We start from the raw sequence: 55,103 nt of genomic DNA on the forward strand, positions 1-55,103 counted from the left end.
TCGAGGGCCCGGCCCGCAAGGCGCTGCTGGACGCGTCGGACCAGGCCGGCCTGCTGGTGGTGGGCGCCCGGCGGCGGCAGGGTCACTTCGGGATGCAACTGGGCCTGGTCAACCACGCCGTGCTGCACCACGCGCGCTGCCCGGTGGCGGTGATCCCGCAGCCCTGACGGCTCCTCCGCCTCGATATCCTGTGTCCCGGGGCGGCGACGAGGGGGTTTCAGGTGTCTGGGGGTCAGGGGCGTCATCCTGCTCTGCCTCAACTCCGGCTGGATCAGCTTCTCGACGAGCTACAGGCGCGGCTGGATGCCGCCCGGTCCACGCAGGGGCGGATGCACAGCCTGCTGGAGGCGGTGCTGAGCGTGGGCCGCGAGCTGGATCTGGAGCAGGTGCTGCGGCGGATCGTGGAGTCGGCGGTGGTGCTGGCGGACGCGCAGTACGGGGCGCTGGGCGTGGTCGACAGCAACCGGCTGTCGCAGTTCCTGCCGGTGGGCATATCGGAGGATCTCGCGCGGCGGATCGGCCCGCTGCCGAGCGGCCACGGTCTGCTGGGCGAGCTGATCCGCCATCCGCAGCCGCTGCGGCTGACCGATCTGTCCGAGCATCCGGCGAGCCATGGCTTCCCGGAGGACCATCCGCCGATGCGCTCATTCCTGGGGGTGCCGATCCGGGTCCGGGATCAGGTGTTCGGCAATCTGTACCTCACGGAGAAGCGCGGTGGCGCCCAGTTCGACCCCGACGACGAGGCGGTGCTGACCACCCTGTCGGTCGCCGCCGGGGTGGCCATCGACAACGCCCGGCTGTACCACGAGAGCCGCCGTCGCGAGCAGTGGCTGGAGGCGCTGGGGGTGATCACCCGCACGCTGCTGGCGGGCACTCCGGCGGCCGAGGTGCTGAGCCTGATCGCCCGGCTGGCCCTCCAGGTCTCGCTGGCCGATTCCGCGGCCATCCTGCTGCCCGCCGCGGGCACGGACAGCCTGATGGTGGAGGTCGCGGAGGGCCACGACGCGGAGCGCATCAGCGGTCTGGTGGTGCCCTCCGACGGTTCGCTGGCCGGGCTCGCGGTGCGCACCGGACGGCCCGCGGTGGCGAGCGACGTACGGACCGACGCCCGGGCGCGGGCCTGGCCGCTGCCGGACCAGGAGAGCGAGTTCGGCCCGCTGGTGGCCGTACCGCTGGTCGCCCACGAGCGGTCCTCCGGGGCGCTGCGGCTGTGCCGGCTGGCGGGGCGGCCCGCGTTCGACGACCACGAGGTGGAGCTGCTGTCGGGCTTCGCCGCGCAGGCGGCGCTCGCGCTCGAACTGGCCCGGCACCGTGCCGAGTCCGAGCATCTGGCGCTGCTGCACGACCGCGACCGGATCGCCCGTGACCTGCACGATCTGGCGATTCAGCGGCTGTTCGCGACGGGGCTGACGCTCCAGAGCGCGAGCCGGCTGATCGACCATCCGGAGGCGGGTGAGCGGGTCGGCCGGGCGGTGGACGACCTGGACGAGACGATAAAGATCATCCGTTCGACGATCTTCGCGCTGCGGGCGGTCGGGGACGAGGACGGCGAACCGGCCACCTTGCGGAGGCGGCTGGTGAAGGCCGTACGGTCGGCATCGGACACCCTGGGCTTCACGCCGTCGCTGCTGATGGACGGACCGGTCGACACCGATGTGCCGGACGAGACCGGTGATCAGGCGCTTGCGGTGCTCGCCGAGGCGCTCAGCAACACCGTCCGGCACGCACAGGCCCAGCGGGTGGACGTGCGGTTCACGGTCGGCGCCGACGTCGTGCTCACGGTCACCGACAATGGGGTGGGCATCGGCGACGCGGCCCCCAGCGGCGGGCTGGTCAACATGCGGTCGCGGGCCGAGCTGCTCGGCGGCACGCTGACCATCGAAACCCCCGAGGCGGGCGGCACCCGGGTGGTGTGGCGCGTCCCACGAACCCCCGACGGCCCCGCGCGCGCGACCAAAGGGCTCAGCCCGTGATATGGCTCTCTCTTCTCCGAATTCGCGCATATCCGGCCTCCCATGCGGTATCCACGAACGGGGAAGGGGACTGTCGAAAGACGTGCGGATGATGCGAATGATCAAGGGCTTGTGGCGTTGGCGGCGGAACCCGCTGCGCCGTAAGACCGACCTGGCAGAGGCGTGGGCGGCACTGGTCGCCGCCGTACTGATCCTGCTCACGGCCCCGGCCACGGGCTGGGCAGCGGGTTCCCTGGCGCACGGTGCGCTGGCGAGAACCGCGCAGGAGCAGCGCGCCGAACGCCATCTGGTGGCAGCGACCGTGGTCAAGGTGCTGCCGCAGCCCCCCATAGACTCCGACCCCGAGACCGCCTCCGCGCGCGACGCCCAGCGCCGGGTGCTCGCCCAGTGGACGGGCCCGGACGGCAGCAGGCACGAGGGCACGCTCGGCGCCCGCCCGAGCGCCGACCCGGGCGAGACGTTCCGTATCTGGACGGACGACCAGGGCCGGCTGAGGCCCCGTCCGCTGGACTCGGCCACCGCGGCCACCCACGCCGCGCTGGCGGGGATCGGCGCGGGCGCGGCGACGGCGGGGCTGGTCGACGGCGCCCGGCGGCTGGTCGTATGGCGTCTCATGCGCCGTCGTTACGCCCAGTGGGACATCGCGTGGGAGCGGGCTCGCCAGGATTGGGGCCGGGCCGACGCGGACAGCTGACGCGGACAGTAACGTGGACCGGGTATTGCCCCGGTACGTTCCTTGTCACCAGGACACCTTGTGCACCGGGCTTCCGGGCAGGTCAACTCGGCGTGCCGCGCGCACGCTACGGTGGGGCCTTCACGTGAACAGCGGCACAGTCGCGCACATCCGGCATTCGCACGAGGTGGGGGCACAGCAGCACCATGGCACAGGGCTCGGTCGTCCAGGTGACGCACAGCGGAACGTCGCGGTGGCGGCGCCGCACCGGAGAGTACGCCTCCCTCGCCGCGGCCCTGGAGGCCGCCGGGGACGGCGATGTGCTCTCCATCTCGCCCGGCACCTACCGTGAGAATCTGGTGGTGGGACGGGCCGTCACCCTGCGCGGCCCCGAGGGCTCCTCGCGCGGCTCGGTGCGGATCGCGCCCGCCGACGGCGTCGCGCTGACGATACGCGCGTCGGCGGTGGTCCAGGACCTGCACGTGGAGGGCATGGACTCGGCGTCGCCCGCGCTGCTGGTCGAGGAGGGCACTCCGGAGCTGACGGATCTGCGGGTCGCGACGCGCTCCGCCGTCGGCATCGAGGTGCGCGGCGGCGCCCGGCCGACCGTGCGGCGCTGCACCGTGGACAACCCGGCGGGCGTGGGCTTGAGCGTGCTGGACGGCGCGGGCGGGGTGTACGAGGACTGCGAGGTGGTGGCCGCCGGGCAGTCCGGGGTCGCGGTGCGCGGCGGCGCCCGCCCGCGCCTGGAGCGCTGCCGCATCCACCACTCCTCGGGCTCCGGGGTCTCGCTGACCGGCGAGGGCAGCTCGCTGGAGGCCGTCGGCTGCGAGGTGTACGAGATCCGGGGCGCGGGGGTGACCGTCTCCTCGCGGGCGACCGGGCACCTGACCGACTGCCGGGTGCACCGCACGACGGGCGACGGCGTCAATCTGGACACCGACGCCGTGCTCACGCTCGCGGACTGCGAGATCCACGACGTCCCGGAGAACGCGGTCGACCTGCGGTCCCGTTCGGTCCTGACGCTGACCCGCTCGACGGTGCGCCGGTTCGGGCGCAACGGCCTGTCGGTGTGGGATCCGGGCACCCGGGTGGACGCCAACCAGTGCGAGCTGAACGAGAGCACGGGCGACTATCCGGCGGTGTGGGTGAGCGACGGCGCCACGGCCGTGCTCGACTCGTGCCGGGTGCGCGAGGTCCCGGACGCGCTGTTCGTCCTGGACCGCGGCTCGCGCGTGGACGTCGTCGACAGCGATCTGTCGCAGGTGCGCAACACGGCGGTGTCGGTGAGCGACGGGGCGACCGCGCAGCTGGACGACTGCCGCATCCGGGAGGCGGCCACCGGCGCCTGGTTCCGCGACCACGGCAGCGGCGGCACCCTCGCGAACTGCACCATCGACGGCGCCGCGACCGGAGTGATCGTCACCAAGGGCGCCGATCCGACGGTCGAGCGCACCACGGTCTCCTCGCCGACGGAGGCCGGGTTCTATGTGTCCGCCGAGGGCCGCGGCACGTTCACCGGCTGCCGGGTGACGGGCAGCAGCGGCTACGGCTTCCACATCATCGACGGCTGCCGCACCACCCTGACCCGGTGCCGCACCGAGCGGTGCGTGCGCGGCGGTTACGAGTTCTCCGAGGCGGGCCCGGCCGTCGAGGACTGCACCAGCGACGAGAGCGCCACCAGCGCCGTCACCACCCCGGCGACCGCCCCCGCCCTCCCGGCACCCGCCGTGGAGACCGCCGCCTCGACGGGCGGGCTGCTGGGCGGCATCCCGGCGCAGCGCGCCACCCAGCCCCCGGCCCTGGCGGCCGCACCCGGCACCCCGGCCGCCGAGCCGGTGTCCGTACGGCCCTCCACCACGGTGCTGGGCGAACTGGACGCGCTGGTCGGGCTGGAGAGCGTCAAGCGCGAGGTGCGCGCCCTCACCGACATGATCGAGGTCGGGCGGCGGCGTCAGGAGGCCGGGCTGAAGGCCGCCTCCGTCCGCCGCCACCTGGTCTTCACCGGCTCCCCCGGCACCGGCAAGACGACGGTCGCCCGGCTCTACGGCGAGATCCTGGCCTCCCTGGGGGTGCTGGAGCGCGGCCATCTGGTGGAGGTCTCCCGGGTGGACCTGGTCGGCGAGCACATCGGCTCGACGGCGATCCGCACCCAGGAGGCGTTCGACCGGGCGCGCGGCGGGGTGCTGTTCATCGACGAGGCGTACGCGCTGTCCCCCGAGGACTCCGGCCGGGACTTCGGGCGCGAGGCGATCGACACCCTGGTGAAGCTGATGGAGGACCACCGGGACTCGGTGGTGGTCATCGTCGCCGGGTACACCGCGGAGATGGAGCGCTTCCTGTCCGTCAACCCCGGGGTGGCGTCCCGCTTCTCACGCACCATCACCTTCGGCGACTACGCGCCCGAGGAGCTGCTGCGGATCGTCGAACAGCAGGCCGACGACCAGGAGTACCGGATCGGCGAGGGCGCGTCGGAGGCGCTGCTGAAGTACTTCACGGCGCTCCCGAAGGGCCCGGCGTTCGGCAACGGCCGCACCGCACGGCAGACCTTCGAGGCGATGGTGGAGCGGCACGCGGGCCGGGTCGCCCAGCTGAGCGACCCGACCACCGACGACCTCACCCTGCTCTACCCGGAGGACCTGCCCGAACTGCTCTGAGCCGGTTTCGGTACGGCCGCGCTGCCGGGCTTTCGCTCGGGGAGCCGGGCCAGCAGCGCGGCCCGCTCCCGGTCGAAGGCCGGGTCCGCCTGGTACTCGGAGTGCCCCAGGATCGGTGCGGGCAGCGGGTGTTCGGCGGTGCGACCGTACGCGAGCGGGTCCTTGAAGGCGTCGCAGTCCACCTCGGGCCCGGTGCCGTCGGACAGCCGGATCGGCCCGCCGATGGGGTCGGTGTAGCGCCACAGGTTGCGCCAGCACCGCACCTCGCCGTGGAGCGAGCGCAGTTGCGCGGGGCCGAAGTAGGCGGGGAACCAGCGCCCGTACAGCCGCTCCAGCGGGGAGCCGTAGGTGAGCAGCGCGACCTGGGCGCGGGTGCGCAGGTCGACCTGCCAGACCGCGGCGGCGGCCAGCACGCTGCCCTGGGAGTGCCCGGAGATGACCAGGCGGCCGCCGTAGGTGCGGGTCCAGGTCTCCATCCGCCACGTCAGGTCGGGGACGGCGCGCTCGGCGTAGCAGGGCGGGGCGAAGGGGTGCGCGGCGCGCGGCCAGAAGGTGCCGACGTCCCACAGGATGCCGATGGTGCGCCGGGCCGACGGGCTGCGGTAGGCGCGGCGGGCCCAGGTGACCAGCATGAGGACCGCGAACCCCATCATCCAGGAGCCGAGCGCCTGGGCCGTCTGCGTGGCCGCGTCCACGAATCCCGGGCTGTCGTCGGCGGCCCGCCCCGGCACCTCGTTGGTGACCCAGGTCCCGGCGACCGCGAGTCCCCCGAGCAGCAGGGTGAACAGGGCGACGGGGCCGACGAGCCAGGGGCTGGAGTCGGTGAGCCCGGCGCGGGCGATCGTGGTGGCGATCCGGCGGGTGCGCACCGCGTCGGCCGGCTCGCCCGGATAGCTGTCCAGGACGCCGGGGATGAGCCGTTCGCGGATCCGCCAGGCCCGCAGGGCGGTGATCACGGCCAGCAGCAGGATCATCAGCAGCAGGACCGGTATGGCCGTGGCCCACCAGGACAGCAGGACGGGGGGCGCGATCGTGCCGCCCTCGCCCGGGGTGGCGCCGCCGTCCAGCCAGTCGGCGATGCGCTGGGCGACGCCTCCGGCGAGCACCGAGCCGAGCCCGCAGGCGAGCATGGCGACGGCGGGGCCGGCCAGCCCGCGCAGCGGGGTGCGCGCGGTGGGCGCCTCCCGGTACAGGAGCAGGGCGCACACGGCGATGGCCACGATGAGCGCGCCCTGCACGACCGCGATCGTGACGAACGTCTGGTCGCCGGGCAGCTTCCCGTGGGAGACCCAGCCGGGGCGGGACCAGCCCGCGTACAGCATGGCGAGCGCGAGCACGCCGAGCGCGGCGCCGGGCAGCAAGGTGATGGTGAGGCGGTCCAGGTCGCTGTCGGCCCTGGTCTCGCTGCGTCCGCGGCGGCACACCACGAACACCACCGTGCACCCGCCGGTCACCACCAGGGTGAGCAGCGTCCAGCCCACGGCGTCCAGCAGGGCGCTGCCGCCCGCCGCGCGGTCGTACCGGGCGGTGGCCGCGGTGACGCCCGCGGCGATCGTCAGGAATCCGGCGGCGGTGTGGGCGGCGCGCAGCCGGGCGACGATCCGGCGGCCGTACCAGAAGCCCGGCAGGCACAGCGCGGGGCGGTTGCCCGACTCGGCGCAGGTCTCGTCCACCGGCAGCTCCAGCGGGGGCTGCGACTCGTACGCGCTCCAGGTGCGGTTGGACAGGTACCACAGGAGGCCGTTGAGGGCCGCCGGTACGACGGCGGTGAGCGCGAGCCGGCGGCCGGGCTGGCTCCACCAGCCGTCGTCCCCGGCGGACAAGAAGCCGAGCCAGGTGCCGTCGGCGCAGTCGGCCGAACCCGCGCACTGCCAGGCGACCAGGTCGAGGGCCACCTCGCAGGCCCCGGCGATGAGCAGCACGGTCAGGCTGAGCGCGACGACGCGCACCAGCAGCCCGTAGGTGCGCACGGTGCGCTCCCGCCGGTCGGCCGCGGGGCGCATCCAGTGGGCCAGGTTGACGACCATGAAGGGCAGCAGGAGCAGCCACAGGGCGCGGGCGCTGTTGCCGGAGGTGAGGTTGGACCAGACGTACGCCTCGCGGACCGGGCCGTCCCGGTAGTCCTCCGGGCGCGACTCGGCGTCGATGTCGTCGATGCGCCGGTAGACCGCCGCGGTCTCGTCGCCGGTGAGCGGGGTGGTGCGCGGATCGCACAGCATCTCCTGGGGCGTGGTGCCGCCGACGCCGTGGACCAGGAGCTCCAGGTCGGGAGGCGGCGGACCGTTCCGTGGCGGCGGTGACACCCCCAGCGCCCGGTCCGCCCCCGCTGCCGATGCGCCCATGCCCGTGGTCGATGCCACCGTGCCCCCCGATCCCGGTGTCGTGCGGCCGTTCCGCCCCGGTGTCCGCTCCAGGATTGTGCCCAGCGGGGTGGGGCACGGAGCATGACAGGCCGGGCGTGGCGAAATCGTAACCCCCCGGTGCTCCGGGGACCGGCTGTCCGCCCCACATGCGAAGATATCCGCGCGGGCGACGTGCGCCGACCGGAAGGGAACGGGCAGGGTGAGCGACAACCAGAATCTCCTCGCCGAGCAGCGGCGCGCCCTGATTCTCGACGAGGTCAGACGGCGCGGTGGGGTGCGGGTCAACGAGCTGACGCGCAAGCTCAATGTGTCCGACATGACGGTCCGTCGCGACCTGGACGCACTGGCCCGGATGGGCGTGGTGGAGAAGGTGCACGGCGGCGCGGTGCCGGTCGCCGAAGCGAGCACGTACGAGCCGGGGTTCGAGGCCAAGTCGGGCCTGGAGCTGACCGCGAAGGAGGACATCGCCAAGGCCGCCGCGGCGATGGTCACCCCGGGCACGGCGATCGGGCTCGCCGGGGGGACGACGGCGTTCGCGCTGGCCCAGCAGCTGCTGGAGGTGCCGGACCTGACCGTGGTGACCAACTCGGTCCGGGTGGCGGACGTGTTCTACAACGCGCAGCGGTCGGCGGCGGCGCTCGGCGGGGCTGCGCCGCGCCCCGGGGCGGCCACCGTGGTGCTCACCGGCGGGGTGCGCACCCCGTCGGACACGCTGGTGGGGCCGGTCGCGGACGCCGCGGTGCGCTCGCTCCACTTCGACGTGCTCTTCCTCGGGGTGCACGGCATATCGTTCGAGGCCGGGCTGTCCACGCCGAACCTGGCGGAGGCGGAGACCAATCGCCACTTCGTGCGGTCCGCGCGGCGGGTGGTGGTGGTCGCCGACCACACCAAGTGGGGCACGGTGGGCCTGAGTTCCTTCGCCTCGCTGGACCAGGTGGACGCGCTGGTGACGGACCCGGGGCTGCCGGCCGGGGCGCGTGCCGAGATCGCCGAGTATCTGCCGGAGCTGGTGGTGGCGGGCGAGCCGATCGAGGCCGCGTCGGACATCTGACGGAGCGACAGCCGTGCGGCTATCGTGGCCCCATGGCATACCAGTTGCGTTCCGTGGGGCTGGAGTACACCCGAACCGCCCCGGTCCAACTCGCCTTCACCGCCGAGGCGTCGGCGCCGCCCGAGGCGGTGTTCGGGGCGCTGGCCGATGTCGAGGGCTGGCCCCGCTGGTTCCGCCAGGTGACCGACGCCCGCCCGACGGCCGACGGGACGGGGCGGGAGATCCGCCTCCTGGGCGGCACCCGCTTCCGCGAGACGGTGGTGGCGGCGGACCCGTGCGAGCGGTACGCGTACCGGATCGACGAGACGAACGTACCGGGGCTGCGGGCGCTGCTGGAGGAATGGCGGCTGGTGCCGTGGCACTCCGGCACGGTGGTGCGCTACACGTTCGCGCTGGACGGCACGGCGGTGGTGCGGGCCTCGGCGCGGGCCCTCCGCCCGGGGCTGCGGCGGGCGTTCCACGATGCGGTCCGCTGCCTGGACCGGCGCCTGACAACGGGTTGAGCCCGCCCCCGGACCGCCCCCGGGGCCGTCCCGGGCGCGCCCCCGGGGCCGTCCCCGGGCCGTCCCGGGCGATGAGGGCGTTGAGGGTGGTGAGCTAGTCCGGCCAGTGTCCGGTCGCCAGGAAGGTGTCGATCGCCTTCGCGTGCGGCTCGATGTCCAGCCCCTGTTCCTCCAGCCAGGCGTCCGAGTAGTACTTGTCCAGATACCGGTCGCCCGGGTCGCACAGCAGCGTCACCACGCTCCCCGTGCGCCCCTGCGCGACCATCTCCGCAACGATCTTCAACGCGCTCCACAACCCGGTCCCCGTGGAACCGCCCGCCTTGCGCCCGATCACCCGTTCCAGCGCCCGTACGGCGGCGACGCTCGCCGCGTCCGGGACCTTCATCATCCGGTCGATCGCGCCGGGCACGAAGCTGGGTTCCATCCGGGGGCGGCCGATGCCCTCGATGCGGGAACCGGACTCGCTGCACGCGTGGGCGTCGTGGTGCACCCAGCCGTCGAAGAAGCACGAGTTCTCCGGGTCGGCGACGCACACCCGGGTGTCGTACTGCATGTAGTGCACATAGCGCGCGATGGTCGCGGAGGTGCCGCCGGTGCCCGCCGTGGCGACCACCCAGGCCGGTTCGGGGTAGCGCTCCAGCCGCAGCTGCTGGTAGATCGACTCGGCGATGTTGTTGTTGCCTCGCCAGTCGGTCGCCCTTTCGGCGTACGTGAACTGGTCCATGTAATGGCCCCCGGATTCCGCCGCGAGCGCGATGGACTCCTCGTACATCTTCCGTGGGTCGTCCACGAAATGGCACTGGCCGCCATGGAATTCGATCAGGCGGCACTTTTCCCGGCTCGTCGTGCGCGGCATCACCGCGATGAAGGGGACCCCGATCAGCTTCGCGAAGTACGCCTCGCTTACGGCGGTGGAACCGCTGGACGCCTCTATGACGGGTTTGCCGGGGCGGATCCAGCCATTGCACAGCCCGTAGAGGAACAGCGAACGGGCGAGCCGGTGCTTGAGGCTCCCTGTGGGATGGGTGGACTCGTCCTTGAGGTAGAGGTCGATCCCCCACCGCTCCGGGAGCGGGAAGCTCAGCAGGTGCGTATCGGCCGAACGCTGGGCGTCGGCCTGCACTTTCCGGACGGCCTCCTTGAGCCAGTCCCGGTAGTCGTGGTCGCTGCGGTCCACGTCAACCGTGTCGACGACCGCCCGCGTCGTACTGTCCACGCCGCTCCTCGTGCTTGTGCCCCGTGCCCGGTCCGAGTGGCATACTCGGTCCATTTCGATCCTAAAGGGACCCCGGTGCGCCCTGGTGCCCCGGCCCGGTCCCGGGCACACTGCGCAGCAGGGAGAATGAGGCAGCAGCGTGCTTGCCAGTCGGAGCCACCGGGGAGGCGGTCGTGATGGCCGATACCGAGTTCAACGCCAGGGGCGTACGGATCGAGCGATTCCTGCGCTCGGTCACCCGCGCCGGCCAGGTCTCGATCAAGGACGGCAGGCTCCAGTTGCTGACCAGCTACGGGCGCGAGATCGACAGCGCGCCCGTGCAGTCGGTCCGGGCGAGCAAGCCGTGGTTCGTGGACGGCGATCAGGCCATGGCGACCCTCAACGGCACCCGCTACCGCCTCACCCTCGGCCAGCACGACGCGGCCAAGCCGTCCAGCTCCGGCGCCGCCAGCCGCTTCCTCGACGCGGTCCGCTCCGCCCGGGACCACGTCCGCAAGGGGTGAAGGCGGCCGAGTTGCGCATGCGCGCGGGGGGACCGACCCTGGACGAGCATCAGTATCACTGAGGGTCAACAAGCGGTGACGCTGAGAACCGGCCCACCGGTCGCGCACGGCAGCCACCACTGCCGAACGCGTTCGTCGCCCGCATCTGCATCAGGCTAGCCCCAACTTCTTCAGGGAGTCGCAGCCGTGATCAGTCGTCCTAGCAGGCATTGCACGGTGGAGCTGCAAGCCCTGCCGTCGCGGATCGGTCAGGTCCGCAGAATCGTGTCGGCGCAGTTGCGCTACTGGCATCTGGATCCGCTCATCGACCCGGCGGCGCTCGGTGTCACCGAGCTGCTCACCAATGTGCACCGGCACGCCGAGCCGGACAAGCAGTGCACGGTGGAGATCGCCCTCATGATGGACCGGCTGACAGTCTCGGTCCGCGACCAGGATCCGCGGCTGCCCCGGGTCCGCGAATGCGACCCCGTCTCCACGCACGGCCGGGGGCTCGCGCTGGTGGCGGCGGTCAGCCAGACCTGGGGCATGCACGTACGGGACGACGGCAGCGGCAAGGTCGTCTGGTTCACCCTGGCCGTGCCGCAGCCCGCCACCGTGAACGGCTCGCCCTACGCGGCGTACGGAGCGGTCCGCACCGCGCCGCCGCACCGCGCGGGCCCGGCGGTCCGACCGGTGACGGCCCCCACCCCGGCCGCCGCACCGGCGCCGGTGTCCCCGGTGACTCCGGTATCCCCGGCAAGTCCGGTGTCCCCCGTGACTCCGGTGTCCGCTCCGGCCCCCGTGGCGGCACCCGCCCCCGCACCGGCGGTGGCCTCCGCACCGCCCGTACGGGAGCGGGCGCCGGCCGCCCGGTCGGCCGTATCCCACTGAGAATCCCCGAGCGTTCAGCCGGCACCGCCCTCGGCGTGCCGGCCGAACTGCTCGTCCAGGACGGACAGACGGCGCCAGTACTCGTCCTCGTCGATCTCACCGGCCGCGAAGCGGCGGCCGAGCACCACGATCGGCGACTGCTCGCCGAGCGCCGGACGGCCCTGCTGCCAGGGGGCGCGTCCGCGCCACCCCGCCCGCCGCAGCAGGAAGAGCCCGCCGCCGACGACCAGCGCCCACATCAGGGGGAAGAAGAGAATCCACGGACCGGGTCCGGGTCCGTCGGCGAAGCCGTGCGCCAGGGTGTTCATGGTGATCGCGCTCCTCGGTGGTTCCGCAAGGTCGCTTCCGAGCGTCCCGCCCGGCGGCGCCCGGGTCGTCGTACGGCCGGGGGCAGTTCATGTAGTCCGCAGGGAGTACGCGATCTGTACCTACTAGTATGTACACTGACCGCATGACCACCTCGGAACGGCTGATCGAGAGCGCCCGGGAACTCCTGTGGGAGCGCGGCTATGTGGGCACCAGCCCCAAGGCGATCCAGCAGCGGGCGGGTGCGGGCCAGGGCAGCATGTACCACCACTTCACGGGCAAGCCCGATCTCGCGCTCGCGGCCATACGCCGCACCGCCGAGCAGATGCGGACCACCGCCGAGGCGTCGCTGTCCGGTCCCGGGGGCGCGTACGACCGCGTCCGCGGATATCTGCTGCGCGAGCGCGATGTGCTGCGCGGCTGTCCGATCGGGCGGCTGACGATGGACCCGGACGTGATCGCCGACCCGGTCCTGCGACAGCCGGTGGACGAGACGCTGGACTGGCTGCGCGGGCGGCTGGCGGACGTCCTCGCCGAGGGGCGGGAGGGCGGCGAGTTCACGGCCGGGCTGGACGCGGAGCGCACCGCCTCGACGGTCGTCGCGACCGTACAGGGCGGCTATGTCCTGGCCCGCGCGGCGGAGTCGGCGGCGCCCTTCGACAGCGCCGTGGAAGGTCTGCTGGCCCTGCTGACCGCCTACCGGGCGCCCGATTCCCCATCCCGGTAAGGGAATTCCAGGTTCCAGGAGAAGGAAAGAGTCCGCCTCATGCATGCGATGCAGTACCGGATCACGCTGCCCGCCGACTACGACATGAAGATCATCCGGCACCGGGTGGAGTCGAAGGGGCCGCTCCTGGACGACTTCCCGGGGCTCGGCCTCAAGGCGTACGGCATCCGCGAGCGCGGGGTCGACGGCTCGCCGGTCAACGCGTACGCGCCGTTCTACCTCTGGTCCGCCCCGGACGCCATGAACCGCTTCCTGTGGGGTCCCGGATTCCGGGGCATCGCCCGGGACTTCGGCCGCCCCGTCGTCGAACACTGGCAGGGGCTGGCCTTCCACCGCGGCCCCGCCGCAGGCACCGCGCCGCGCACCGCCGTCCGCCACACCGTGCCGGTCCCGGCCGCCGCGGACCCCGCGACCGCCGTCGAGGGCGCGGTGGAGGAGCTGCCGCGGCGGGCGGCCGCGGACGGCGTGCACTCCGCGGCCCTCGGCATCGACCCGCGCGGCTGGGAGCTGGTGCGCTTCACGCTCTGGGCCGACTCCGCGCCGTCCGACGAGCCCGGCGACCGTTACCAGGTGCTCCACCTCTCGGCGCCCGGCCTGGCCGCGCTCCCCGAGGGGCGGCAGTGGTGAGGTAGCTGCGGCTACGCCACGCCCAGCGCCGCCAGCGGGTCGTCCAGCACCGGCTGCCACGCCAGCTCCGCCGCGCCCACCAGGCTGTCGTGGTCCAGCGTGCACGCCAGGATCGGCACGCCCCCGCTCCGCCCCCACAGGCTGCGCTCGGCGACGACCGCCCGCAGCCGCTCCGGATCGGCCTCCAGCAGCTCGCGGTGGAGGCCGCCGAGGATGATGCGGTCGGGGTTGAGGATGTTGACGAGCCCGGCGAGCCCGAGGCCCAGCCGGTCGATGAGCTGCTCGGCGGCGGCCCGCACCGACGGGTCGGCGTAGTCCTCGCGGATCAGGTCGCGGGCCCGCTGGAGCAGGGACACCTCGGGGCCGGGATCGCGCCCGGCGGCGTTGAGGAAGGCGAGCGGGTCGGTCTCGATGTCCAGGCAGCCGCGGCTGCCGCAGTGGCAGGCCGGCCCCTCGGGGTTGACGGTCAGATGCCCCACCTCCAGGGCGAGCCCCGCGCTGCCGGTGTGCAGCCGCCCGTCGAGGACCAGCGCGCCGCCGACGCCGCGGTGTCCGGTGGCGACGCACAGCAGATGCTGGGCGCCGCGCCCGGCGCCGTGCCGGTGCTCGGCGAGGGCTGCGAGGTTGACGTCGTTGCCCGCGTGGCCGGTGAGGGGTTCCCCGTCCGCGCCGCGGATTCCCGCCGCGGCCAGGCTCCGGGTGAACAGCTCGCGCACCGGCGCGCCCGCGGGCCAGGCGATGTGCAGCGGGTTCAGAGCGGTGCCCTCCGGTTCGGCGACCGCGGACGGCACCGCCAGCCCGGCGCCCACACAGCGGCGGCCGGTCTCGCGCAGCAGCTGGGCCCCGGCCTCGACGACCGCGTCGATGACGTGCGCCGGGTCGGCGGGCACCGTCATGCAGCCGGGGGCGGTGGCGACGATGTTTCCGCCGAGGCCGACGAGCGCCGCCCGGAAGCCGTCGGCGTGGACCTGGGCGGCGAGCGCGACGGGCCCGCGCGGCGCGACCGCCAGCCGGTGCGACGGGCGGCCCTGCGACCCGGCGGAGCCGAGCGGCCGCGCGTCGACCTCGATCAGGCCGAGCGCCTCCAACTCGGCGGCGACGGCCCCCGCGGTCGCGCGGGTCACCCCGAGTTCGGTCGTGAGCACCGCGCGGGTGGGCGCGCGGCCGGTATGTACGAGTGCCAGTGCCGGGCCAAGAGCGCCCCGGCCTCGCTCGAGCCTTGTCCGTGTCTGGGTCACGGCTCTATTCTCACTTTGTGCCGACACCAAACAAAACATGGACGGCCATTACGGGGAAACGCGCCGCCGCCGCTCCGGAGCGCGCCCTCTCCCAACTCCGCGCCGCCCTCACCGTCTTCTTCGCCCTCGACGGATTCGTCTTCGCCGGCTGGGTGGCCCGCATTCCGGCGATCAAGGACCAGACGGGTGCCTCCGCGGGCGCCCTGGGACTGGCCCTGCTGTGCGTATCGGTGGGCGCCACGGCCACCATGATGACCACCGGGTGGCTCTGCCGCCGCTTCGGCAGCCACGCCACGACGGTCGCCCTCGCCGTGCTGCTCTCGCTCAGCGTCACGCTGCCGCCGCTGACCCATTCCGCGCTCGCCCTCGGACTGGTGCTGCTGGTCTTCGGCACCGGCTTCGGCGGGCTCAACGTCGCCATGAACAGCGCGGCCGTCGACCTCATCGCCGCGCTGCGCAGGCCGGTCATGCCCAGCTTCCACGCGGCGTTCAGCCTGGGCGGCATGGCCGGGGCGGGGCTCGGCGGGCTGATCGCGGACCATCTCTCCCCCACCCGCCATCTGGCGCTGCTGGCCGCCGTCGGGCTGGTGCTCGCGGCGGGCGCGGGCCGGACGCTGCTCTCCGTTCCGCCGCCGTCGCCACCCGAAACCGCTACGAGCCCGGCGGCCGAGGCATCCGCCGGAGCGCGGCGGGGGCCCGCGCGCTGGCTGGTCGCCGTGTTCGGCCTGATCGCCCTGTGCACGGCGTACGGCGAGGGGGCGATGGCGGACTGGGCCGCCCTCCATCTCCACCAGGACCTCGACGCGTCCGCCGGGGTCGCCGCCGCCGGTTACTCCGTCTTCGCGCTGACGATGGCCATCGGGCGGCTATCCGGCACGGCCCTGCTCGAACGGCTCGGCCAGACCACGACGTTGACCGCGGGCGGCGCCACCGCAGCCGCCGGGATGCTGCTGGGCGCGCTCGCGCCGACGGTGTGGCTCACCCTGCTCGGCTTCGCGGTCACCGGGCTCGGCCTGGCCAACCTCTTCCCCGTGGCCATCGCCCGGGCGGGCGCGCTGACCGGCCCCAGCGGGGTCGCCGCGGCCTCCACCCTCGGCTACGGCGGCATGCTGCTGGGCCCGCCCACGATCGGCTTCCTCGCCGACTGGCTCTCGCTGCCCGCCGCCCTCACCACGGTCGCGGCGCTGGCGGCCGTCGCGGCCGTCGTCGCGTACGCCACGCGCAACGCGGCACACCCAGGGGTTGGTTGAATTCCGCCAGGTCACCCCGCATGTCGGTGGTGGCTGGCAGAATTCCGCCATGGAGATTGCCGAGCTGATCGACGTCCTGGACCGCGAGGGACACCTGATGGCCGACGCCGCGGCCAAGGCGGGCACGGACGCCCGGGTGCCCACCTGCCCCGGGTGGCAGGTCCGGGAGCTGCTGTCGCACACCGGGCGGGTGCACCGGTGGGCGACCCGGTACGTCACCGAGGGCCTGCTGGAGAGGATGCAGCTGGGTGACGACCCGGAGCTGGACGGCGCCGAGCTGGTGGCCTGGTTCCGGGAGGGGCATCGCGCGCTGGTCAAGGCGCTTGCCGACGCCGATCCGGACCTGGAGTGCTTCGCCTTCCTGCCCGCTCCCTCACCGCTGGCGTTCTGGGCCCGGCGGCAGGCCCATGAGACGGCGATCCACCGGGTCGACGCGGAATCGGCGCTGGGCGCGGACCACTCGCCCTTCGACCCGGCCTTCGCGGCGGACGGGATCGATGAGCTGCTGACCCGCTTCCACGGGCTGGAGCGCAGCCGGGTGCGGATCGACACCCCGCGCACCCTGCGGCTGCGGGCCACGGACACCGACGACGTCTGGACGGTGCGGCTCTCCGCAGAGCCCCCGCACACCACGCGCGGCGCCGAGGGGGACGCGGACTGCGAGCTGACGGGCCCGGTCGGCGAGCTGTATGTCGTGGCGTGGAACCGCCTGCCGTACAGCGCGCTGAGCGGCAAGGGCGACCTGTCGCTCGCGCAGGTGTGGCGGGAGCAGTCGCGGGTGTGAGCGGACATGCGGGTGGGCCGAGGAGAGGAGTGATGCCGGATGACCGGACCCCGTAGCCAGTCCGAGCGGGACGCGCTCACCGTGGAGATCATGTTCGCCCTGGTCACGGGCGCCTTGCTGGCGGCCGTCCTCTTCGTCGCCGTCGCGAGCCCCGCGCTCTTCGGCGAGCTGGGGCGGGCCCGGGAGGCCGCGTGGCGGACGGCGGCCGCCACCGCGGCCATCGCCGGGTTCGCCTACCGCGTCATCCGGGTGCTGGGGCGGCTGCCCCGGCCGCCCCGTGAGCGGCGGCGCGGATGACCGGGGACCGGCGGTGGCGGTGTGCGGGGCTGCGCTGGTCCCGCGGCTCCGGACCGGTGCTCCTGTGGCGCCACCCGGCCCACGGTGAGCGGACGTCCGCGCTGACGCCGGACCGTCCGCTGGCCTTCACCACCGGGCCCGGGCGCCACTGCACCGGGGTGCGCAGGGGCGCCCGGCACACCCCGTGCCCGGACGACGCCGAGCTGGCGGCGTCCGCCGTCTCGGCCCAGTGCGCGGACTGCGCCCGGCTCGACCGTTCGTACTCGGTCGCCGCCGACACCCGCAGTGACGACCCCCGCCCGTACGACGTCTATCTCGCCTGGTTCGGGCCGGGGTTGGTGAAGGTCGGCATCACGGCGGCCGAGCGGGAGGGCGTACGGCTGCTGGAGCAGGCCGCGCTCTCGTACGCCCTGCTCGGCCGCGGCCCGCTGATGGCCGCGCGCCGCGCGGAGGCCGTGCTGGGCGCCGCGCTCGGCGTCCCGGACCGCTTTCCGTACGCCGCCAAGCGCGCCGCGCGCGAGGCGCCACCGCCCCGGGAGCGCCGCGCCGCCGAACTCGCGGCGCTGCACGCGCGGGCGGGCGGGCTCGGCGGTCTGCCGGAGTCGCTGGCCCTCGCCGCCTTCGCGCCGGTCCACCACGATGAGGCGTTCCATCTGGAGCGGCTGCGTCCGGTGCAGGGGATGGTGCGGCTCGCCGCGGATCGCACGGTGGCCGGGCGCGTCGAGGGCGTGGCGGGCCCGGACATCCATCTGACCGCGTCGGACGGGCGCGCCCTGCTGCTGGACGGCCGTCTGCTGGCGGGCCGTCCGCTCGGCGCGGCCGCGGCGGACGCGGAGACGACGGCCCCGGTGGAGGCTCCGGCGCGGGAGGCCGCGCGCCCCGAGGCGCTGTTCTAGGGGGTGTCCGCAAAGCCGCGTCGGGTCAGCCCGCGGCGTCAGGGGGCACCTCCCAGCGGTAGCTGGGGGAGCGTGCCAGGCGTCGCAGGCCCGGCGGGACTTTGCGGACACCCCCTAGCTAGACAGGCCCAGACATCAGCCCAGCCAGCCCGGGCGCACCAGCCCCGACTCATAGGCGAGGACGACGAGTTGGGCGCGGTCGCGCGCGCCCAGCTTGACCATCGTGCGGCTCACATGGGTCTTGGCGGTGAGCGGGCTGACGACCAGCCGCCGCGCGATCTCCTCGTTCGACAGGCCGATCCCGACCAGGGCCATCACCTCCCGTTCCCGCTCGGTCAGCTCCGCGAGGACCGAGGCGGGCGCGGGCTCCTTCGAACGGGCGGCGAACTCGGCGATGAGGCGGCGGGTGACCCCGGGCGACAGCAGCGCGTCGCCGTCGACGACGGCCCGCACGGCGCGCAGCAGCTCCTCCGGTTCGGTGTCCTTGACCAGAAAGCCGGAGGCGCCGCCGCGGATGGCCTCGAAGACGTATTCGTCCAGCTCGAAGGTGGTCAGCATGACCACCTTCACCTCCGCGAGGGCGGGGTCCTCGGTGATCCGGCGGGTCGCGGCGAGGCCGTCGAGGAGGGGCATGCGGATGTCCATGAGCACGACATCGGGGCGGTGCCCCCGCACCGCCTTCAGTGCCTCTTCCCCGTCGGCGGCCTCGGCGACCACATCGATGTCCGGCTGGGCGGCCAGCAGCGCCCGGAAGCCCGCCCGGACCAGGATCTGGTCATCGGCGAGCAGGACGCGGATCACTCGGCTCACGGTGTCTCCTCGGTGGCATCGGGGGCGGCGGGCTCGTCGCGCGGGGCGGGCGCAACGGTGAGCGGGATGCGGGCGTGCACGCGGAAGCCGCCGTCCGGGCGCGGGCCCGCCTCCACCGTGCCGCCGAGTGCGGCGGCGCGTTCGCGCATGCCGACGAGGCCGTTGCCACCGCCCGTCGCGCCGTCCGCCGTGTCGTCCGTGGTCGCCGGGCCGTCGTCGTCCACCCGCAGCTCCAGCTCGTCCGGGGCGTATGACAACCGGACGCGCGCGCTCCGTGCGCCGGAGTGGCGGACGACGTTGGTCAGTGCCTCCTGGACGATGCGGAACGCGGCCAGGTCCGTGCCCGGCGGCAGGGCGGCCCGTTGGCCCCGCGTCTCCACCTCCACCGTCAGCCCCGCGCCCGCGGCCTGTTCGGTCAGCTCCGGCAGCCGGTCAAGACCGGGGGCGGGCTGGCGCGGGGCGGCGCCGGAGGCGCGCAGGGTGTCCAGGACCTGGCGTACCTCGCCCAGCGCCTCCTTGCTGGCCGCCTTGATGGTGGTCAGCGCGGTGCGGGCCTGTTCTGGGTCCTGATCGAGGAGGGCGAGGCCGACCCCCGCCTGCACGTTGATGACCGAGATGCTGTGGGCGAGGACGTCGTGCAGTTCGCGGGCGATCCGTAGCCGCTCCTCATCCGCCCGGCGCCGTACCGCCGCCGCCCGCTCCGCCCGCTCGCGGGCCCACTGCTCGCGCCGTACGCGCACGAGTTCGGCCGCGGCGAGCACCGCCGCCGCCCAGGCCGCGACCGCCACCTCCTGCCCCCATCCGGCGGAGCCGTCGCCGGGGGGCGGCAGCCAGCGGTAGAGCCAGTGCGCGATGAGCAGCCGCCCCGCCCACAGCGCGCCGACCGCGCACCAGGCCGCGACCCGCTGCCCGGCGGCGACGGCGGCGACGCAGGCCACGACGACGCTGAGGAAGACCGGGCCGTTCGGCCCGCCCGCGGCGAGGTAGCCCAGGGTCACCGCCGAGACGCCGAGGACGGTGAGCCGCGGGTGGCGGTGGCGCAGGAGCAGCAGCGCGGGCCCGGCCAGGAGCAGCGCGTAGACACCGGGCCCGAGGTCCGCCCGGTCGGGCTGCCGGTGTGCGGCGAACCCCGTGCCCACCAGCTGCACGACGGCGACGGCGAGCGAGGAGCGCCAGGGCACGGCAGCGCCCGGCGGGCCGAACGGCCCTTTGTGCCACGGTCCGCCCTGCCACGGTCCGCCGTGCCACGGCCCTCCGCGCCACCACCCGCCCGGCTCGCGCCCCGGGCCCCGCTCCCCCGTGAATTCGTGCATACCGGTAACGCTAGACCGGCCGCCCGCGAACGGCGTCCCCCGCGCGCGGTGATCGCCCGTACTCCCGCCGGAGTAGACCGCGGCGAGCAGCGGCGCCCACGCCGCGCCGAGCACCGCCGAGCACCGCCGAGCGCCGCCGACGGCGCGATGCGGCCCGGGCAGTAGCGGTAGCGGGCGGAAGAGACCATGCTCGGCCCGCGGGCGGCGGCCCGGCGCGACCGCGTGGCCGCGGCACCGCTCTCATCGTGGATCGTGGATCACGGCAGACGGAGGACGTCATGACACAGCACTACATCGAGCCCCGCCGCTTCGAGGTGCCCGTCCACCGCACCGTGGCCTGGCTGGCGCGCCATGGGCTCAGCCTCTTCGGCACGGCGGAGCTGTCCGTGCCCGGCCGGACCAGCGGGGCGCTGCGGCGCGTCCCGGTCAACCCGCTCGCCCTGGACGGCGGGCGCTATCTCGTCTCGGCGCGCGGCAACGCCCAATGGGTGCGCAATCTGCGGGCGGCCGGGGGCGGACAGCTGCGCAAGGGCCGCAGAACGCGGCCGTTCACCGCCGCCGAGCTGCCCGAGGGCGAGGAGAAGGCGGCGGTGCTGCGGGCCTATCTGAAGCGGTGGGGGTGGGAGGTCGGCGCCTTCTTCGACGGCGTGACCGCGACCTCCCCCGACACCGAACTCGCCCGGATCGCGCCCATGCACCCGGTCTTCCGGATCAGCGCCACCGGCGAGTAGGCGTCTGCTACCCCTTGTCCATCGCCGCCAGGGCCCGCCGCGCCGCCGGGTGGGTGCGGACGAGGTCGGCCAGCGTCGTCGTACCGCGCGTGATCTTCGTGAACGCGCGCCACGCCGGACGGAAGCCGGTGATCGCCGCGTGGAACATCCCGGGGCGGCGGGCGAACACCGCGTACATCCTCCGGCCGACGCCCATCTCCACGCCCAGCCCGGCCTTGATCGCGAAGGCGTAGTTCAGGGCCTGGCGCCGGGCGTCCACCGCGTCGTGCGCCTCGGCGATCCGTACCGCCCACTCCCCCGCGAGGCGGCCCGAGCGCAGCGCGAAGGAGATCCCCTCCCGCGTCCACGGCTCCAGCAGCCCGGCCGCGTCCCCGCACACCAGCACCCGGCCGCGGGAGAGCGGCGAGTCGTCGGTGCGGCAGCGGGTCAGATGGCCGGAGGAGATGCTCGGCTCGAATCCGGCGAGGCCGAGCCGCGCGATGAAGTCCTCGAGGTAGCGCTTGGTCCCGGCGCCCTCGCCGCGCGCCGAGATGACGCCGACGGTCAGCGTGTCGCCCTTGGGGAAGACCCAGCCGTAACTCCCGGGCATCGGGCCCCAGTCGATGAGCACCCGGCCCGCCCAGTCCTCCGCGACCGTCTCCGGAACCGGGATCTCCGCCTCCAGGCCGAGGTCGACCTGGTCGAGCTTCACCCCGACGTGCGCGCCTATCCGGCTCGCGCTGCCGTCCGCGCCGACCACGGACCGCGCCAGCACCGTCTCACCGTCCGCGAGGACGACGGCCACGGTGCGGCGGTCGGGTACGGACGGGCCGTGCTGCTCGACGCGGGTGACGGACACACCGGTCCGCACCTCGGCGCCCGCGTCCTTGGCCGCCTCGACCAGACCGGCGTCGAACTCCGGCCGGTTGATGAGGCCGAACAGCACGTGCTTGGAGCGGCGGGTCCGGGACAGCTTGCCGTTCATCGAGAAGGTCACCGCGTGGACGCGCTCGCGCAGCGGCAGTTCGAAACCGGGCGGCAGCGCCTCGCGCGACGGGCCGATGATGCCACCGCCGCACGTCTTGTAGCGGGGCAGTTCGGCCTTCTCCAGCAGCAGCACCCGGCGGCCGGCGCACGCCGCGGCGTGGGCCGCGGAGGCACCCGCGGGCCCCGCGCCGACCACCACGACATCCCATACCGTCTCTTTGTCCGGGGTTGCGTTGTCGCTGCTCACGTGTGCTTCCGCTCCCAATCGCCCGTCCTGATGCGCCTACCGGGCATCCTACGGCTCACCTCCGCGTGAACCTGCTGTGGGATGATCGGGCCACCGCACCCACCGCACATCACCACCCAACGCCGCACATCCCAGGAGCGTTCCCCCCATGGCACAGGACCTCGCCGCCACCGTCGCCGCACTCCAGCCCCGTGCCCTGGCCGAACTGGCCGAGCTGGTGGCCTTCCCGTCGGTGGCGGACCCGGCGCAGTTCCCGCGCAGCGGGTGCGAGGCCGCCGCGGAGTGGGTCGCGGCCGCGCTGCGCGCCGAGGGGTTCGAGGACGTGGCGCTGCTGGACACCCCCGACGGCACCCAGTCCGTCTACGGCTTCCTGCCCGGCCCGGCCGACGCCCCGACGGTGCTGCTCTACGCGCACTACGACGTGCAGCCGCCGCTGGACGAGGACGCCTGGCTCAGCCCGCCGTTCGAGCTGACCGAGCGGGAGGGCCGCTGGTACGGGCGCGGCGCGGCGGACTGCAAGGGCGGCCTGATCATGCACCTCACGGCGGTGCGCGCGCTCAAGGAGCACGGCGGCGTCCCGGTCAACGTCAAGGTGATCGTGGAGGGTTCGGAGGAGCAGGGCACGGGCGGCCTGGAGCGGTACGCCGAGGCGCATCCGGAACTGCTGGCCGCCGACGCGATCGTGATCGGCGACGCGGGCAACTTCCGGGTGGGGCTGCCGACCGTCACCGCGACGCTGCGCGGAATGACGATGCTGCGCGTCTCGGTGGACACGCTCGAAGGGAACCTGCACTCCGGCCAGTTCGGCGGCGCCGCCCCGGACGCGCTCGCCGCGCTGATCCGGATGCTGGACTCGCTGCGCGCGGAGGACGGCTCGACCACGGTCGACGGCCTCGACCCGGACACGTCCTGGGGCGGCCTCCAGTACCCGGAGGAGGACTTCCGGAAGGACGCCGGGGTGCTGGACGGGGTCGAACTGATCGGCTCGGGCACGGTCGCCGAGCGCATCTGGGCCCGTCCCTCGGTCACGGTGCTGGGCATCGACTGCCCGCCGGTCGTCGGCGCCACCGCCTCCGTCCAGGCGAGCGCGCGGGCGCTGGTCAGCCTGCGGGTGCCGCCGGGCGTGGACGCGGCCGAGGCGTACCGTCTGCTGGCCGCCCACCTGGAGGCGGCGGCACCGTGGGGCGCGCGGGTCGCGGTGGAGCAGGTCGGCCAGGGCCAGCCGTTCCGCGCGGACACCGGGAGCCCGGCGTACGAGGCGATGCGCGAGGCCATGCGGGTGGCGTACGACGGTCAGGAGATGGCCACCGCGGGCCAGGGCGGCTCGATCCCGCTGTGCAACACGCTCGCCTCGCTGTACCCGGAGGCGGAGATCCTCCTCATCGGCCTGAGCGAGCCGGAGGCACAGATCCACGCGGTCAACGAGAGCGTCTCGCCGGAGGAACTGGAAAAGCTCGCCCTCGCCGAGGCCCTGTTCCTGGGCGCGTACGCGACCGGCAAGAAGTCCTGACCCGGGGCGCGGCGGTCCCGGCCAGTCCGTCGCTACCGCAGCGTCCGGGGCCGGGACCGCTCGCGGTGCGTCGGGAACCGCCCGCCTGCGGCGATGCGCGGTCGGTCAGCCCATGGGGACTCCCGCCTCCAGGTACAGCGGGCGGCCCTGTTCTCGGGCGCGCAGGGCCCAGCGGAGGCGGCTGAAGCGGACCGGGGGGAGCAGGTCGGCGGCCTCGGTCTCGGTGACGAAGCGCCAGCCGCGCAGTTCGGCGCCGGGGAGCAGCACCTCCTGGGCCTCCCCGGCGGTGAGCCGGCCGCCGTCGAACAGCAGCCGCAGGCCCCCGTAGCCGGGCGGCTGGGGGCGTTCCCAGTCGGCGACCAGCAGCCGCAGCGGCTCGTCCAGCCGCACGCCCAGTTCCTCGGCCACCTCGCGGCGCCCGGCGCGCATCGGCGGCTCGCCGCGTTCGACGACGCCGCCGGGGAACTCCCAGCCGGGCTTGTACGTGGGGTCGACCAGCAGCACCCGGTCGGCCTCGTCGAAGAGCAGGACCCCGGCCGCCAGGGTTTCGGCCGTCGGCTCGGGCGTCTGCACGATGTCGCAGTTCCCGGCGCCGTCGCGGACGGCGTCGGCGATGTGCTGGGCGGTCTGGCGCGGGGTGAGCCCGGTGGTGTCGACCACATGGGCGTCGGTGGTCAGCCAGTTCAGGGCCGCGCGGTAGGGCGCGAGGTGGTCCAGGCACCAGCGGCGTACGGACTCGCTGGCGTCCGCGTCGCCGGGTATCTCCTCGCGCTCGGCTATGCGTCGGCGAAGGATCGTTTCGTCGGTGTGCAGCAGAACATGCCGCACGGGGATCCGCCGGGCGGCGAAGCCGCCGAAGATCTCGTCCCGGTACTCCTGCCTGAGGACCGTCATCGGGACCACGAGCGGGCCGCCGACCTCCGCGATCAGCGCGGCACCGGTGTCCACGACCAGCCGCCGCCATGACGGCAGGTCCTGGTAGTCGGAGACCTGCTCCAGACGCTTGCGCGGCAGCATCATGCGCAGACCGTTGCCGACCAGTTCCGGGTCGTAGAACGTGCTGCCGGGCATGAAGTCCACCAACTCACGGGCCGCGGTGGTCTTCCCCGCGCCGAACGCACCGTTCAGCCAGACGATCACATTTCCCCCTAATCCATCGCCTCCTGACAGTTGCCCGCATCACCCTGCCACGGAAACGCCCGAATACGACTGAGTCACGGATCGCGCCGCCGCCGACGCCCCGCGATGCCCCGCGACACGGGGCCGCGGGGCGCCGCCGACCGCCGCGGGGCCCTGCCGCCGCGGAGCCCTCAGCCCTTGTTGGCGCCCAGCGTGAGCCCGGCGATGAAGTGGCGCTGGAGCAGCAGGAAGACGAGCACCGTGGGCAGCGCCACCAGCACCGAGCCCGCGGCCAGCAGGTTGTAGTCGGTGAAGAACTGCCCGCGCAGGTTGTTGAGCGCGGAGGTGACGGGAAGCTTGTCGCCGTCGGAGATGAAGACGAGCGCCCACAGGAAGTCGTTGTACATCCAGGTGAATTGGAGCGTGGCGAGGGCGGCGAGGGCCGGCCGGCACAGCGGCAGCGTGATGCGCCAGTACCGCGTCCAGACCCCCGCGCCGTCCACCACCGCCGCCTCGATGATCTCGATCGGCAGGGTGCGCATGAAATTGGCGAGGACGAAGACGCAGAAGCCGACCTGGAACGCGACCTGGACGGCGATCACGGCCCAGTAGGAGTCGTACATCGTCATCGAGTCCGACATCCAGTAGGGCAGCTCTATCTTGGTGAACAGGACATACAGCGGGGTGACGATGACCTGCTGCGGCAGCAGGTTCCCCGCCGTGAACACCATCAGCAGGACGAGCCCGCCCCGCATTTTCAGCCGGGTGACGGAGAAGGCCACGAAGGACGCGAGGAACAGCGTCAGCAGCACTCCGGGGACCGCGATGAGGATCGAGTTGAGGAAATACTTGCCCATCCCGGAGTCGGTGAACGCCTGCTTGTAGTAGTCGAACGACAGATGGCGCGGCAGCGAGAAATAGCCGTATTTCGCGGTCTCCTCGTACGGCCGCAGCGAGGCGTAGACGGCGAGCAGCAGCGGGGCGAGAAACGCCAGCGAGACGGTCATCAGGAAGGCGTGCAGACCGAGCCGCCCGGGGCGGACCCGGCGCCGCCCCGGTCCGCTCACCGGGCCTGTGGCCGGTACGGGGGCCGGGCGGATGTCGGTGATCATCCCTTCTTCTCCCCTCGCAGCTCCTGGACCAGATAGGTCACGATGAATCCCAGCGACACGGTGAGCAGGACGACGGCGATGGCGGAGCCGAATCCGATCCGGCTGGCCTCACCGATGATGTTGTCGGTGACCAGCACGGAGAGCAGTTCCAGCCCGTTGCGGCCGTGGTTGATGGCGTAGACGATGTCGAACGCGCGCAGCGCCTCGATGACCGTGATGACGCCGACGATCACATTGACCGGCCGCAGCGTGGGCAGGACGACCCGGAAGAAACTCTGGGTCTCGCTCGCGCCGTCGATCGCGGCGGCCTCCTTGAGCGAGGGATCGACGGATTTCAGCCCCGCCAGATAGAGGATCATCACATACCCGGTGTGCCGCCAGGCGGCCGCGAGCAGCACCATCCAGATATTGAGGTCGGGGTCGCCGATCCAGTCCACCGGTTGGCTCTTGTCGCCGAGAATCGCGTTCAGCGCGCCCTGGTCGCGGGAGAAGATCAGCTGGGCGATGAAGCCGACGATGGCGAGCGAAAGCACCACCGGCATGTAAAGGGTGGACTGGTAGAAGCGGCTGAACCGGACACCCTTGTCGAGAAGGACGGCCAGCAGCAGCCCGAAGGGTGTGGCGACCAAGCCGAGGAAGGCCACCCACAGCAGATTGTTGCGGACGGCGGGCCAGAACGGCGGATATTCGGTGAACAGGTTCCGGTAGTTGTCGAAGCCGACCCAGTGGAGGTCGCCGATCCCGTCCCAGCTGGTGAAGGACAGACCGATGGAGGCGAGGGTCGGGCCCCAGACCAGGGCCAGGTCGAGCAGGACGGGTATGCCCAGCAGCACGCCGATGACGGCGAGGTCGCGGGAGGTGAACCTCCGCGGTCCCCGCCGTTTGGCACGCCGCGCGGTGGTGAGCGGCACGGCGCGATTCTCCTAGCTGTCGGCGAATATGGTCTTCTTCTGGGACTCGATGTCCTTGGTCAGGGTGTCGATGTCGTTCGGTTTGTTGATGAATTGCTGGATCGCCCGGATCATCACCTGCGACGCGAAGTCGGGGCGGGTGTCGCGGTCCATGAACTGCGATATCTGCTTCGCGTCGGAGACGAGCGCGACGGCCTTCTTCTGGAGCGCGTTGTAGCCGGAGGTGGCCGCCTTGTCGTTGCACGCGATGTTGTTGGGGTCCCGCTTGAGATAGATCTCCTCGGCGGCGGGGGTGGCGAGGTACTTCAGCAGCTCCTTGCCCTCCTTCTGCCGCTTGGACTTCTTCGCCAGCAGGAATCCGTCGATCGGCGCCTCGACGGCGTCCTGGCCGTAGGCGGAGTCGATTTCGGGGAAGGGGAAGAAGTCCAGGTCCTCGCGGTCGGCGGCGGAGAACTGCTGCCCGGGGTGGGGCAGCCCGAAGACCGCCATGCCGGACTTCTTCTGCGCCAGGCTCTGGGCCGCCTCCTGCCAGGTGCGCCCGTTGGCGCCCTGCTGGTGGTACGGCATGAGGCCGCGCCACAGGTCGAAGACGTGCTTGACCCTGGGATCGGTCCAGGACTCCTTGCCGCCCATCAGCGAGATATGGAAGTCGTAGCCGTTGGCCCGCATATTGAGATAGTCGAAGGTCCCCATGGCGGGCCAGCCGTCCTTGTCGCCGAAGGCGAAGGCGTCGAGGCCGTCCTTGTCCATCCGCTTGGCGAGCGCCCGGAACGCGTCGAAGGTCTTGGGGATCTCGTAGCCGTGCTGCTCGAAGACGCTCTTCCGGTAGAAGACCGCCCACGGGTAGTAGTAATACGGCACGAAGTACTGCTTGCCGTCCTTGCCGGTGGACTGCTTCTTGAGCGCGTCGGAGAAGCCGCTGAAGCCCTTCCAGAGATCGCCGATCTCGGCGAGCTGCCCCTGCTCGGCGAAGAACTGCATGCGGTATCCGGCGAACCACATGAAGACGTCGTCCGGGGTGCCCTTCAGATAGCGGTTGATGCCTTCCTGGAAGGCCTCATGGTTGACGGTGTTGACCTTGACCTTCTTGTCCGTCTTCTTCTCGTACGCCGCGAACACCTCGGCGAACGCCTTGCGGGGCACGGCGTCCGAGGCGTTGGAGCCCATCTTCACCTCGTTGCCCGGACCACCACAGGCGGTGAGGAGCGCCGGGAGGGTGACCGCCCCGGCGCCGACCGCGGTGCCCCGGAGCAGCGTACGGCGGGAGATCCGATGTCCTGACGATGACTGTGCCATGGGCCCTCCACAGAGGATCAATCAAACACAACCGAACGCGGGTGGCTGGATCACATCGGGCAGGAGGCGGCATAGTCAAGGGTTTGGACGAGATATCGAACAACTGTTATCGCATCTCTTCCAACAGACTCCAACACGGCCTACCGTAAACGCTCGCATGTGACGCGCCCGCAACGCTGCGTCACCCCGTTGAGAACGGAGGACCCGCATCATGCGCCACCGCTCTTTACGTACCGCGAGACAGAGAATCATCGGAGGACTGGCCGCCGCACTGCTCGGCACGGCCGGTCTCACCCTCCCCGCCGCCGCCCAGCCGGCCGCCGCCCAGCCGACCACGGCCGAACCGGCGGCGGCCGAACCAGCCGCCGCCGAGGACGGGCTCGCGCTCACCCCGCCGATGGGCTTCAACAACTGGAACTCCACCCACTGCCGCGCGGACTTCGACGAGTCGATGGTCAAGGGCATCGCCGACATCTTCGTCAGCAGGGGGCTCAAGGACGCCGGATACACCTACGTCAACCTCGACGACTGCTGGGCGCTGCCGCAGCGCGACGCGAACGGCAAGCTCGTCCCGGACCCGGTGCGCTTCCCCAACGGCATCAAGGCCGTCGCCGACTACGTCCACTCCAAGGGCCTCAAGATCGGCATCTACACCAGCGCGGGCACCAAGACCTGCAACACCGCGGGCTTCCCCGGAGCGCTGGGCCATGAAAGGTCGGACGCCCAGCAGTTCGCCGACTGGGGAATCGACTACCTCAAGTACGACAACTGCAATAACCAAGGTGTAGACGCCAAGCAGCGCTACCGCACCATGCGGGACGCGCTGAAGGCGGCGTCCGAGACCACCGGGCGCCCGATCGTCTACAGCATCTGCGAGTGGGGGCAGAACAAGCCGTGGGAGTGGGCGGCGGATGTCGGCCAACTCTGGCGCACCACCGGTGACATCAGCGACAGCTGGGGCAGCATGCTGTCGATCGCCAAGAAGAACCTGCCGCTCGCCCCGTACGCCGGGCCCGGCCACTGGAACGACCCCGACATGCTGGAGGTCGGCAACGGCGGCATGACGGACACCGAGTACCGCAGCCACTTCTCGCTGTGGTCGGTCATGGCCGCGCCGCTGCTGATCGGGACCGATCTGCGCAAGGCCGACGCCAAGACGTTCGAGATCCTGGGCAACCGCGACGTGATCGCCGTCGACCAGGACCCGCTGGGCAAGCAGGGCACCGTGCTCTCCTCCGAGGGCGGGCGCTGGGTGATCTCCAAGGAGATGGCGGACGGCAGCCGCGCCGTCGCCCTCTTCAACGAGACCGAGCGGCCGCAGCGCATCGCCACCACCGCGGCCCGCCTCGGCCTGCCGCAGGCCGACGGATACCGGCTGCGCGACCTGTGGCGGCACCAGGACCAGAACACCGCGGGCTCCGTCGCGGCCACCGTCCCGGCCCACGGCACGGTGCTCTACCGGGTCTCCGCCGACCGGCGCTGGGCCTCGTACCCGCCCGCCGCCGAACTCGGCGCCGACGCCGCCCCGTTCACCGAGGCCGGAGCCACCGCACCGGTCGAGACGGCGCTCCGCAACCTCGGCGGCACCGCCGCCCACCAGGCCCGGGTCAAGCTCACCGGACCCGACGGCTGGCGCATCAGGACCAGCCTGCCGACCCGGGCCGCCACTTTGCCCACCGGCAGCAGGCTCGCCACCCGCTGGCAGGTCACCGCTCCGAAGGACGTCAAGCCCGGGGCGTACGAGCTGACCGTACGCGCCGACTACCGCTCGGCGCGCGGTGACAAGGTCGGCACCGAACTGCCCGTGCCGGTCCATGTGGTGGTCGCGCCGCCCTCCGGTCCCACCCACGCGAGCGATCTGCCGTGGCTGAGTGCGGCCAACGGCTGGGGCCCGGTCGAGAAGGACACCAGCGTCGGCGAGAACGCGGCGGGCGACGGTCATCCGATCACCCTCGACGGCACCGTCCACGCCAAGGGCCTGGGCGTGCACGCGCCCAGTGAGGTCACGTACTACACCGGTGGCCACTGCACCGCGTTCACCGCGAAGGTCGGCGTGGACGACGAGGAGGGCACCGCAGGAACGGTCGCCTTCGAGGTGTGGGCGGACGACACCAAGGTGCTGTCGACGGGGACGCTGACCAACGCCGATCCGGCCAAGGCCATCAGCGCCGCCGTCGACGGCGCGACGACGGTCCGGCTCGTCGTCACCGACGGCGGGGACGACGTCACCAGCGACCACGGGGACTGGGCGGACGCGGCGTTCAGCTGCTGACGTCCTGCCCCGGCGACCGGCCCGCTCCCCCTTGCCGCCGTCTCAGCAGACCGGCAGCCCGGGGAGGGGCTGGTCGTTGTCGCCGCCCTTGACGTACACATCGCTGACGTACACGTCCTTGTTGCCGTTGTCGTCGTCCGTCTTCGCCCACCAGACGTTCGTCCACTTGCCGTACCGCTCCGGGCGGTTCAGGTTCTCCTGGCAGTAGAAGTAGTTGACGCCCTGCTTCAGGGTGCCGACCGGTTCGCCGCCATGGGTGTACGACGTGGCGTCGCGCCACACCACGCAGTTGTACTTGCCGCCGCCGATGTCGCTGCACGCCGGGGCGGCGCCGGGGCTGGAGGTCGGGGAGGCCGCGCCGGTGGCCTTCCCGGTCTCTCCCTTGCCGTCGTCCCCGCCGCCCTTGCCGTCCGGCGCACCGCTCTCCGACGCGCCTCCCGCGCCGCCCTCCGCACCGCTCGGTGCGCGCGAGGCCGGTGGGGACGCCGCCCCGCTCGCCCGCGGGCTGCCCGTACCCGCCTCGCCCGTCGCCTCGCGGTCCCCTCCGCCGGACGCCGGCGACCCGGATCCCGTCGGCTCCGGCGACCGGCCCGCCGTCGTACGGTCGCCCTCGCCGCCGAGGAGCGCGTACGTCACCCCGCCGCCGACGAGCACCACACCGGCGACCGCCGCCGCCACCAGCGCCCGCGTCCGGCCGCGCCCCGGCCCCGGCGCGCCGCCCTCCCCGGGACCGGCGCCTACCAGCCGCTGGGCGGCCGCGACATCCGGCGCGGTCGGCGTCCGCGGGACCTGCGATGCCTGCGGGGTCCGCGGGACCGGCGGGGCTTGTGGAGGAGACGGCCGAAGCTCCGGCGCGGCCCCGGCCGCGACGGCCTCCAGCAGCTGCCGCGCCTCGGCCGCCGTGGGACGCCCCTCCGGGTCCTTGTCCATCAGCTCGCGCAGGACGGGCGTCAGCGGACCGGCCAACCGGGGCTCCGGCAGCGGCTCGGTGACGATCGCGGTCAGCGTCGACCACACCGAGGTGCGGCGGAACGGCGACGAGCCCTCCACCGCCGCGTACAGCGTCATGCCCAGCGCCCACACGTCCGAGGCCGGGCCCGGGTCCTGGCCCTGGGCGCGCTCCGGCGCCAGGTAGTCCAGCGAGCCGATCAGCTCGCCGCTGCGGGTCAGCTTGGTGGTCGCGCCGTCGTCGGGCGCCTCCATGCTCGCGATGCCGAAGTCGGTGAGCACCACCCGGCCCCCGCTGTCGAGCAGCACGTTTCCCGGCTTCACATCGCGGTGCAGCACCCCGGCGTCATGGCCCGCGGCGAGCGCGTCGGCCACCTTCGCGCCGATCCGCGCGGCCTCCAGGGGATCGACGACACCGCGCTCGTCGATCACGTCGTCGAGGGACGGGCCGTCGATCAGTTCCATGACGATGACCGGCAGCCCGTCCTCGTCCGCCACATCGTGCACGGTGATCACACCCGAATGGCGGATCCGGGCCGCGGCGCGCGCCTCGCGCTGCATCCGGGTGCGCAGATCGGCCAGCTCCGCGCCGGACGCGTCGGTGTAGGCGCGCAGCACCTTGACCGCGACCTCCCGGCCCAGCAGCTCGTCCACCGCTCTACAGACCACGCCCATGCCGCCTCGGCCGAGCTGCCCCGTCACCCGGTAGCGCCCGCCCAGCAGCCTGCCGGACAGATCACCGCCCATGTCCCCCGGTGCCACCATCGGCTCCCTCGCATCGCCAGCAGTGAGCGAACAGCTTAGGCCCCGCCGGTGACAGTCCGGCTCAACTCGCGCCGCCAGGCGCGCCCACCGGGCCGAAACCCTCCAGCCGCTGTTCCTGGGCGGCCGCGGCGGCCGCGCCGACCAGCCCCGCGTCGGTGCCCATCTGCGCCGGTACGACCTCAAGACCCTGGACGTAACTCAGGGTCGCGTAGTCGCGCAGGGCGCGCCGCAGGGGCGCGAAGAGCACGTCCCCGGCGCCCGCCACCCCGCCGCCGATCACCGCCACCTCGATCTCGACGAGCGCGGCGGTCGCGGCGATCCCTGCGGCCAGGGCCTGCGCCGCGCGGTCGAAGGAGGCCCGCGCGACCGGGTCACCGGCGCCCGCGGCGACGGCGACGGCCGCGGCGCTGGTGTCGCCGTCCGGGCCCGGCTGCCAGCCGCCGGACAGCGCCCGGCGGGCGATGTTGGGGCCGCTGGCGATGCGCTCGACGCAGCCCCGCGCGCCGCACGGGCACAGATCGCCGTCGAGGTCGACGCTGATGTGGCCGATGTGCCCGGCGTTGCCCGTGGGGCCGGGGTGGAGCCGCCCGCCCAGCACCAGTCCGCCGCCGACACCGGTGGACACCACCATGCACAGCGCACTCGCGCGCCCGCGCGCCGCGCCCTGCCAGTGCTCGGCGGCGGTCATCGCCGGTCCGTCGCCGACCAGGGTGACCGGCAGCTCGCCGGTGGTCTCCCGGACCCCGGCGACCAGCGGGAAGTCGCGCCAGCCGGGGATGTTGACCGGGTTGACGGTGCCCACGGAGGCGTCCACGGGGCCCGCGCTGCCGATCCCGACGGCGGCCACCCGGGACCACTGCGCGGTGGCGGCGAGTTCGCCGAGCACCGCGGAGACCTCGCCCATCACCGTCGGGCCGTCGCCCTGCGCGGGGGTCGCTCGCCGGGCCCGTACGACCAGCTTGCCGCCGCCGTCCACCAGGGCGCCCGCGATCTTGGTACCGCCGATGTCCAGCGCGGCGATGAGGTCACGTGCCATGGCGTCGACTCTCCTGGTGGGCCTCGGTGTCATCAGTATGCGGCCACAGTCTTCCCTGCCGCTGACAACGTTGTCCAGCGGCTATGCTCGACACCCCTTCCGCCCTTCCGCCACGACGACCAGCGACGGGACGAGCCCACCGTGACCGACACCGCCCGGGACATCGCCGACAACACCCCACCGCACCGCTACGGCTCCCGGCCCACGATGAAGGACGTCGCCGCCCGGGCCGGAGTCGGCCTCAAGACGGTCTCGCGCGTGGTCAACGGCGAACCGGGCGTCACCCCCGACACCGAGCACCGCGTCCAGGAGGCGATCACCGCGCTCGGCTTCCGCCGCAACGACAGCGCCCGCATCCTCCGCAAGGGGCGCACCGCGAGCGTCGGCCTCGTCCTGGAGGACCTCGCCGACCCGTTCTACGGCCCGCTCAGCCGTGCCGTCGAGGAGGTGGCCCGGGCCCATGGCGCGCTGCTGATCAACGGATCCAGCGCCGAGGACCCGGTCCGCGAGCAGGAGTTGGTGCTCGCCCTGTGCGCGCGCCGGGTGGACGGCCTGGTCGTCATCCCGGCGGGCGACGACCACCGCTATCTGGCCCCCGAGATGGCGGCCGGTGTGGCCACCGTCTTCGTCGACCGCCCGGCGGGCCGCATCGACGCCGACGCGGTGCTCTCCGACAGCTTCGGCGGCGCGCGGGACGCGGTCGCCCATCTGATCGCCCATGGCCACCGCCGGATCGGATTCCTCGGAGACCAGCCGGGCATCCACACCGCCGCCGAGCGGCTGCGCGGCTACCACGCCGCGATGGCCGCCGCCGGGCTGCCGGTCCACGACGGCTGGCTCTCCCTGGGCCCCACCGACCCGGAGCGGGTGCGCGGCGCGGCCGCCGCCATGCTGGACGCCGCCGAGCCGGTCACGGCGCTCTTCGCGGGCAACAACCGGGTGACGGTCACGGTGGTGCGGGTCCTCGCCGAGCGCCCCGCACCCGCCACGCCCGTGGCCCTGGTCGGCTTCGACGACTTCGAGCTGGCCGATCTGCTCTCCCCCGGCATCACCGTGGTCGCCCAGGACGCGGCGCAGCTCGGCCGCACCGCCGCGGATCTGCTGTTCCGCCGCCTCGACGGCGCGGGCGGCGCACCGCGGCGGGTCGTGCTGCCGACCCGCCTGATCGCCCGCGGCTCCGGCGAACTGTCACCGTCCCTGTCCTGACCGGCGTCCTGAACGACGTCTGAACGGTCCCGCCCCGGTTGCCCCGGCCCGCGGCGCCCGTCACGGTGGGGTGCGGAGGGCCGGGAGACCTCGGTCGACGGGACGAGGGAGGCGCGGTGACCGGACGCCGTACGCGAACGATCTGCGCGGCGAGCCTCATGGCCGTGCTGGCTCCGGTCGCCGCGGGCTGCTCGCAGGAGGGCGGCACGCCGTCGGCCGCGGTGTCCCGGGCCTCCGCCGCCGTCGCTTCGGCGACGGCCTCGGCCAGGGCCCAGCTGGACAAGGTCAAGGGCGGGATCAACGTCAAGGGCGAGGTGAAGGCCGGGGCCGTCTCGACCGACCGGAACGGGCGGGCCGTCGCCCCCATCACGGTGACCAACACGAGCCGCGACACCGCGGACTATGCCGTGGAGGTCACCTTCCGCAACGCCAAGGGCGACCTGGTCGACGCCACCGTCCTCACCGTCCGCTCGGTACGGCCCCGCACCGCCGCCAAGGCCGTCGCGCGCAGCCACCGCAAGCTGACCGGGAAGATCACGGCACGGATCGGCACCGCCCTGCGGTACTGAGCGGGCAGGCAGGCCATGGACCTCCAGATTCTCCCACTGGCCGTCACCATGATGGCGGGGCCGCAGATCGTGGCCGCCGTGATCCTGGTGACCACCGCGCGGCCGGTGCGGGTGTCCTCGGCGTTCCTGCTCGGGGTGGCGGTCGCGACAGCGGTGGGGGTCGCCGTCACCCGGGGGATCTTCGCCCTGCTGGGCCAGGCGGTGTCGCCGGGTCAACCGTCCGACCCGGGGTCGGCCGCGACCATCGTGCAGCTGGTGCTGGTGGGGCTGCTGGTGCTGGTCGCGATGAAGAACCTGGTGCGCCGGGAATCCGTCGAGCCGCCGAAGTGGCTGGGCTCACTGATGGATGCGGGCCCTCTGCGGGCCCTGAGGACCGGGCTGCTGGTGATCCTGCTGATGCCGTCGGACGTCATGGTGATGCTGACGGTGGGGGCGCATCTGGAGCAGCGTCGGGCGGGTCTGGCGGAGGCGCTGCCGTTCATCGGTGCCACCGTGCTGATCGCGGCGCTGCCGCTGCTGCTCTACCTGGTCTTCCGTCGCCGGGCGCGGCGTGCGATGCCCCGGCTGCGGGAGTGGCTGAACACGCACAGCTGGGTGGTCAACGTCGCCGCCTGTCTGCTCTTCATCGTGCTCATCCTCACCCCCTGACTCGGCTCACCCTCCGAGCCGGTCCCGGCCCGTCGCGCCGGTACGGCCCGTCGCGGCCAGCAGCGTGATCACCGCGAGGACGGCCAGCAGGAACAGCACCAGGAACAGCACGGTCAGCACGGTGGGGTGGTTCCACAGCGCGAAGACGGCGGCCGGGGCCAGCAGCGCCGCGACCGTCAGCTCCCGCCGGTGGTCCGCGGTCCAGGTCCCGGCCCGTCCGGTGCGCATCCCACGGGCCGCGCACCAGTGCGCGGCGGACTCGGCGGTGCGCTCGGCCGTGGCCCGTACGGCGCGTGGCAGCCGTCCGGGCCCGGCCAGATAGGCGCCCGCCGCGACGACGGCGCTGAGCACCAGCACAGTGAGCACGGTGACCCGCAGGAAGCGCACCACGGTGTCGAAGAGGGCCGAGGCGGCGGCCCGGGACAGCACGCCCGGCGGCACATGGTCGAGGCAGTACCGGCGGGCCACGGTGAGGGCGAGGGCGAGGGCCAGCGAGGCGACGGCGGCGCCGAGGGCGGCGAGGGCGAGCGCGCGGCGGCGGCCCCGGGCGAGCAGGACACCGGTGGTGCCGAGCGCGATGGTCAGGGTGGGCAGCCAGTTGCTCGCCAGGTCGAGCAGGCGTACCGCCTGCTTGATGCGGTCGAGTTGATGGGAGTGGAAGAGGATCGTCCGCCGATGGATGTCGGGGATGTCGCTCGCCGAGGGGAATCCGGCGTCCACGAGCTGGAGTTTGACCTTCTCCACGGCGGCGCCGACGTTCAGGGTGACGGTGTCGCCGCGTACGCCGACCGGGCCGTGGCCCTCGCCGGTGAGGGCGTGCACGACGGCCGCGTGGGCGGCGCGGTTGGCGCCGGTCCATACGGCGGCGAACTCCTCGGTGTGCACGATGTGCGTCGCGACCTTGCGCACGGCCTGGTCGAGGGCCGCGTCCAGCTGGGGGGCCAGGCCCTCGATGGTGTCGGCGGCCCGGGGCGGCAGGCCCTGGTCGCGCAGCCAGTCGGCGATGTCGGAGGTGACCTTCCGGCTGTTGTGCCGGAGGTCGACGGCCTCGCTGACGTGGTCCACGGCCGCCTCCTGGATCGCCGGGTCGGTCGCCAGCGGGGCGACCGTCGCCACGTAGCGGTCGGTGTCCAGGACGATGCCGTGGACCCATACGGTCAGCACGGACACCGGTACGAGCAGGCAGCCGAGCAGGATCAGCAGGGCTGACACGGCACTTCTGACCATGCCACCATCTCCCGCCCTCCCCGGCGGCCGCGCATCCCGGGTGACACGGAGGGGTGAGCGAATGTGGCCAGGCGGATCAGGCGGGCCCGGCCGCGCGGCTCAGCGCGGGGCGCGGCCCGCCAGGGCGTCGAGTTCGGCACGGCCCAGTCCGGTCAGCTGTTCCACCTCGGCGGCGTCGACCGCGCCGCAGTCCAGCCCGCGCAGCAGATGGCCGCTGAGCGCCTTGGCGGTCGCGGGCTCGTCCATGACGTCGCCGCCCGCGCGGTTCACATACGCCGCGAGGCGGGCCGCGGCCGTCTCCAGGCCCTCGCGGTAGAAGGCGTAGACGGCGGCGTAGCGGGTGGGCAGATGGCCGGGGTGCATGTCCCAGCCCTGGTAGTACGCGCGGGCCAGGGACCGCCGCACGAGACGGTGGTGGAGCCGCCAGGCGTCGTGGACGCGTTCGGTGGGGCCGACCGGCAGCACATTGGTCGAGCCGTCGGAGAGCCGTACGCCGGTGCCCGCGGCGGCGACCTGCATGACGGCCTTGGCGTGGTCGGCGACGGGGTGGTCCATGGCCTGGTGGGCGGCGCTGACGCCGCAGGAGGCGCTGTAGTCGAAGGTGCCGTAGTGCAGTCCGGTGGCGCGGCCCTTGGCCGCGTCGATCATCCGGGCGACGGTGGCGCGGCCGTCGGAGCCGAGGATGGCCTGGGTGGTCTCGATCTGGATTTCGAAGCCGAGCCGGCCCGCCGGGAGCCCGCGGGCCTTCTCGAACTCCTCGCACAACCGGACCATGGCGCTGACCTGTTCGGCGTACGTCACCTTGGGGAGGGTGAGCACGAGCCCGTCCGGCAGCCCGCCGGAGTCCATGAGTCCGGTGAGGAAGATGTCGAGGGTGCGGATGCCGCGGTCGCGGACGGCAGCCTCCATGCACTTCATGCGGATGCCCACATAGGGCGGTGCGGTGCCCGCCGCGTGGGCGGCGGCGACCACGGAGGCGGCACGGGCGGCCGCGGCGTCCTCCTCGGCGTCGGGGCGCGGGCCGTAGCCGTCCTCGAAGTCGATGCGCAGGTCCTCGACCGGTTCGCGCTCCAGCTTGGCGCGCACCCGCCGGTACACGGGCTCGGCCAGCTCGCCGGGGAGACCGAGGACGGCGGCGAGGGCCCCGGCGTCGGGCGCGTGGGCGTCGAGGGCGGCGAGCGCCTGGTCGCCCCAGTCGCGCACGGTGGTGTCGGTGAGGGCGTCGGCGGGGACGTAGACGGTGTGCACGGGCTGGCGGGTGCCTGAGTCGCCCGGGTAGCGGCGGGCGAGGTCCGCGTCGACGGGGGCGAGGGACGCGGTGATCCCCTCGCGTACGCCGCGCGGCAGGCTGGTCCCCACCGTCTCGTGCTGAGTCATGCCCGCACCTCCGCCTTTCGCCTTCACTCAAACCGGCCAGATTTTCCGCTCTACGGAAACTAATATCCGTAGAGCGAAGTTATACGGGCTCCGAGTGGAGGTCAACACCCCATTGACGCACGTGAGGCCCCGTACGCGCAGTGCGTACGGGGCCTCACGGACATCGATCGAGCGGTCAGCCCTTGCGGGTCTTGACCTCCTCGGTGAGCTGCGGGACGACCTCGAAGAGGTCACCGACCACGCCGTAGTCGACCAGGTCGAAGATCGGGGCCTCGGCGTCCTTGTTGACGGCCACGATGGTCTTCGAGGTCTGCATACCGGCCCGGTGCTGAATCGCACCCGAGATACCGGCCGCGATGTACAGCTGCGGGGACACGGTCTTCCCCGTCTGCCCCACCTGGTTGGTGTGCGGGTACCAGCCCGCGTCCACCGCCGCACGCGAGGCACCCACGGCCGCGCCGAGGGAGTCCGCCAGGGCCTCGACGACGGGGAAGTTCTCCGCACCGCCGACACCACGGCCGCCGGAGACGACGATCGCGGCCTCGGTCAGATCCGGACGCCCCGTCGACTCACGCGCGGCACGCGAGACGACCTTCGTCCCCGTCGCCTGCCCGGAGAACGACACCTCCAGCGCCTCGGCGGCGCCCGCGGCCGGGGCCGCCTCCGGCGCGGCCGAATTGGGCTTGACCGTGATGACCGGCGTGCCCTTGGTGACCCGGGACTTGGTGGTGTACGCGGCCGCGAACACCGACTGCGTCGCCACCGGACCCTCCGCACCGGCCTCCAGGTCGACGGCGTCGGTGATGATGCCCGACCCGATACGCACCGCCAGCCGCGCCGCGATCTCCTTGCCCTCCGCCGAGGACGGGAACAGCACGGCGGCCGGGCTCACCGCCTGGTACGCGGCCTGAACCGCATCCACCTTCGGCACCACCAGGTAGTCGGCGAACTCCGGCGCATCGGCGGTCAGCACCCGCACCGCGCCGTACTCGGCGACGGTCGCGGCGGTGTCGGCGGCACCGGCACCCAGGGCGACGGCGACGGGCTCGCCGATCCGGCGGGCCAGCGTCAGCAACTCCAGGGTGGGCTTGCGGACGGCACCGTCCACGTGGTCGACATAGACGAGGACTTCAGCCATGAGACTTCTTCTCTCCTGCGAATACGAGGTATCAGGGGCGGTGAGACGGTCAGATTCAGATGAACTTCTGACCGGCAAGGAACTCTGCGAGCTGCTTGCCGCCCTCGCCCTCGTCCTTGACGATCGTGCCCGCCGTACGGGCCGGGCGCTCCTCGGCGCCGTCGACCGCGCTCCAGGCGCCCTCCAGCCCCACCTCTTCGGCCTCGATGTCGAGGTCGGACAGGTCCCAGGAGGTCACCGGCTTCTTCTTGGCCGCCATGATGCCCTTGAACGACGGGTAGCGGGCCTCGCCCGACTGGTCGGTCACCGACACCACCGCCGGAAGCGCCGCTTCCAGGTGCTCGGTCGCGGTGTCGCCGTCCCGGCGGCCCTTGACCGTGCCGTCCTCGACCGAAACCTCCGACAGCAGCGTCACCTGCGGGACACCCAGGCGCTCGGCCAGGATCGCCGGAAGCACACCCATCGTGCCGTCCGTGGAGGCCATACCGCAGATGACCAGGTCGTAACCGGTCTTCTCCACCGCCTTGGCCAGCACCAGCGAGGTACCCAGCGCATCGGTACCGTGCAGATCGTCGTCCTCGACGTGCACGGCCTTGTCGGCACCCATCGACAGCGCCTTGCGCAGCGCGTCCTTGGCGTCCTCCGGGCCCACGGTCAGCACCGTGATCTCCGCGTCGTCCGCCTCGTCCGCGATCTGGAGGGCCTGCTCGACCGCGTACTCGTCCAGCTCCGAGAGCAGGCCGTCCACATCGTCACGGTCGAGCGTCAGGTCCTCGGCGAAGTGCCGGTCGCCGGTGGCGTCGGGCACGTACTTCACACAGACAACGATCCTCAAGCTCACGCCGGCTCTCCTACTGCATCGTCTCTTCCGGGCTGCCTTGTGCTGGCAGCATAGGCGCCCTCGGGGGCTGTTCCCGGTCGGTTGGCGGCCGGGGTCGGCCCATGCACCGAACGAAATATTACTCGCCAGTACACCCAGGGTGTTCCCCGGACGCAAGCCGGTTGAACTGTGACCTTGCCAACGGATGATCAGCAGGCGGCTCAGTCGCGCAGCGCGTTGAAGCGCCCCTGGTGGTACAGGAGCGGACGACCGGCTCCCGCCGGGTCGCCCGCGAGCACCTCGCCGATCACCACGCGATGGTCCCCGGCGGGTATCCGTGCCACCACCCGGCACACCAGCCACGCCAGCACCCCGTCCAGCACCGGCACTCCCTCGGGCCCGGCGCGCCAGCCGGTGTCGGGGCCGAAGCGGTCCGCGCCGCTGCGCGCGAAGGTCGCGGCCAGCTCCCGCTGGTGCTCACCCAGGACGTGCACGCCGACGTGCTCGGCCTCGGCGATCACCGGCCAGCTGGAGGAGCCCTTGCCGACGCCGAAGGAGAGCAGCGGGGGCTCGGCGGCGACGGAGGCCAGGGAGGTCGCGGTGAAGCCGACGGGGTGCGTCCCGTGCGCGGTGATCACCGCGACACCGGCGGCGTGCCTGCGGAAGACGGAGCGGAAGAGTTCGGGGGCGCTGAGCCGGGGCGTGCCGAGATCGGGTGAAGCGGTCATGAACATGTCCTTCTGCGGTCGGGTGCGAGCGGGGGGAGCCGTGCTGTCGTCGTCGCTCACCCGCCCGGACACCGCGCACTCGCGGTCCGTACCAGGTCCACGTGTACGCGTCCGTAGAGAAGAAGAAGTCCAGGCCGCATGACGTCACCCTGACGATGCCCGCAGCGCACCGTCAAGTGCGGACCGGCGGAGGGGAGTCCGCCGCGGAGTCACACGCCGTGATCTCACGCCGGATCAGACCGCCTCGCCGAGGGCGGCGATGACGTCCGCGGTCCGTGGCTGTCCGGCCGCGCGGCGCACGATCCGGCCGTCCGCGTCGAGCACCAGCACGGTGGGCGTCCGCACGATGTCCAGCATCCGTACGAGTTCCAGATGCGCCTCGGCGTCGATCTCGACATGGGACACGCCGTCGACCATATGGGCCACCTCCGCCAGGACCCGCCGGGTGGCCCGGCAGGGCTGGCAGAAGGCGCTGGAGAACTGGACGAGGGTGGCCCGGGTGCCCAGATCCGCTCCGAGCTGGGCGGCTTCGAGCCGCCTCCCCTCGTCCGCCTCACCCTGCCGCTGCTCGTTTCGCACACTGTCCTCCGGTTCCGATGCCGTCATAGAGTGCAGCGACATGGGCTCTTAGGGGATTCCCCAGAGCCCGACGTGATGAGGATCTCGCGGCCGGGGCGGGACCGGCGGTAGCACAGAGAGATGACATAGGGCACCATCTGCCAGAAGCCGGGAAACCTACGGCTGCGTAACTTCCGCCGGGAGAGCCCTCCCAGGGAAAACGATGAAGGGTCCCTCTATGGCAGAGCTCGTCTACCCGCCGGTGATCGGCGCGGCCCGCACCATGTTCAAGGCGCTGGACCTGCGTATCGACATGAAGGGCACCGAGAATGTCCCGGAGCGGGGTGGCGCGGTTCTGGTGAGCAACCACATCGGCTATCTCGACTTCGTGTTCGCCGGGCTCACCGCCCGTCCGGCGAAGCGGCTGGTGCGGTTCATGGCGAAGGAAGCGGTCTTCCGGCACAAGGTCTCCGGGCCGCTGATGCGGGCCATGAAGCACATCCCGGTGGACCGGGCCGCGGGCATGGACGCCTACAAGCACGCCCTCAAGGCCCTGCGCGCGGGCGAGATCATCGGCGTCTTCCCGGAGGCGACCATCTCGCGCTCGTTCACCCTCAAGAACTTCAAGTCGGGCGCGGCCCGGCTGGCCCAGGAGGCGGGCGTACCGCTGCTGCCGATGGCGCTGTGGGGGACGCAGCGGCTGTGGACCAAGGGCCAGAAGCGGGCCCTGGGCCGCAACCACTTCCCGATCACGATGCGGGTCGGCGAGCCGCTGGAGGCCGACCCGACGGAGCCGTCCGACACGCTCACCGAGCGGGTCCGGTCGCGGGTGCAGGAGCTGCTGGAGGCGGCGCAGCGGGCGTATCCGGTGCGCCCGAAGGGCCCGGAGGACACCTGGTGGGTCCCCGCCCACCTGGGCGGTACGGCCCCCACCCCGGCGGAGGCCATCGCCCTGGACCGCGGGCGGTAGTCCTCGCGGAACGCGGCGGCCGCCCTCCGGCGGGGCGGCCGCGCCGTGCGCCGGAGGGCTGGGGCTAGCGCTTCATCTCCTCCCGGAGGGCCGCCACGAAGCCGTCGACGTCCTCTTCCCTGGTGTCGAACGAGCACATCCACCGCACGTCGCCCGCCGCCTCGTCCCAGAAGTAGAAGCGGTACCGCTTCTGGAGGCGTTCGCTCACATCGTGCGGCAGCCGGGCGAAGACCGCGTTGGCCTGGACGGGGTGCAGGATCGTGACGCCGTCGACGCCGCGCACCCCCTCGGCGAGCCGCTGGGCCATCGCGTTGGCGTGGCGCGCGTTGCGCAGCCACAGGTCGCGGGCGAGCAGGGCCTCCAGCTGGACGGAGACGAACCGCATCTTGGACGCCAGCTGCATGGACAGCTTGCGCAGGTGCTTCATCGCGCGCACCGCGTCCGGGTCGAGGACGACCACGGCCTCGCCGAAGAGCATGCCGTTCTTCGTGCCGCCGAAGGACAGCACGTCCACGCCCGGCACATTGGTGAACGACCGCATCGGCACGTCCAGCGCCGCGGCCGCGTTGGCTATCCGGGCCCCGTCGAGGTGGACCTTCATGCCGCGCTCATGGGCGTGCTCGCAGATGGCGCGGATCTCGTCCACCGTGTAGACGGTGCCCAGCTCGGTGTTCTGGGCGATCGAGACGACCTGCGGCATTGCCCGGTGCTCATCGTCCCAGCCGTAGGCCTCGCGGTCGATGAGGTCGGGGGTGAGCTTGCCGTCCTCGGTGGGCACGGTGAGCAGCTTCAGCCCGCCGACCCGCTCGGGCGCACCGCACTCGTCGACGTTGATGTGCGCGGTGTCGGCGCAGATGACCGCGCCCCATCGGTCGGTGAGCGCCTGGAGCGCGACGACGTTGGCGCCGGTGCCGTTGAAGACCGGGAACGTCTGTGCGTACGGGCCGAAGTGGCTGCGCATGACGTGCTGGAGATGCGCGGTGTAGTCGTCCTCGCCGTAGGCGACCTGGTGACCGCCGTTGGCGAGGGCGAGTGCGGCGAGGATCTCCGGGTGGCCGCCCGCGTAGTTGTCACTGGCGAAGCCGCGTACCTCGGGGTCGTGATGACGGCGTGCGTCGGTCCTCACGGCTTGGGGGTCAGCCACTGGCGGGTTCCGTTCACTTCCCGGGCGGGCCGGTCCCAGAGTCCGGTGATGGCCTCGGCCAGCTCCGTGACGTCGGTGAAGCCCGCGAACTTCGCGTTGGGGCGCTCCGCGCGCATGGCGTCGTGCACCAGCGCCTTGACCACCAGGATGACAGCCGCGGCCGCGGGGCCGCTCTCGCCCCCCAGCTTGCGGAAGGAGTCGCCGAGGGCGAGCGTCCACGCCTCCGCGGCGGCCTTGGCGGCGGCGTACGCGGCGTTGCCGGCGGTGGGCTGGGACGCGCCCGCCGCGCTGATCAGCACGTAGCGGCCGTTACCGGTGCGCCGCAGGGCGTCGTGGAAGGCGAGCGAGGTGTGCTGGGCGGTGCGGATCAGCAGGTCGTGCAGGGTTTCCCAGTCGGCGAGCGGGGCGTCGGCGAAGGTCTTGCTGCCGCGCCAGCCGCCGACGAGGTGGACGAGGCCGTCGACGCGGCCGAACTCCTTCTCGGTCCGGTCGGCCCAGGCGCGGGTGGCGTCCAGGTCGAGCAGGTCGACCGTCTCCCCGGTGACCCGGGCGCCGCCGTGGGCGTAGCGCGCCGCGTCGACGGCCTCGGCCAGCCGGGCGGGGTCGGAGTCGGAGGCGACGACGGTGGCACCGGCCTCGGCGAGGCGGAGCAGCGTGGCGCGGCCCGCCGGGCCCGCCGCACCGGCAACCGCCACCACGGCACCGTCCAGCGGCGTCCCGCCGCCCGGCTCGTTGGGGGTCGGGCTCGACGTCGGTGTGGTCATGCTCGCTGTCTCCTCATCGTCCGGTGCCGTGGTGCGGCGGTCGTCGGTGCCGTGGTGCGGTCCGCCGCGGGGCTCACGCCGCCGCTCGTACGTCGTCGTCGCCGGCCGTGATGCCCTTGGTGGAGGCGACCACGTCCCGCAGCTTCTTGGCGAGCGCCTCGTAGAACATGCTCAGCGGAAACTCGTCGGGGAGCACGTCGTCGACGAGCTTGCGCGGCGGCTGGGTCAGGTCCAGCGCGTCGGGGCCCTTGGCCCAGACGGAGCCGGGGTGCGGGGCGAGATAGGTCGACACCAGCTCGTACGCCTTGAACCAGTGGACGAGCTTGGGCCGGTCGATGCCGTCCCGGTACAGCTTCTCGATCTCACCGCACAGCTGGTTGGTGACCTGCGCGGCGCGCGACCAGTCGATGTGCAGGGTGTTGTCCGTCCAGCGTACGACGTCGTGCTGGTGGAGGTAGGCGAACAGCAACTGGCCGCCGAGCCCGTCGTAGTTGCGGACCCGTTCGCCGGTGACGGGGAACCGGAACATCCGGTCGAAGATCACGGCGTACTGGACGTCGCGGGCCTGGGCGAGCCCCTCCGCGTCGAGCTTCACGGCCTCCTTGAAGGCGGTGAGGTCGCAGCGCAGCTCCTCCAGGCCGTACATCCAGAACGGCTGGCGCTGCTTGATCATGAAGGGGTCGAACGGCAGGTCGCCATGGCTGTGGGTGCGGTCGTGGACCATGTCCCACAGGGCGAACGCCTCCTGGCAGCGCCGCTGGTCGGCGAGCATGTCCCGGATGTCGTCGGGGAGTTCGATGCCCAGCGCCCGGACGGCGGCCTCGCTGACCCGGCGGAAGCGGGCGGCCTCGCGGTCGCAGAAGATGCCGCCCCAGGAGAAGCGCTCGGGGGCCTCGCGCACGGCGATGGTCTCCGGGAAGAGCACCGCCGAGTTGGTGTCGTAGCCGGAGGTGAAGTCCTCGAAGGCGAGGCCGAGGTAGAGCGGGTTGTCGTAGCGGGTGCGCTCCAGCTCGGCCAGCCAGTCGGGCCAGACCATGCGCAGGACGACCGCCTCCAGATTGCGGTTCGGGTTGCCGTTCTGCGTGTACATGGGGAAGACGACGAGGTGCTGGAGGCCGTCGGCGCGCGTCTGGGCGGGCTGGAAGGCGAGCAGCGAGTCGAGGAAGTCGGGGACGCCGAAGCCGTCGTCGGCCCAGCGGCGCAGATCGGCGACGAGCGCGCGGTGGTACGCGGCGTTGTGCGGGAGCAGCGGGGCCAGCTCCTCGATGGCCGCGATCACCCTTTCGAGCGTGTCGCGGGCGCGGTGGCGCGGTGGCGCCCCCTCGGCGTCGAAGTCGATGGAACCGTCCTTGGACTGCCAGGGGCGAATCGTTTCTACAGCACCTTTGAGGGATGGCCAGGCCGGGTGTTCGATCACACGCTCCGCAGGCAGAATGCCACCGTCCGCTATCACGGACGAAAGAATTTCCGTCATGACGACTCCTTCACCGGAGAACCTTCCGTATAGACACCGTATCCGTGGATGACCTCGCCACTCAAGGCCAGGCAACGGAAATCGTCCTGCGTCACCTCAGCCTCACCGCCGTTTTTCCTGCCCCATCCGCCCCGGACCATGCCACGGCCGCGCTTGACCGGTCCTCCCGGAGTCGGCCGTTAGGCTGAGCGCCGGTCCGGCGAGCCCGTGCCTCCACACAGCCGAAGAGCGACGAAAAGCCCGACAGAAGAGCGAGATCACGTTGACCTTTCTCACCATCGGACACCGCGGAGTGATGGGCGTCGAACCGGAGAACACCCTGCGCTCCTTCGTCCGGGCCGAGCACGAGGGCCTGGACGTCATCGAACTGGACCTGCACCTCAGCAAGGACGGCGCACTCGTCGTGATGCACGACGCCCAGGTCGACCGCACGACCGACGGCAAGGGCCCCATCAGCGACTTCACCCTCGCCGAGCTGCGCGAACTGGACGCCGGGGACGGCGAGCGGATCCCGGTCTTCGAGGAGGTCGTGGACGCGGTGAAGGCGCCGCTCCAAGCCGAGATCAAGGACGTGGCCGCCGCGCGGGCCCTGGCCGAGGTGCTGACCGGCCGCGATCTCCTCGGCCGGGTCGACGTGATCTCCTTCCACGACGAGGCCCTCGCCGAGATCCGCACCCTGCTGCCCAGCGCCCGCACCGCCCTGGTGGCCAGCCGCTACGGGCTCGACGCCATCGACCGGGCGCACGCCGTCGGCGCCGGGATGCTGGTGCTCAACATCCGCCGGCTGACCCTGGAGCTGGTGGAGCGCGCCCACGCCGCCGACCTCAAGGTCATCGGCTGGACGGTGAACACCCCGGACCATCTGAAGCTGGCCCGCGGGCTCGGCCTCGACGGCGGCACGACCGACTTCCCGGAGATCCGCCGGGCGGTGCGCTACACGGCGTGAGCGCTGCGGTCAGCGAGACGGCTGGGGTCAGCCTCGCCTGGTTCAGCCCAGCGGCTTGACCAGCAGCTCGAACTCGAGGTCGGTGCGGCGCGGCACGCCGAAGCGTTCGTCGCCGTACGGGAACGGGGTCATCCGTCCCGTACGGGCGTAGCCGCGCCGCTCGTACCAGGCGATCAGCTCCTCGCGGGCGGTGATCACGGTCATGTGCATCTCACGGACCGCCCACTCGGCCACCGCGAACCGCTCGGCCTCGGCGAGGACCGCCTTCCCGAGCCCGCCGCCCTGGAGCCCCGGCCGCACGGCGAACATGCCGAAGTAGGCGTGTTCGCCGCGGCGCTCCAGCTGGCAGCAGGCGATCAGCTCGCCGTCCCGCTCGACGACCATCATCCGGCCGTCCGCATCCCGTACGACGGCCGTCACGCCCTCGGGATCGGTGCGCTGCCCGCCCAGGATGTCCGCCTCCGTCGTCCAGCCGGTCCGACTGGCATCCCCGCGGTACGCCGACTCGATCAGCGCGACCAGCGCCTCGACGTCGGCTTCGGTGGCCCCGCGGTAGGTGAGCGCGGCGGTGTTCGTGGCGGGGGTGTGCATGGCGGCGGTAGTCCTCTCCCTGCGCGGCCGGAACCGGCGGATGACGAGAAGAAGACCCTAACCCCGTCCCGTCCGGGAGGGGGTGCGTAGGGTCGCGGTCATGGTGCACGTACTGAGCAGCCGCACACTGCTGCGGCCGACGGACCCCGACCGCTCGCGGGCCTTCTACGGCGAGGCGCTGGGCCTGGCGATCTACCGCGAGTTCGGGACCGGCCCCGAGCGCGGCACGGTCTACTTCCTGGGCGGTGGCTTCCTGGAGGTCTCCGGCCGCTCCGAGACCCCGCCCGCGCCCGGGCTCCAGCTGTGGCTCCAGGTCGCGGACGCCGAGGCGGCCCACGAGGAGCTGGCGGCCCGGGACGTGGAGATCCTGCGGCCGCCGAAGAAGGAGCCGTGGGGGCTGGTCGAGATGTGGATCGCCGACCCCGATGGCGTCCGCATCGCGGTCGTGGAGGTCCCCGAGGACCACCCCCTGCGCTACCGCCCCTGACGCGCCCCGGCCCAGGGGGGCGGGACACCCCCTACGCCACGCCGAGCAGGCGCAGTCCGGCGGCGGTGACGGCCGCGGCCAGGACGACCACCAGGAACGGCGCCTTGCGCCAGGCCAGCACTCCGGCGACCACGACCCCGGCGGGGCGGGCGATCCCGGCGGGGTCGTGGCCCTCGGTGAGCGCCGTCGTCGCCGCGACGGCGGCCAGCAGGACGATGGCGGAGGTCTCCATCAGCTTCTCCGCCCGCGCCGGAAGCGTGATCCGGCTGCGCAGCAGCGGCCCGGCGAACCGGAGGGCGAACGTACCGGCCGCGAGCGCGAGGATCGCGGCGGCCAGCGTCAGGGAGCCGGGCACGGGCGCTCCTTCTCGGGGTCGTTCGTCCTGTGCGGTAGGGCGGTGAGCGCCACCCCCGCCAGGGCGAGCAGGACGGGCACCCCGGCGGGCAGGAAGGGGGTGGTGGCCAGGGCGATGGCGGCGCCTGCCGGGACCGCCAGCCGCTTGTCCCGGTCGCGCAGCGCGGGCAGGACCAGGGCCAGCAGGATGGCCGGGAACATCGCGTCGAGCCCGAACAGGTCGGTGTCGTCGATGACCGTGCCGATCAGGCCCCCGGCCACCGCGCCCAGCGGCCAGCACAGGAGGATGCCCAGGCCACAGGCCCAATAGGCGGCGCGCTGTCGCGCGATGCCGTCCTGGGCGAGCGCGAAGACCACGCTCTCGTCGTTCATCAGATGGCTGCCGAGGAAGCGCCGACGGCCGCGTCCGAGGACATCGGGCAGCGCCAGCCCGAACGGCAGATGGCGGGCGTTGACGACCAGCCCGGCCAGCACCGCCGCGATGGGGCTGCCGCCCGCGGCGATGAGCCCGACGAACAGGAACTCCGAGGCACCGGCGAGCACCAGCACGCTCAACGCCGCCGGAACCCACAGCGGGAGACCGGACGCAACGGCGATCGCCCCGTACGACAGGCTGGTGACACCGACGGCGAGGCAGACGAGCGCGATGTCCCGCAGCAGCACACGATCGAGCGTTCTCCATATCGAATGCATGACGCATATAATGAACACCGGGAACTGCGTTCGTCAAACCGAACACATGACGTCTGGAGCGAACGGATGGCACAGGAAGTACCGGCTTCGGCTTCGGCAGCCTCGACGGCCTCGGGGGCCTCGGCGACCTCGGCCGCTTCGGGCAAGGTCCCGATGGACTCGATCGCGGCCGTACTGCGACGCGAGCGCGGCCGGGCGGGGCTGTCGCTCACCGAGGTGGCCCGGCGCGCCGGAGTCGCGAAGTCCACGCTCTCCCAGCTGGAGTCCGGCAGCGGGAACCCGAGCCTGGAGACCCTGTGGGCGCTGTGCGTCACCCTGGACGTGCCGCCCTCGCGGCTCCTCGACCCGCCGCGCCCCCGCGTCCACGTGATCAGGGCCGACGAAGGGGTGACACTCGCCTCCGCGCAGGCCGACTACCAGGCCGCCATGCTCTCCGCGGGCCCGCCCGGCGCACGCCGGGACATCTACCGCCTCAGCGCCGAGCCCGGTGCGGCGCGCGCCTCCGATCCGCATATGCCCGGCGTGGTGGAGCACGTCGTCCTGGCCTCGGGCCGGGCCCGGGTCGGCCTCGCCGACGACCCGGTCGAGCTGCGCCCCGGTGACTACGTCTCCTACCCGGCCGATCTGCCCCACGTCTTCGAGGCGCTCGAACCGTCGACGCGGGCCGTGCTCATCTCCGAGCACAACTGACCCACTCGCCCACCCGTACCGCCCGCCGGGCGTCCGCGCGCTCCCCCACTGCGCCCGTGCGCTCCCGTAGCCCGGTCCACGCCCGGGCAACCTCCCGACATACGTCCGCAGACGTTCGCGGCGTTCCGGACCGGGAGGTGTGCCGTGCACGGGCCTCCGCTGATCGGCTGGCTGCTGGTCGCACTGTGCGCCGCCACCGGCACGTACTGCCTGCTCCAGATGCGCGGCGAGCCGCCAGGACCGGGCCGCCGGATCGCGCGCGCCGAGGCACTCATGGGATGGGGGATGGCGGCGATGGCCGTACCGTCCGCCACCCTGGACCCCCGGCCGTGGGGCCCGCCCGCCTTCGCGGCGGTGTTCGGCGTCGCGGCCGTACGGGCGGTGGGGCACCACCATCTGCACCACGCCGTAGGGGCGTTGGCCATGGCGTACATGGCGTTGGCGATGATGACGGGCACCCCGGGCGGCCACGGCCATGACGTCTCCGTGGCGGCGGGCGGGCACATGACGGCGGGCGGTGACATGGCATCGGACGCCGCAGCGGGCGGCATACCGGCGCTCACCGGCGCGCTCCTCGCCTACTTCGCGGTCTACGCGGTCCGATCCGGGCTGCGGCTGCTGCCGATGACGGACGGCGCGGTGGCGGGCGCGCCGCCCGTCGGCTGGTCGCGGCGGCCCGAACTGCGGCATGCGTGCAGGCTCACGATGGCGATAGGGATGTTCGCGATGCTGCTGACGCTGTGAGCGCGCCCGCCGGGGCGTACGCCGGGTGACGGCGTCCGCCCGTCGGGCACGCCGGGTGACGCCGCCGGGCAAACCGTGGCGTACGTCACTTCGCCCGCGCGGACATACCCGGGCCGACCGCCGCGACCATAGGGTGACGGCCATGATGGTCCCGCTCGCGCTGATGGGCCTCGGCGCACTGGTGGCGGCAATGGCGCCGCGCCTGATGTCCCGTTCCACATGGGTCGACCGCGAACCCGTACTCGCACTGTGGGTATGGCAATGCGTCGTCGTAGGAGTGCTGCTGTGCTGCGCACTCACCATGGCACTCACCGCCGCGGCGGCCTCGGAGGCCGTCCGCGGGAACGTCTTCGCGCCCGCGCCCAACGGCGTCGTGGAGGCGTACGCGCTGTCCGGCTACGGCCCCTGGGCGGCGCCCGTCGCCCTCGCCCTGGCCTTCGGCGCCGCATGGTCGGCTCTGATGCTCACCCGCGAGATCGGCCGCGCCCGCGCCTGGCGCAGGCAGCACCGCGCCGAACTCCTCGTCCGCTCCCCCGTCTTGCCCGGCGAGGAGCCCGCCGGGGAGCGGCTGGTGGTCCTGGAGGGAGACAAGCCCGACGCCTGGTGGCTGCCGGGCCCCACGCCCCAGCTCGTCATCACGACCGCGGCCCTGCGCCGCCTCAAGGGGCGTCGGCTGGACGCCGTGATCGCCCATGAGCAGGGCCACGCGCGGGCCCGCCACCACTGGCTGCTGCACTGCTCCGGAGCGCTGGCCGGGGGCTTTCCGCAGGTGCCGGTGTTCGCGGCGTTCCGGGACGAGGTGCACCGGCTGGTCGAGCTGGCCGCCGACGACTCCGCGTCACGGCGGTTCGGGCGGACGACGACCGCGCTGGCACTCGTGGAACTCAACGAGGACCGGGGGGTGTTCGGCCCCTGCCCCAGCGGACTCGCACAGGTCCCCCAGCGGGTGGACCGGCTCCTGGCCCCCGCGGCGCGCTTCTCCCCCGTACGCCGTCTGCAACTCACCGCCGCGGCCGCGCTGGTCCCCGTCGTCCCGCTGCTGGTGACCCTGGTCCCGGCGCTGCCGGTGCTGGGCTGAGCGCCGCCGGTGCCGGGCTGAGTCGCTGCCCTCACCCGCGGGACGGCTCCCACCTGCGTGCTGGCCCCGCACACCCGGCGTCGGCGATCATCGACCCATGCAGCCGCAGACCCGCCCCCCGCACACCTTCCGCATCGCCGCGGTGCTCAGCGTCCTCTTCGTCGTGCTGCTCGCTCTCGTCGCCGCCCGCTGGGGGCCGCTGACGGGCGCGGACCGGGACGTCGTCGTCCCGCTGCACCGCATCGCGCTCGACCACCCCGGCTGGACCCAGACCAACAGAGTGCTGACGGACTGGATCTGGGACCCGTGGACGATGCGCGCCATGACGGCCGTGATCGTCCTCTGGCTGCTGCTGCGCCGTAAGCGGACGCCCGCCCTGTGGGTCGCCGTCACGGCCGCCGCCGGTACGGCCCTCCAGCAGGGCGTGAAGGCGGTCCTCGACCGCCCCCGCCCCCACTGGGCGAACCCGGTGGACTCGGCGCACTACGCGGCCTTCCCCTCCGGCCACGCCCTCACCGCGACCGTCACCTTCGGGCTGCTGCTGTGGATGCTGAAGCTACACGGCGCCCCCGCCCCCTGGCAGCGCGTGGCCACCGCCGTGGCCGCCGTCTCCGTGCTCGGCGTCGGATTCACCCGGCTGTACCTGGGCGTCCACTGGCTCACCGACATCCTCGGCGGCTGGCTGCTGGGCGCCGCGCTGGTCGCCTGGGCGGTCGCCACCTACCCCGTTATCCACAGGGGCGAGCAGAAATCCTCCTCCGATGGGAGAGTTCGTCCATGAGCAATCTCGATCTGCGCCCCACGGCGACCGTATGCGGCGGCCGCGCCGACGTCACCGCGCGGCCGGTGCGCGAGCTGCTGACCTCCAAGCAGGTCCCGCTGGGCGAATCCACCGTGGTGCGCCGTCTGCTGCCGAACCTGGGCCGCCGCATGATCGGCGCATGGTGCTTCGTCGATCACTACGGCCCGGATGACATCGCCGACGAGCCGGGCATGCAGATCCCCCCGCACCCCCACACGGGCCTCCAGACGGTGAGCTGGCTGCACGACGGCGAGGTGCTGCACCGCGACAGCCTCGGCAGCCTACAGACCCTGCGCCCCGGCGAGTTGGGGCTGATGACCTCGGGCCGGGCCATAGCACACTCCGAGGAGTCCCCCCGCACCCACGCCCCGCTCCTGCACGGCGCCCAGCTATGGGTGGCCCTCCCCGACAGCGACCGGCACACGGCCCCCACCTGGGAGCACCACACCGACCTACCGCAGATCACCGGCGGCGGAGGCCTGCGCGCCACCGTCATCCTCGGCGACCTCGACGGCGCGGCCTCGCCCGGCACCACCTTCACGCCCCTGATGGGCGCCGACATCACCCTGGCAGCAGCCACCGACACCCGCCTGCCGGTGCGCCCCGACTACGAATACGCCGCCCTCACCATGTCCGGCGAAGCCGAGGTCGACGGCGTCCGCCTGGCCCCCGGCTCCCTCCTCTACCTGGGCTGCGGCCGCAGCGAGCTTCCCCTGCGGGCGGATGTGGACAGCGCGTTCATGCTGCTGGGCGGCGAGCCGTTCGAGGAGAAGATCGTGATGTGGTGGAACTTCATCGGCCGCTCGCACGACGACATCACCCAGGCCCGAGAGGACTGGGCAGCAGGCCGCCGCTTCGGCGCCGTCCACGGCTACGACGGTCCTCCACTCCCCGCTCCCGAACTCCCCCCAGTGCCGCTGAAACCACGCGGACGCATGCGTTGACCTGCACTTTCATCGAAAGCGAGCTGCCACCGAACGCTTGATCATTTATAGTCGACACCCGGCTGCAACATGACATGGACACGCCCCTTGCTGCCGCTTCACAGGGTCAGTGACGAGTCCCAGGTTTGGCCGTCTGTGACAGCCCCTGGCAGACCTTATGCTGACCCAATGCTGACTTTTCTGACTACTCGTCAGCCCTAGGCGCTTGGAACAGCAAGGCTCGACATCCAGTCGCACCGCCACAACGCATCTCGCCGTGCATCACCACACGGTGCTAATCTCGCGGCCGGAGCTGAGCTCCGGACCGCTACCGAGAGCGAACCCCACTCGGACGCCTTCTCGCATGGAGGCCAGCCAGATCGACGCTGTCCGTCGTTTGTGGGGTCAAGCCAGACACGCAGCCTCACCACGACGGCATGACACATCGTGGAGGCTGCCCGATGTGGGCCACGCTCACCAACCTGGTCAACGCATCGCCGTGGGTGCTGCTGTTCATTCTCCGCCCAGCTCTCATCTGCATCACCATCTTCGCTGTCAGTTGCGCAGGCCTTCGGGGCACGGCACCCCAGGAACGCCCAGCCATCCTTCGCGAATGCGCGGAGATAGCACGGGCGCTCAGCAAATTGCCGCCCTTTAGACGGCAGCGATAGCGCATGAGCATCCCCACTGCGCAGGGACCGGCCGAGAACCGATTCGGTGCTGCTGACCGTGCGCTTGGGATGCATCTGTTTGCGCACCTCAGTTAGGGGTATCGCCGAGGTGAGCGCAGAAGCCGCCAGTAGTTGATCTTTGGGTTCGGTGATCATCGGCCGTCACCCATTCAGCTCGGTGTCGTTGATGGTGATGTTGACCCTCAGATCGAGCGTAAAGCTGTATCACCGCGTCGTGGTGTAGCCCTCTGTAGTCAACGTGCCGGTCGGCCGCCGGCTCGGGGTGGGAACCAATCGAGCAGCGGATATCGGTAGCAGTTATTCCGCTTCGAGGTCGGCTTATCGGACTTCCGTGCTCTGCTGCCTTGCCGTGGTGCTGCCGCAGTAAATCCGGTATTTACTGCGGTAGTTGTGAATACGTCTCCGCGATCGAGTAACCGCCCGAATGCGTTTCTGCTGTGCGGACTTGAGGGGAGTGGACTGTCAGTGCCCGGGGCCAGCATGCTTACCTGGGTCATGCCCCAGATCCTCCGTCACGGGCAGGCACTCGGCGAGCAGGTCGACGACGTCGCGCCAGGCTCGCTGCGCGTGCCGTGGGTGGTAGCCGACGCCGGGGACCACGGGGTGGCCGACCGGCGGGTGGTGGAAGGCGTGCAGGGCGCCGCCGTAGACCGCGAGGCGCCAGTCGACGCCCGCGGCCTGCATCTCAGCGGTGAACGCGTTCCGTTGCGCGGGCGGCATGATCGGGTCTTCCGACCCGACCCCGGCCCACACCGGGCAGCGAATGCGCGCCGCCTCGCCCGGTCGGCCCGTGGTCAGTGCGTTGACTGTCCCGATCGCGCGCAGGCTGACGCCGCCGCGCCCGAGTTCCAGCCCGACGGCACCCCCGGTGCCGTAGCCGACGGCGGCGATCCGGTCGGGGTCGGTCCGCGGTTCGGTGCGCAACACATCGAGCGCCGCATGGCCGATGCCTCGCATCCGCTCGGGATCAGCGAGCAGCGGCAGGCAACGGGCCAGCATCTCCTCGGGGTCGCCCAAATAGCGCCCGCCATGAAGGTCGAAGGCCAGCGCTATATATCCCAGCTCGGCGAGAGCATCGGCCCGGCGGCGCTCGACGTCGCTGAGCCCCATGCCCTCTGGTCCGAGCAGCACCGCGGGCCGGCGGTCGACACCGGCCGGGAGCGCGAGGTGCCCGATCATCGTCAAACCGTCGGCCGGATACTCGACCGTACGCGTCGTAATCGTCGTCATGAGACTGGACTGTAGTGATCGTCGAGCCCGGTCCGGCCGGTGTTCTGCCGCTGGCAGAACAGCGCGGGTATCCCTCTGAAATACGGCGCGGGCCCACAAGAACCGTCACAAACCCCGCCCCCACGGCAGCGCTATCGGATCACCTGCCCGGGCCACGGTGTTGGAGGCTGACCCTCGCAGCAGGATTCTGGGGTATACCGGCCCGCTCCCGTGAAGGGCGTCACCAGCTAGTTCCCTCACGGCTCAGGCAGCCTGGCCGAGACCGGCGGCGGTCAGGTCC

The 55,103-nt window shown here is 72.5% G+C and carries 56 protein-coding genes (2 of these 56 only partly in view); 28 read left to right on the forward strand and 28 right to left on the reverse strand.

Going from position 1 to position 55,103, the window contains the following annotated elements:
* The 4 genes from HYQ63_RS06390 to HYQ63_RS06405 form a co-directional block, all read left to right on the forward strand.
* A protein-coding gene (locus HYQ63_RS06390; protein WP_179932946.1) for a universal stress protein crosses the window boundary here: on the forward strand, positions 1-167 show its end. The gene continues 721 nt to the left of window position 1, outside the view; the window shows 167 of its 888 coding nt (coding positions 722-888); its start codon lies beyond the left edge, outside the window; its stop codon occupies positions 165-167.
* 162 nt (positions 168-329) lie between these two features.
* Complete coding sequence (locus HYQ63_RS06395; RefSeq protein WP_257231667.1) at positions 330-1,973, forward strand: GAF domain-containing sensor histidine kinase; 1,644 nt, start codon at positions 330-332, stop codon at positions 1,971-1,973.
* A gap of 91 nt (positions 1,974-2,064) precedes the next feature.
* Positions 2,065-2,667, forward strand: coding sequence for a hypothetical protein (locus HYQ63_RS06400; RefSeq protein WP_179939805.1), 603 nt, complete (start codon positions 2,065-2,067; stop codon positions 2,665-2,667).
* A gap of 185 nt (positions 2,668-2,852) precedes the next feature.
* Positions 2,853-5,303 (forward strand): right-handed parallel beta-helix repeat-containing protein, encoded by a 2,451-nt coding sequence (locus HYQ63_RS06405; protein ID WP_179932948.1) that lies wholly within the window; start codon positions 2,853-2,855, stop codon positions 5,301-5,303.
* Here HYQ63_RS06405 and HYQ63_RS06410 read toward each other — a convergent pair.
* Positions 5,273-7,645, reverse strand: a complete 2,373-nt coding sequence (locus HYQ63_RS06410; protein WP_373689201.1) for a hypothetical protein — start codon at positions 7,643-7,645, stop codon at positions 5,273-5,275. The two genes, HYQ63_RS06405 and HYQ63_RS06410, sit on opposite strands and share 31 nt — an antisense overlap.
* A 220-nt stretch (positions 7,646-7,865) precedes the next feature.
* Between HYQ63_RS06410 and HYQ63_RS06415 the strand changes: the two genes are divergently transcribed.
* Positions 7,866-8,717 carry a DeoR/GlpR family DNA-binding transcription regulator gene (locus tag HYQ63_RS06415; RefSeq protein WP_179932949.1) on the forward strand — a complete coding sequence of 284 codons (852 nt, stop codon included), beginning with the start codon at positions 7,866-7,868 and terminating at the stop codon, positions 8,715-8,717.
* Between the two features lie 32 nt (positions 8,718-8,749).
* On the forward strand, positions 8,750-9,220 hold the full coding sequence (locus HYQ63_RS06420; RefSeq protein WP_179932950.1) for an SRPBCC family protein: 471 nt from the start codon (positions 8,750-8,752) through the stop codon (positions 9,218-9,220).
* A 94-nt stretch (positions 9,221-9,314) separates the two neighbouring features.
* Here the strand turns inward: HYQ63_RS06420 and HYQ63_RS06425 are convergent, their stop codons facing one another.
* On the reverse strand, positions 9,315-10,436 hold the full coding sequence (locus tag HYQ63_RS06425; protein ID WP_179932951.1) for a PLP-dependent cysteine synthase family protein: 1,122 nt from the start codon (positions 10,434-10,436) through the stop codon (positions 9,315-9,317).
* A 176-nt stretch (positions 10,437-10,612) separates the two neighbouring features.
* On the opposite strand from HYQ63_RS06425, the gene HYQ63_RS06430 reads away from it, so the two are divergent.
* Entirely contained in the window at positions 10,613-10,939 is a 327-nt protein-coding gene (locus tag HYQ63_RS06430; RefSeq protein WP_179932952.1) for a hypothetical protein, read from the forward strand.
* A 186-nt stretch (positions 10,940-11,125) separates the two neighbouring features.
* The gene (locus HYQ63_RS45885; RefSeq protein ID WP_257231668.1) at positions 11,126-11,809 is read left to right on the forward strand and encodes an ATP-binding protein; all 684 of its coding nucleotides are present in this window, start codon (positions 11,126-11,128) and stop codon (positions 11,807-11,809) included.
* Positions 11,810-11,823: 14 nt separating this feature from the next.
* On the opposite strand, the gene HYQ63_RS06440 is transcribed toward HYQ63_RS45885, so the two are convergent.
* Positions 11,824-12,117 (reverse strand): SHOCT domain-containing protein, encoded by a 294-nt coding sequence (locus HYQ63_RS06440; RefSeq protein ID WP_179932953.1) that lies wholly within the window; start codon positions 12,115-12,117, stop codon positions 11,824-11,826.
* Positions 12,118-12,245: 128 nt separating this feature from the next.
* Between HYQ63_RS06440 and HYQ63_RS06445 the strand changes: the two genes are divergently transcribed.
* A complete protein-coding gene (locus HYQ63_RS06445) occupies positions 12,246-12,842 on the forward strand; it encodes a TetR/AcrR family transcriptional regulator (RefSeq protein ID WP_179932954.1) in 597 nt (198 codons plus the stop codon).
* Positions 12,843-12,881: 39 nt separating this feature from the next.
* Positions 12,882-13,469, forward strand: a complete 588-nt coding sequence (locus tag HYQ63_RS06450) for a DUF4865 family protein (RefSeq protein WP_179932955.1) — start codon at positions 12,882-12,884, stop codon at positions 13,467-13,469.
* A gap of 11 nt (positions 13,470-13,480) precedes the next feature.
* Here HYQ63_RS06450 and HYQ63_RS06455 read toward each other — a convergent pair whose 3' ends face one another.
* A complete protein-coding gene (locus HYQ63_RS06455) occupies positions 13,481-14,746 on the reverse strand; it encodes an ROK family protein (protein WP_179932956.1) in 1,266 nt (421 codons plus the stop codon).
* Here HYQ63_RS06455 and HYQ63_RS06460 point away from each other — a divergent pair.
* Genes HYQ63_RS06460 through HYQ63_RS06475 form a run of 4 tightly spaced genes read left to right on the forward strand, consistent with a single transcriptional unit; the run spans position 14,725 to position 17,934 of the window.
* Complete coding sequence (locus tag HYQ63_RS06460) at positions 14,725-15,957, forward strand: MFS transporter (protein ID WP_179932957.1); 1,233 nt, start codon at positions 14,725-14,727, stop codon at positions 15,955-15,957. The genes HYQ63_RS06455 and HYQ63_RS06460 overlap by 22 nt on opposite strands.
* Before the next feature lie 49 nt (positions 15,958-16,006).
* Complete coding sequence (locus HYQ63_RS06465) at positions 16,007-16,741, forward strand: maleylpyruvate isomerase family mycothiol-dependent enzyme (protein WP_179932958.1); 735 nt, start codon at positions 16,007-16,009, stop codon at positions 16,739-16,741.
* Positions 16,742-16,780: 39 nt separating this feature from the next.
* On the forward strand, positions 16,781-17,038 hold the full coding sequence (locus HYQ63_RS06470) for a DUF6332 family protein (protein WP_179932959.1): 258 nt from the start codon (positions 16,781-16,783) through the stop codon (positions 17,036-17,038).
* Positions 17,035-17,934 carry a DUF2797 domain-containing protein gene (locus HYQ63_RS06475; protein WP_179932960.1) on the forward strand — a complete coding sequence of 300 codons (900 nt, stop codon included), beginning with the start codon at positions 17,035-17,037 and terminating at the stop codon, positions 17,932-17,934. Before HYQ63_RS06470 ends, HYQ63_RS06475 begins: the two co-directional genes overlap by 4 nt.
* Before the next feature lie 135 nt (positions 17,935-18,069).
* On the opposite strand, the gene HYQ63_RS06480 is transcribed toward HYQ63_RS06475, so the two are convergent.
* Complete coding sequence (locus HYQ63_RS06480) at positions 18,070-18,735, reverse strand: response regulator transcription factor (RefSeq protein ID WP_179939811.1); 666 nt, start codon at positions 18,733-18,735, stop codon at positions 18,070-18,072.
* Positions 18,736-18,740: 5 nt separating this feature from the next.
* Positions 18,741-20,057, reverse strand: coding sequence for a sensor histidine kinase (locus HYQ63_RS06485; RefSeq protein WP_179932961.1), 1,317 nt, complete (start codon positions 20,055-20,057; stop codon positions 18,741-18,743).
* 278 nt (positions 20,058-20,335) lie between these two features.
* Here HYQ63_RS06485 and HYQ63_RS06490 point away from each other — a divergent pair, with 278 nt between their 5' ends.
* Entirely contained in the window at positions 20,336-20,788 is a 453-nt protein-coding gene (locus HYQ63_RS06490) for a nitroreductase family deazaflavin-dependent oxidoreductase (protein WP_179932962.1), read from the forward strand.
* 7 nt (positions 20,789-20,795) lie between these two features.
* Here the strand turns inward: HYQ63_RS06490 and HYQ63_RS06495 are convergent, their stop codons facing one another.
* Positions 20,796-22,001, reverse strand: coding sequence for a geranylgeranyl reductase family protein (locus tag HYQ63_RS06495; RefSeq protein WP_179932963.1), 1,206 nt, complete (start codon positions 21,999-22,001; stop codon positions 20,796-20,798).
* A 148-nt stretch (positions 22,002-22,149) separates the two neighbouring features.
* Between HYQ63_RS06495 and HYQ63_RS06500 the strand changes: the two genes are divergently transcribed.
* On the forward strand, positions 22,150-23,511 hold the full coding sequence (locus HYQ63_RS06500; protein ID WP_179932964.1) for a dipeptidase: 1,362 nt from the start codon (positions 22,150-22,152) through the stop codon (positions 23,509-23,511).
* A 105-nt stretch (positions 23,512-23,616) separates the two neighbouring features.
* On the opposite strand, the gene HYQ63_RS06505 is transcribed toward HYQ63_RS06500, so the two are convergent.
* The 4 genes from HYQ63_RS06505 to HYQ63_RS06520 form a co-directional block, all read right to left on the reverse strand.
* Complete coding sequence (locus HYQ63_RS06505) at positions 23,617-24,651, reverse strand: NUDIX hydrolase (RefSeq protein ID WP_179932965.1); 1,035 nt, start codon at positions 24,649-24,651, stop codon at positions 23,617-23,619.
* 170 nt (positions 24,652-24,821) lie between these two features.
* A complete protein-coding gene (locus HYQ63_RS06510; RefSeq protein WP_179932966.1) occupies positions 24,822-25,742 on the reverse strand; it encodes a carbohydrate ABC transporter permease in 921 nt (306 codons plus the stop codon).
* The gene (locus tag HYQ63_RS06515; protein WP_179932967.1) at positions 25,739-26,653 is read right to left on the reverse strand and encodes a carbohydrate ABC transporter permease; all 915 of its coding nucleotides are present in this window, start codon (positions 26,651-26,653) and stop codon (positions 25,739-25,741) included. Before HYQ63_RS06515 ends, HYQ63_RS06510 begins: the two co-directional genes overlap by 4 nt.
* Before the next feature lie 12 nt (positions 26,654-26,665).
* The gene (locus HYQ63_RS06520; protein ID WP_179932968.1) at positions 26,666-27,949 is read right to left on the reverse strand and encodes an ABC transporter substrate-binding protein; all 1,284 of its coding nucleotides are present in this window, start codon (positions 27,947-27,949) and stop codon (positions 26,666-26,668) included.
* A gap of 211 nt (positions 27,950-28,160) precedes the next feature.
* On the opposite strand from HYQ63_RS06520, the gene HYQ63_RS06525 reads away from it, so the two are divergent.
* A complete protein-coding gene (locus tag HYQ63_RS06525) occupies positions 28,161-30,221 on the forward strand; it encodes an NPCBM/NEW2 domain-containing protein (protein ID WP_179932969.1) in 2,061 nt (686 codons plus the stop codon).
* A gap of 42 nt (positions 30,222-30,263) precedes the next feature.
* Here HYQ63_RS06525 and HYQ63_RS06530 read toward each other — a convergent pair whose 3' ends face one another.
* Positions 30,264-31,934 carry a serine/threonine-protein kinase gene (locus HYQ63_RS06530; RefSeq protein WP_179932970.1) on the reverse strand — a complete coding sequence of 557 codons (1,671 nt, stop codon included), beginning with the start codon at positions 31,932-31,934 and terminating at the stop codon, positions 30,264-30,266.
* A gap of 61 nt (positions 31,935-31,995) precedes the next feature.
* On the reverse strand, positions 31,996-32,970 hold the full coding sequence (locus tag HYQ63_RS06535; RefSeq protein ID WP_179932971.1) for an ROK family protein: 975 nt from the start codon (positions 32,968-32,970) through the stop codon (positions 31,996-31,998).
* Positions 32,971-33,111: 141 nt separating this feature from the next.
* Here HYQ63_RS06535 and HYQ63_RS06540 point away from each other — a divergent pair, with 141 nt between their 5' ends.
* The 3 genes from HYQ63_RS06540 to HYQ63_RS06550 all read left to right on the forward strand — a co-directional run bounded on the left by HYQ63_RS06540 (position 33,112) and on the right by HYQ63_RS06550 (position 35,393).
* Positions 33,112-34,176 (forward strand): LacI family DNA-binding transcriptional regulator, encoded by a 1,065-nt coding sequence (locus HYQ63_RS06540; RefSeq protein ID WP_179932972.1) that lies wholly within the window; start codon positions 33,112-33,114, stop codon positions 34,174-34,176.
* 116 nt (positions 34,177-34,292) lie between these two features.
* On the forward strand, positions 34,293-34,745 hold the full coding sequence (locus tag HYQ63_RS06545) for a hypothetical protein (protein WP_179932973.1): 453 nt from the start codon (positions 34,293-34,295) through the stop codon (positions 34,743-34,745).
* A gap of 15 nt (positions 34,746-34,760) precedes the next feature.
* Positions 34,761-35,393: a GAP family protein gene (locus HYQ63_RS06550; protein ID WP_179932974.1), complete on the forward strand. Its 633-nt coding sequence runs from the start codon at positions 34,761-34,763 to the stop codon at positions 35,391-35,393.
* A 6-nt stretch (positions 35,394-35,399) separates the two neighbouring features.
* Here the strand turns inward: HYQ63_RS06550 and HYQ63_RS06555 are convergent, their stop codons facing one another.
* The 7 genes from HYQ63_RS06555 to HYQ63_RS06580 form a co-directional block, all read right to left on the reverse strand.
* The gene (locus HYQ63_RS06555) at positions 35,400-36,605 is read right to left on the reverse strand and encodes a hypothetical protein (protein ID WP_257231669.1); all 1,206 of its coding nucleotides are present in this window, start codon (positions 36,603-36,605) and stop codon (positions 35,400-35,402) included.
* 114 nt (positions 36,606-36,719) lie between these two features.
* Positions 36,720-37,997: an aldolase/citrate lyase family protein gene (locus HYQ63_RS06560; protein WP_179932976.1), complete on the reverse strand. Its 1,278-nt coding sequence runs from the start codon at positions 37,995-37,997 to the stop codon at positions 36,720-36,722.
* 175 nt (positions 37,998-38,172) lie between these two features.
* Positions 38,173-39,135 (reverse strand): electron transfer flavoprotein subunit alpha/FixB family protein, encoded by a 963-nt coding sequence (locus tag HYQ63_RS06565; RefSeq protein ID WP_179932977.1) that lies wholly within the window; start codon positions 39,133-39,135, stop codon positions 38,173-38,175.
* Positions 39,136-39,190: 55 nt separating this feature from the next.
* Complete coding sequence (locus HYQ63_RS06570) at positions 39,191-39,976, reverse strand: electron transfer flavoprotein subunit beta/FixA family protein (RefSeq protein ID WP_179932978.1); 786 nt, start codon at positions 39,974-39,976, stop codon at positions 39,191-39,193.
* Positions 39,977-40,176: 200 nt separating this feature from the next.
* Entirely contained in the window at positions 40,177-40,683 is a 507-nt protein-coding gene (locus tag HYQ63_RS06575; RefSeq protein WP_179932979.1) for a flavin reductase family protein, read from the reverse strand.
* A gap of 56 nt (positions 40,684-40,739) precedes the next feature.
* Entirely contained in the window at positions 40,740-40,823 is an 84-nt protein-coding gene (locus HYQ63_RS45890; RefSeq protein WP_373689202.1) for a putative leader peptide, read from the reverse strand.
* A 94-nt stretch (positions 40,824-40,917) separates the two neighbouring features.
* Entirely contained in the window at positions 40,918-41,289 is a 372-nt protein-coding gene (locus HYQ63_RS06580) for a thioredoxin family protein (protein ID WP_179932980.1), read from the reverse strand.
* A gap of 190 nt (positions 41,290-41,479) precedes the next feature.
* On the opposite strand from HYQ63_RS06580, the gene HYQ63_RS06585 reads away from it, so the two are divergent.
* Complete coding sequence (locus tag HYQ63_RS06585; protein WP_179932981.1) at positions 41,480-42,211, forward strand: 1-acyl-sn-glycerol-3-phosphate acyltransferase; 732 nt, start codon at positions 41,480-41,482, stop codon at positions 42,209-42,211.
* 64 nt (positions 42,212-42,275) lie between these two features.
* Here the strand turns inward: HYQ63_RS06585 and HYQ63_RS06590 are convergent, their stop codons facing one another.
* The 3 genes from HYQ63_RS06590 to HYQ63_RS06600 all read right to left on the reverse strand — a co-directional run bounded on the left by HYQ63_RS06590 (position 42,276) and on the right by HYQ63_RS06600 (position 45,593).
* Entirely contained in the window at positions 42,276-43,337 is a 1,062-nt protein-coding gene (locus HYQ63_RS06590; protein ID WP_179932982.1) for a low specificity L-threonine aldolase, read from the reverse strand.
* Complete coding sequence (locus HYQ63_RS06595; RefSeq protein WP_179932983.1) at positions 43,334-44,119, reverse strand: SDR family NAD(P)-dependent oxidoreductase; 786 nt, start codon at positions 44,117-44,119, stop codon at positions 43,334-43,336. The genes HYQ63_RS06590 and HYQ63_RS06595 overlap by 4 nt, the downstream gene beginning before the upstream one ends.
* Positions 44,120-44,192: 73 nt before the next feature.
* Positions 44,193-45,593, reverse strand: coding sequence for a DUF6421 family protein (locus tag HYQ63_RS06600; protein WP_179932984.1), 1,401 nt, complete (start codon positions 45,591-45,593; stop codon positions 44,193-44,195).
* Between the two features lie 262 nt (positions 45,594-45,855).
* Between HYQ63_RS06600 and HYQ63_RS06605 the strand changes: the two genes are divergently transcribed.
* Positions 45,856-46,539 carry a glycerophosphodiester phosphodiesterase family protein gene (locus HYQ63_RS06605; protein ID WP_179932985.1) on the forward strand — a complete coding sequence of 228 codons (684 nt, stop codon included), beginning with the start codon at positions 45,856-45,858 and terminating at the stop codon, positions 46,537-46,539.
* Between the two features lie 42 nt (positions 46,540-46,581).
* Here the strand turns inward: HYQ63_RS06605 and HYQ63_RS06610 are convergent, their stop codons facing one another.
* A complete protein-coding gene (locus tag HYQ63_RS06610; protein WP_179932986.1) occupies positions 46,582-47,130 on the reverse strand; it encodes a GNAT family N-acetyltransferase in 549 nt (182 codons plus the stop codon).
* Positions 47,131-47,230: 100 nt separating this feature from the next.
* On the opposite strand from HYQ63_RS06610, the gene HYQ63_RS06615 reads away from it, so the two are divergent.
* Complete coding sequence (locus tag HYQ63_RS06615; RefSeq protein ID WP_179932987.1) at positions 47,231-47,617, forward strand: VOC family protein; 387 nt, start codon at positions 47,231-47,233, stop codon at positions 47,615-47,617.
* Between the two features lie 31 nt (positions 47,618-47,648).
* Here the strand turns inward: HYQ63_RS06615 and HYQ63_RS06620 are convergent, their stop codons facing one another.
* Together HYQ63_RS06620 and HYQ63_RS06625 are read right to left on the reverse strand one after the other, a co-directional pair.
* On the reverse strand, positions 47,649-47,972 hold the full coding sequence (locus tag HYQ63_RS06620; RefSeq protein WP_179932988.1) for an AzlD domain-containing protein: 324 nt from the start codon (positions 47,970-47,972) through the stop codon (positions 47,649-47,651).
* Complete coding sequence (locus HYQ63_RS06625; protein WP_179932989.1) at positions 47,957-48,664, reverse strand: AzlC family ABC transporter permease; 708 nt, start codon at positions 48,662-48,664, stop codon at positions 47,957-47,959. Before HYQ63_RS06625 ends, HYQ63_RS06620 begins: the two co-directional genes overlap by 16 nt.
* 66 nt (positions 48,665-48,730) lie before the next feature.
* Here HYQ63_RS06625 and HYQ63_RS06630 point away from each other — a divergent pair, with 66 nt between their 5' ends.
* The 5 genes from HYQ63_RS06630 to HYQ63_RS06650 all read left to right on the forward strand — a co-directional run bounded on the left by HYQ63_RS06630 (position 48,731) and on the right by HYQ63_RS06650 (position 52,922).
* Complete coding sequence (locus HYQ63_RS06630) at positions 48,731-49,354, forward strand: helix-turn-helix domain-containing protein (protein ID WP_257231670.1); 624 nt, start codon at positions 48,731-48,733, stop codon at positions 49,352-49,354.
* 144 nt (positions 49,355-49,498) lie between these two features.
* On the forward strand, positions 49,499-50,098 hold the full coding sequence (locus tag HYQ63_RS06635) for a DUF5134 domain-containing protein (protein WP_179932990.1): 600 nt from the start codon (positions 49,499-49,501) through the stop codon (positions 50,096-50,098).
* 142 nt (positions 50,099-50,240) lie between these two features.
* Positions 50,241-51,176 (forward strand): M56 family metallopeptidase, encoded by a 936-nt coding sequence (locus HYQ63_RS06640; protein WP_179932991.1) that lies wholly within the window; start codon positions 50,241-50,243, stop codon positions 51,174-51,176.
* 97 nt (positions 51,177-51,273) lie between these two features.
* A complete protein-coding gene (locus HYQ63_RS06645) occupies positions 51,274-51,957 on the forward strand; it encodes a phosphatase PAP2 family protein (RefSeq protein ID WP_179932992.1) in 684 nt (227 codons plus the stop codon).
* Positions 51,954-52,922 (forward strand): pirin family protein, encoded by a 969-nt coding sequence (locus tag HYQ63_RS06650; protein WP_179932993.1) that lies wholly within the window; start codon positions 51,954-51,956, stop codon positions 52,920-52,922. The genes HYQ63_RS06645 and HYQ63_RS06650 overlap by 4 nt, the downstream gene beginning before the upstream one ends.
* Positions 52,923-54,055: 1,133 nt before the next feature.
* Here HYQ63_RS06650 and HYQ63_RS06655 read toward each other — a convergent pair.
* Positions 54,056-54,823, reverse strand: a complete 768-nt coding sequence (locus HYQ63_RS06655; RefSeq protein WP_014173938.1) for a dienelactone hydrolase family protein — start codon at positions 54,821-54,823, stop codon at positions 54,056-54,058.
* A 243-nt stretch (positions 54,824-55,066) separates the two neighbouring features.
* A protein-coding gene (locus tag HYQ63_RS06660; RefSeq protein ID WP_179932994.1) for a hypothetical protein crosses the window boundary here: on the reverse strand, positions 55,067-55,103 show its end. Its footprint extends 131 nt past the window's final position; the window shows 37 of its 168 coding nt (coding positions 132-168); its start codon lies off the right edge, out of view; it ends in the stop codon at positions 55,067-55,069.

Origin of the sequence: Streptomyces sp. Rer75, assembly GCF_013414305.1 — a bacterium.
Lineage (GTDB): Bacteria > Actinomycetota > Actinomycetes > Streptomycetales > Streptomycetaceae > Streptomyces > Streptomyces himastatinicus.

Coding starts and splice junctions, on each gene's coding strand:
- HYQ63_RS06395 (WP_257231667.1), top strand. CDS start 330: ATGCACAGCCTGCTGGAGGCGGTGCTGAGCGTGGGCCGCGAGCTGGAT.
- HYQ63_RS06400 (WP_179939805.1), top strand. CDS start 2,065: ATGCGAATGATCAAGGGCTTGTGGCGTTGGCGGCGGAACCCGCTGCGC.
- HYQ63_RS06405 (WP_179932948.1), top strand. CDS start 2,853: ATGGCACAGGGCTCGGTCGTCCAGGTGACGCACAGCGGAACGTCGCGG.
- HYQ63_RS06410 (WP_373689201.1), bottom strand. CDS start 7,645: ATGGGCGCATCGGCAGCGGGGGCGGACCGGGCGCTGGGGGTGTCACCG.
- HYQ63_RS06420 (WP_179932950.1), top strand. CDS start 8,750: ATGGCATACCAGTTGCGTTCCGTGGGGCTGGAGTACACCCGAACCGCC.
- HYQ63_RS06430 (WP_179932952.1), top strand. CDS start 10,613: ATGGCCGATACCGAGTTCAACGCCAGGGGCGTACGGATCGAGCGATTC.
- HYQ63_RS06440 (WP_179932953.1), bottom strand. CDS start 12,117: ATGAACACCCTGGCGCACGGCTTCGCCGACGGACCCGGACCCGGTCCG.
- HYQ63_RS06445 (WP_179932954.1), top strand. CDS start 12,246: ATGTACACTGACCGCATGACCACCTCGGAACGGCTGATCGAGAGCGCC.
- HYQ63_RS06450 (WP_179932955.1), top strand. CDS start 12,882: ATGCATGCGATGCAGTACCGGATCACGCTGCCCGCCGACTACGACATG.
- HYQ63_RS06455 (WP_179932956.1), bottom strand. CDS start 14,746: ATGTTTTGTTTGGTGTCGGCACAAAGTGAGAATAGAGCCGTGACCCAG.
- HYQ63_RS06465 (WP_179932958.1), top strand. CDS start 16,007: ATGGAGATTGCCGAGCTGATCGACGTCCTGGACCGCGAGGGACACCTG.
- HYQ63_RS06470 (WP_179932959.1), top strand. CDS start 16,781: ATGACCGGACCCCGTAGCCAGTCCGAGCGGGACGCGCTCACCGTGGAG.
- HYQ63_RS06475 (WP_179932960.1), top strand. CDS start 17,035: ATGACCGGGGACCGGCGGTGGCGGTGTGCGGGGCTGCGCTGGTCCCGC.
- HYQ63_RS06485 (WP_179932961.1), bottom strand. CDS start 20,057: ATGCACGAATTCACGGGGGAGCGGGGCCCGGGGCGCGAGCCGGGCGGG.
- HYQ63_RS06490 (WP_179932962.1), top strand. CDS start 20,336: ATGACACAGCACTACATCGAGCCCCGCCGCTTCGAGGTGCCCGTCCAC.
- HYQ63_RS06500 (WP_179932964.1), top strand. CDS start 22,150: ATGGCACAGGACCTCGCCGCCACCGTCGCCGCACTCCAGCCCCGTGCC.
- HYQ63_RS06510 (WP_179932966.1), bottom strand. CDS start 25,742: ATGATCACCGACATCCGCCCGGCCCCCGTACCGGCCACAGGCCCGGTG.
- HYQ63_RS06520 (WP_179932968.1), bottom strand. CDS start 27,949: ATGGCACAGTCATCGTCAGGACATCGGATCTCCCGCCGTACGCTGCTC.
- HYQ63_RS06525 (WP_179932969.1), top strand. CDS start 28,161: ATGCGCCACCGCTCTTTACGTACCGCGAGACAGAGAATCATCGGAGGA.
- HYQ63_RS06530 (WP_179932970.1), bottom strand. CDS start 31,934: ATGGTGGCACCGGGGGACATGGGCGGTGATCTGTCCGGCAGGCTGCTG.
- HYQ63_RS06535 (WP_179932971.1), bottom strand. CDS start 32,970: ATGGCACGTGACCTCATCGCCGCGCTGGACATCGGCGGTACCAAGATC.
- HYQ63_RS06550 (WP_179932974.1), top strand. CDS start 34,761: ATGGACCTCCAGATTCTCCCACTGGCCGTCACCATGATGGCGGGGCCG.
- HYQ63_RS06560 (WP_179932976.1), bottom strand. CDS start 37,997: ATGACTCAGCACGAGACGGTGGGGACCAGCCTGCCGCGCGGCGTACGC.
- HYQ63_RS06565 (WP_179932977.1), bottom strand. CDS start 39,135: ATGGCTGAAGTCCTCGTCTATGTCGACCACGTGGACGGTGCCGTCCGC.
- HYQ63_RS06575 (WP_179932979.1), bottom strand. CDS start 40,683: ATGACCGCTTCACCCGATCTCGGCACGCCCCGGCTCAGCGCCCCCGAA.
- HYQ63_RS45890 (WP_373689202.1), bottom strand. CDS start 40,823: ATGCGGCCTGGACTTCTTCTTCTCTACGGACGCGTACACGTGGACCTG.
- HYQ63_RS06580 (WP_179932980.1), bottom strand. CDS start 41,289: ATGACGGCATCGGAACCGGAGGACAGTGTGCGAAACGAGCAGCGGCAG.
- HYQ63_RS06585 (WP_179932981.1), top strand. CDS start 41,480: ATGGCAGAGCTCGTCTACCCGCCGGTGATCGGCGCGGCCCGCACCATG.
- HYQ63_RS06595 (WP_179932983.1), bottom strand. CDS start 44,119: ATGACCACACCGACGTCGAGCCCGACCCCCAACGAGCCGGGCGGCGGG.
- HYQ63_RS06600 (WP_179932984.1), bottom strand. CDS start 45,593: ATGACGGAAATTCTTTCGTCCGTGATAGCGGACGGTGGCATTCTGCCT.
- HYQ63_RS06610 (WP_179932986.1), bottom strand. CDS start 47,130: ATGCACACCCCCGCCACGAACACCGCCGCGCTCACCTACCGCGGGGCC.
- HYQ63_RS06615 (WP_179932987.1), top strand. CDS start 47,231: ATGGTGCACGTACTGAGCAGCCGCACACTGCTGCGGCCGACGGACCCC.
- HYQ63_RS06625 (WP_179932989.1), bottom strand. CDS start 48,664: ATGCATTCGATATGGAGAACGCTCGATCGTGTGCTGCTGCGGGACATC.
- HYQ63_RS06630 (WP_257231670.1), top strand. CDS start 48,731: ATGGCACAGGAAGTACCGGCTTCGGCTTCGGCAGCCTCGACGGCCTCG.
- HYQ63_RS06640 (WP_179932991.1), top strand. CDS start 50,241: ATGATGGTCCCGCTCGCGCTGATGGGCCTCGGCGCACTGGTGGCGGCA.
- HYQ63_RS06645 (WP_179932992.1), top strand. CDS start 51,274: ATGCAGCCGCAGACCCGCCCCCCGCACACCTTCCGCATCGCCGCGGTG.
- HYQ63_RS06650 (WP_179932993.1), top strand. CDS start 51,954: ATGAGCAATCTCGATCTGCGCCCCACGGCGACCGTATGCGGCGGCCGC.
- HYQ63_RS06655 (WP_014173938.1), bottom strand. CDS start 54,823: ATGACGACGATTACGACGCGTACGGTCGAGTATCCGGCCGACGGTTTG.